The following is a 50,479-nucleotide window of genomic DNA, read 5'->3' as shown; positions in this document are numbered from 1 at the left end:
GGGCTGCGGCTGTCCTCGCTGGCGCTCGACATGGCCCTGCGGCCGGTGGAGCAGGGCTTCGCCAGCCTGGTGCAGGGGCTATTCGGCGGTGCGCTCGGCTTCGCGAAAGGCGGTGTGTTTCGGGGCGGCGCCTTCGAGGGCGGCCGGGTGGTGCCGTTCGCCTCCGGCGGCGTGGTGGCCAGCCCGACCTATTTCCCGCTCGCCGGCGGCCGCATCGGGCTGATGGGCGAGGCCGGGGCGGAGGCGATCCTGCCGCTGGCGCGCGGGGCGGACGGCCGGCTGGGGGTTGCGGCCGGTGGCGGCAGGCGGGCGGTGAACGTTACCGTCAACGTCTCGACGCCCGATGTCGGCTCGTTCCGGCGCTCCGAGGCCTATCTCGCCGGGCTGGTGAGCCGCGCCGTGGCGCGCGGCGAACGCAGCGCCTGACGCCCTTCGCTCTCTCCCGCATTCGCAACGAAAGGCTCGATCATGGCCGCCTTCCACGAGGTGCTGTTCCCGCTCGACATCGCGCTCGGCGCGGCGGGCGGGCCGGAGCGGGCGACCGAGATCGTCACCACCCTGACCGGCCGCGAGGAGCGCAATACCCGCCTCGCCCATTCCCGGCGGCGCTGGGACGCCGGCTATGGCGTCACCTCGCTGATCCAGCTCGCCAGCGTCGTCGCCTTCTTCGAGGAGCGGCGCGGACGGCTCTATGGTTTCCGTTGGCGCGACCGGCTCGACCATTCCTCCGCCGCGCCCGGCGCCGTGCCCGGCCCGCTCGACCAGGCGCTCGGCACCGGTACCGGCGCGCAGGCGCAGTTCCGGCTCGTCAAGACCTATGGCGGCGTCCATGCGCCCTATGCCCGGCCGATCGCCAAGCCGGTCGGCGGCACGGTGCGGGTGGCGGTCGATGGAGCCGAGCGGATCGAGGGGACGCACTACGCGCTCGATGCCACGCTCGGCACCATCAGCTTCTTCGCCGGCCATGTGCCGGGCGCGGGTGCGGCGGTGACGGCGGGGTTTCAGTTCGACGTGCCGGTGCGCTTCGACACCGATTTTCTCGAGGTGAACCTCACCGCCTTCGAGGCCGGGCAGATCCCGCGCATCCCGATCCTGGAGATACGGCCATGAGAACGCTGCCGACGGAATTTTCCGCCGCTCTGGCCACCGGCGCGACGACGCTGGCGCGCTGCTGGCGGCTGACCCGCCGCGACGGTGCGGTGCTGGGGCTGACCGAACATGATGGCGACCTGACGGTGGATGGCACGCTGTTCCTTGCCGCGGCCGGCGTCGGCGGCAGCGAGAACCCGGCGGCGCTGGGGTTCGCCGCCGCCGGCGGCGAACTCACGGGTGCGCTGGCCGCCGACCAGCTCGACGAGCGGGATCTCGCGGCCGGGCTCTATGACGGCGCGGCGGTGGACCTGCTGCTGGTCGACTGGTCGAACCCGGCCAGCTTCATCCGGCTGCGGCGGGGGCATCTCGGCGAGGTGCGGCGCGAGAACGGCGTGTTCGTCGCCGAATTGCGGGCGCTGTCCGATGCGCTGGGGCAGGTACGCGGGCGACTTTTCACGCGGAGCTGCGATGCCGATCTCGGCGATGCGCGCTGCCGGGTCGATCTCGCGGCGCCGGGTTTGCGCGGAGAGGGCGTCGTGGCCGCGGTGGAAGCTGCGGGGCTGTTCCGCGCGGATGGGCTCGACGGCTTCGCGGCGGACCGGTTCACCCAGGGACGGCTCGCCTTCACCCATGGTGCCAATCAGGGCTTCGCCACCGAAGTGAAGGCGCATGGACGGGCCGGCGCCACGGTGCGGCTGGAGCTGTGGCAGCGGCCGCCGGAGCCGCTGGCGGTGGGCGACGCCTTCACCGTCACCGCCGGCTGCGACAAGCGGCTCTCGACCTGCCGCGACCGTTTCTCCAACGCGACGAACTTCCGCGGCATGCCGCATATGCCCGGCAATGACGCGGTGGTGCGAATCGCGCGGCCGGGGGCGAGCTGACATGAGCGGCATGGAATTGCGGGCGCGGGTGATCGAGGAGGCCCGCGCATGGATCGGCACGCCCTATCTGCACCGCGCCTCGTGCAAGGGCGCGGGAGCGGACTGCCTCGGCCTGGTGCGCGGGGTGTGGCGGGCGGCGATCGGCGCCGAGCCCGAGGCGCTGCCGGCCTATGCGCCGGACTGGGCGGAGGCCAGCCAGGCCGAGCAACTGGCCGGCGCCGGCTTCCGCCATCTCGTGCCGGTGGCGGTCGAGGCGGTGCGGCCGGGCGACGTGCTGCTGTTCCGCTGGCGGGCGCATCTGCCGGCCAAGCATGCGGCGATCCTGGTGGCACCGGACCGCATGGTGCACGCCCATGACGGCGCCGCGGTGGCGGAGGTTGCCTTCGCGCCCTGGTGGCGGCGCCGGCTCGCCTATGGCTTCGCCTTTCCGGGAGCGGAGTGAGGGGCGCCAGAACCCCTTGCCGATCCGCTTCGCGGGCCATCTCTCCCCGACGAGGAGAGGACAGGAAGAGGCTGGCAGCCGTTGTTCCGGACGGCCGCCGGCCGATCCCGGATCGGGATCGCGCAGTCAGCCAAACCGCTTCGCCGCGGCCGGGATGACGGCTGCATTTTACGTCGCGCGATCCGGGCGGGTGCCACCGCCGGGTCCATCGGCGCCGTGCCACACCTTTGATTCAGTGGAATCCTCTTATGGCGACACTCATTCTCGGAGGTGCCGGTGCGGCGCTGGGCGGCTCGCTGTTCGGGCCGCTCGGCGCCATTGCCGGCCGGGCCATCGGGGCGCTCGGCGGCGCGGTGATCGACCGGGCGCTGCTCACGCCCGGCCGCACCGTCGAGGGTCCGCGCCTCGCCGATCTCGACGTCATGACCTCGGTCGACGGGGCGCCGATGCCGCGGCTCTATGGTCGGGCGCGGCTTTCGGCGCAGCTGATCTGGGCGGCGGATGTCGAGGAGGTGGTCTCGACCGAAACCACCTCGGCGGGCGGCAAGGGATCCTCGCTCGGCGGCGGCAGCACCACCACCACGACCTACTCCTACTATGCCAGCTTCGCCGTCGGGCTGAGCGAGGGGCCGGTGAGCTGGATCGGCCGCGTCTGGGCCGACGGCCGCGAACTGGATCTGCAGGGGCTGAACGTCCGCACCTATCTGGGCGGCGAGGAGCAGATGCCCGATCCGCTGATCGCGGCACTGCACGGCGAGGGGGCGCCGGCCTATCGCGGGCTGGCCTATCTCGTCTTCGAGCGGCTGCCGCTGGCCGATTTCGGCAACCGTCTGCCGCAGCTCTCGGTCGAGGTGGAGCGGGCGGTCGGGGCGCTCGAGCCGCGCATCCGGGCGGTGACGATGATCCCCGCCGCCACCGAATTCGGCTACGACACCACCGAGCTGGTGCAGGCGCGAGGTCCGGGAGCCTATGCGGCGGAGAACCGCCATGTCACCGTCGCCGACAGCGATTTCGCGGCGTCGCTCGACCGGCTGCTCGCCTGCTGTCCCAATCTCGAGCGGGTGGCGCTGGTGGTGTCGTGGTTCGGCACCGATCTGAGGGCGGGCCACTGCGAGGTGCATCCCGGCGTCGAGCGGCGGGACAAGACCGTGAAGGCCGGCAACCTCACCGAAGCGTGGCGGGTAGCCGGCCGCGTGCGGGCCGATGCGCATCTGGTCAGCAGCCATGACGGACGCCCGGCCTATGGCGGGACCCCTTCCGACCGCAGCGTCGTGCGTGCGATCCAGGCGCTGAAGGCGCGCGGGCTGAAGGTGACGCTCTATCCGTTCATCATGATGGACCTGCCGGCCGGGAACGGCCGGCCCGACCCGTGGACCGGCAATGCCGACCAGCCCGGCTATCCCTGGCGGGGGCGCATCACCTGCGATCCGGCGCCGGGGCGGCCCGGCTCGCCGGACGCCACGCCCACGGCCGCTGCGCAGGTGTCCGCCCTGTTCGGCAGCGCGGCAGCGGCGCATTTCGCCATCGCCGGCGGCGAGGTCTCCTATTCCGGCCCGGCCGAATGGGGGCTCAACCGCATGGCGCTGCACTATGCCAAGCTGAGCGTGCTGGCCGGCGGCGTGGAGGCGATCCTGATCGGCTCGGAGATGGCGGCGCTGACGCGGGTGCGCTCCGGCACCGGCCTCTATCCGGCGGCGAACGCCTATGCGGCGCTGGCCGGCGAGGTGAAGGCGGTGGTCGGGGCGGGCACGCTGGTCTCCTATGCCGCCGACTGGACGGAATACGGCTCGCATGCGCTGGAGGGCGGGGCGGAGCTGCGGTTTCCGCTCGATCCGCTGTGGGCCGCGCCGGCGATCGACTTCATCGGCATCGACTGGTACGCGCCGCTCGCCGACTGGCGCGACGGCAGCGCCCATCTCGACGCCGCGGAATATGAGAGCGGCTACGAGACCGCCTATCTCGCCGCCAATGTCGCCGGCGGCGAGGGCTTTGACTGGTACTATGCCGACGAGGCGGGGCGGGCCAGCCAGACCCGGCTGCCGATCACCGACGGCGCCTATGGCGAGCCCTGGGTGTTCCGCCAGAAGGACATCGCCGCCTGGTGGGCCAATGCCCATCACGAGCGCGTCGGCGGGGCGCGGCTGCCGAGCCCGACCGGCTATGTGCCGGGTTCCAAGCCGGTGCGGCTTACCGAGATCGGCTGCGCGGCGGTCGACAAGGGCGCGAACCGGCCGAGCGTGTTTCCAGATCCCAAATCGGTGGAGAACGGCTTGCCGCCATTCTCCAGCGGCCGGCGCGACGACCTGATCCAGCGCCGGCATCTCGAAGCCTCGTTCGACGCCTTCGCCGCCGATGCGGTCAATCCGGTCGCGCCCGGCCTGCCGGGCGGGCGGATGATCGAGGCGGGCGGCTTCTATGCCTGGACCTGGGATGCGCGCCCGTTCCCCGCTTTTCCGCTCTCCAGCGATGTGTGGGCGGACGGGGCCAACTGGAGGACCGGCCACTGGCTGTCCGGACGGCTGGGCGCCGCCCCCCTGGCGGAAACCTGCGCGGCGATCGCCGCCGATGCCGGGGTCGCGGGGCTCGACGCCTCGCAACTCACCGGGGTGGTCGACGGCTATGTCGTCGACCGGCCGATGAGCGCGCGCGCGGCGCTGGAGCCGCTCGCCCGGGTGTTCGGCTTCGACCTGACCGAGAAGGGCGACGGCATGGCGCTGCGCCCGCGCGGCGGGCGGGTGAAGGCGGAGCTGACCGACGAGGATTTCCTCGCCGACGAAGGGCGGCCGGCCCCACGTTTCACCCGCGGCTCGGAAGCAGAACTGCCGCTTTCAGTGACCATCGGCTTTGTCGATGTGATGGCGGATTACCGCCGTTCCACCGCCGCCTCGCGCCGGCTCGCCGGCGCGGCGCGGGTGGAAACCAGCCTCGACGTCGCCATGGCGACGCATGACGGGCTGGTCTCCGGCCTCGCCGAAATGTGGCTTCAGGACGTGTGGGCGGGACGCGAGAGCGTGCGTTTCGCCCTGCCGCCCTCGACGCTGGCGCTGGAACCCGGCGACGTGGTGGGCGTGACACGTGACGGCCGGCGGCGGCTGGTCGAGATCGTGCAGATCGACGACACCGAAGCGCGGGAGGTGACCGGCCGCAGCATCGATCCCGGCGTGTTCGCGCTGGCGGTGCGCGAACCGCGCGAGACAAGCGCGGCGCTGCCGGCGGCAGCCGGGCCGCCGGAGCTGGCGGTGCTCGCCCTGCCGGCGCTGCCTTCCGCCAGCACGGCGACGCCGACGACGCTCGCCTGGCTCGCCGGCTTCGTCTCGCCCTGGCCGGGAGCGCTGGCGGTATGGCGCGGCATCGACGGCGCGAGCTTCGAGCGGGTGGCGACGGTCCCGGCACCGGCGGTGATGGGGCGGCTGACCGAAGCGCTGGCGCCGGGCGTGCCCTGGCTGTGGCAGCGCGGTTCGCCGCTGAAGGTCGAGCTGCATGGCGGGCTGCTGGCGGCGGCAAGCGAGGAGGCAGTGCTGAACGGTGCCAATCTGGCGGCGCTGGTGGCGCCCGACGGCACCGTCGAGGTGATCCAGTTCAGCGAAGCCCAACTGGTCGGCACGCGGCTGTGGTCGCTCGGCGGGCTCCTGCGCGGGCAGGGCGGCACCGAGGCGCGGGCGACGGTGGCATGGCCGGCCGGCACGCTGTTCGTGCGGCTCGACCGCAACCTCGCCGGGGTGGCCGAGGGGAGCGAGCTGGTCGGCCGGGCGCTGACGCTGCGGGCCGGGCGGGCCGACCGCGACCATGGCGACCCCGTCGTCGCGCAACTGGAGGCCACCGTCTCTGGTCGGGCGCTGACGCCGCTTGCCCCGGTGCATGCGCGGGCGCGGCGGACGGCGGCGGGGGTCGAGATCGGCTGGATCCGCCGCACCCGCCAGCAGGGCGACAACTGGGATGTCGTGGAGGTGCCGCTCGGCGAGGCCTCCGAAGCCTATCGGGTCGAGATACTGGACGGCACCAATGTGGTGCGGAGCGTGGCGGTTTCGCTCCCGGCCTTCCTTTATCCGGCGGCGGAGGAGATCGCCGATTTCGGCGCCGCCCGGAGTTTCCTCGACCTGCGCATCGCGCAGCTTTCCGCCAGCGTCGGCGCGGGAACACCGCTCCTGACACGGCTTGCCATCTGAGTTCCTCGGCCTGATCGCCGCAACAGCACGAGACAATCATGAGCGAGACGACACCGTCGCTGGCGCTGCCGCTGCTTGCGGCGGCGCAGGCGCAGAAGCACGTGACACACAATGAGGCCCTGCTGCTGCTGGATGCCGCGGTGCAACTGGCGGTGATCGACCGCACGCGCACCGCCCCGCCCTCGGAACCGTCCCCCGGCGACCGTCACATCGTCGCCGCCGGCGCCGGCGGCGACTGGATCGGACGGGCCGGCATGGTGGCGCTGCATGACGGCGCCGGCTGGCGGTTCCTGTCCCCTCGCGCCGGCTGGCGGGCGCATGTGGTGGCCGAGGGACGCAGCGTCGGCTTCGACGGCGCTGCCTGGCGCGACGCGCTGGCCTTCTCGCCATCCGGTGCCGGGGTGGCGCTGCGGGTGGTATAGCGCGCCGGCGCCTTTTGCAGTGATCGCCGACACCTTTTGCAGCGGGGCAAGCATAGCGCGCCGCTGCCTTTGGCAGTGGGTTCACCATAGCGCACCGCTACCTTTTGCCGTGATCGCCGCCGCCCTTTGCTTTTGCCGGCTGCGACAAACTACGCCTCTGGGCCGGTGGGCAGGTAAGGACTTAGACACTGGCTCATGGCAGGCATTCAGCTACCTTGAACGGTTTGCGTTGGCTGTGCACTGTATCCAAGACAATACTCGACGCGGCGTGCCGATGAGGGGGGAATGATGGCCAAAAGGGTGTGTGCGTTCTGTGGAAAATTTGATCAAACAACTTCGGAGCATCTATTCGGACAATGGATCAAAGATGAGATACCCGAAGAATATAAAACTGCTAAAACTGAGCATGCCGTATCGTTTATTTCTGACGACGGCGTACTAAAAACAAAGCGCGGGGTATTGGATCGCCGACAGGGAAATCCCATATCTCATAAACTTCCAATAATGTGCCTAGAGTGCAATAATGACTTGGGTAATGTGCATAGCTCTAACAAGCCAGTATTGCGAAATTTATTCAATGGAAATTGGAATGATTTTGATAAAATAAATCTTGCTGCCATATCACAATGGATAACGATGGTTGTAATGGATAATGAATTTGATAATTCAAGAATAGTAAGAATACCTCAGGAATATAGACAGGCATTTAGGGAAAACAGAAAAATTCCTGAAAATTTTCACATTTATATAGGTCGGACAAATAATGTATGTTGGGGGCGAAAGTGGTCCAAGGCCAGCGGGAATGGTTTGCACATGTTATTTGTCATTGGTCATCTTGTAGTATTGGCGATATACGAAATTAAAGAGCATGTGAATAGAAATGATATAGTTCCAAGGCATTTTAAACTTAAGAGAATATATCCATCAATCAGTGAAAATGGAGTCGATTTTCTCGATATAAAGGCGAGTGAATTGATGGAGGGCATTTACGAAATGTGGGGTATGTTTGGTTGGATTACCGAGGCAGACGCCCTCGCTCCTAAATGGGACTGAAGATCAGCTAAGGCGTTGATGTAAGGCCTGTGCAATTGCCTCGGTCGACCCGTAGCGGCTGGAGTTCATATCCGGGTTGACGGCCCAGCGCTGCAAGGCGGCCTATAGCGCGCTGCTGCCTTTAGTGGCGGGCTCAGGTACAACGTGCCAGTCGCGAAGGATCGCACGTCAGTGCTTCCAGGGCGGCAATCTGACCAAAGCGAAGTCGTTACACTCTGTCTCCGCCGCTTATGGGCATGGTCTCATGGAACCAATAGCATTCAGTGCCGCCAGGGGCGGCAAAGACACGCGCGGGTTCTTCACTGCCGAGAATGCTCCTAACGAAATCCACTCCCATCGGCTCTTCGGAAAGATATCGCCTAAATCCAAAAGCAACTGCATCGGCAACTTGTACAAGAAGGTCGGCTTTTTTCTCAACAAAATGGACAGGGTTTCTAATTCTACTTACGGAAAGATCGCCATCCTGATCTATATATCCCTTTTTATCGTCTTTTTCTGTTCTTCTCATCATGTCCTTTCCTATATATAACGGATTGTCTTTTATATAGGCCGGCATATTTCTTATATACTTTCTCATATTAATATTGTCTTCTGCTACTACATATGCAATTTCCCTAGGCCCAGCGTGATTTCTGATATTTCTGTCTGATACCGCAATGCAGTGTTTATAGGCTATAATAAGCTCCGCCTGTTCTTGAGAAAGTTTTGCATCTTCAAAAGGTGTGGCACCCCTCCACATTGTGCTTACACAAATTGCCATACTAAACATTCTCGGCACAGACATCATTCTATGAAGTAGCCTCAATCGATCAGATGGCACCCAATCTACGTCTTTATATTTCGATCCGTTGAATATATCCATGGCATGAAAAACAAAGTCATTTCTTATACTGCTAGGAACACTTTGCAATATCTCTCTTATTCTTTCATCGGCCGACATAATATGTTTGTCAGCATCGGCAATGACGCCGGCAACGACCGTAACTGGTTCAGGTGCTGAAGTTCCCGCTTCGTCAATAAATATGAATCTCACGTCCCTATGCTCCCAAATCTGGCCGCTGCGACTCAATTGCTGCAGGTGCAGCGCGCAAAATCAAATGGCCAATTGCGAAGTGTCAAATGGCCCCCTCGTTGCTTAGCGCGACGGATCATATGTCAGTGGTTCCGATCGCATTTTAAGGCTCATTGCGAGCCCCTTTCGTCTGGCCGATGCGCTTGGCGAGCCACGATAGCTTCGGCTCGACGCGCACGCCGCCAGCGTGCCCCATGAAGGCCAGCAAATCGGCCTCATCGGAGAAGGCGACAATGACGTGTCGCTTCCCCTCCAGTATGGTCGACGCAGTCATTGGTGCGCACGACGGATAGAACTGGCCGCCGCGCAGCAAGTCCCGTGCATGCTCCTCCGGAAAGGCGACCTGGAAGCGGTAGTCGCGGTGCAATTGCGCCTCCGAGAACTCACCCTTGCGCCGCATCTTTCAGCCTCCGCGACGGGCGCCCTCTCACATAGCCCCATGAGGCTTCCTGGCGGGCCTTCTCCAGCTCCGCTTCCAGGAACTGCTGGCCTATCAGCAGCGCCATGACGGTTGCGCGCGCATCCCCGCCGCAGGTAGCGATAGCCTCCTCGACGTCTGTTTCTGAAATGACAATCGGTTCCCGTTCGGCGGGCTGCTGCTCGCTCGGCATGGTCGGCTCCCTCGGTTGAGGCCGCCATTGATTCCATGAGAACGAAACGAGAACAATCCCTACTCCTGTCCGGCCTCATGCCAATCTCTCATGAGCAGCCGCGAGAGTTCGGAACGCGATTGCCGCAGCCATTGGGCAAACCCCGTTACCGATGACGAAGGATCGCTCCACCCGATGGGCCACCCCATCACCCACTCGCCAAAGGCAGGGTTCCAGCTCAGGTCGCCTTTCGAGCACCGCGTCCCAGGCTTCAAACTCAAGTGGAGCGGGAGCGAAAAGCGGAAGTTCATCGCCGGCCCGGGCTTCCAGCCGGTCGCCTTCGCCACTCGGTAGACCAGCGACCAGCTCTTGGCGGCTGTTCCCAACGACACCTGACTGCCGGACTGATCCAGTGCCGGCACGAACATCCAGCCGCTGGCGTCGATCCTCACCTCCGCTCGATTGGCATAGACGGTCGTGGTCGGCGTGGGCCAGCACGAAGAGCCGTTCTCGCCAATGCGGAGCGCCCGCCTCAGCCGCCGAGAACAGGCCCGCCTCGACGCGGTAGCCCATGCTCTGAAGCTCTCTGGCGACGACGTCGAAACCGAGGTTGACGTGCCCAGGTACGTTTTCGAGGAACACCCAGCGAGGCCCGCATTCGCGGACGATCCGGGCGACATGGGGCCAGAGGTGCCGTGGATCTCGCTCGCCTTGCCTTCGGCCGGCAAACGAGAAGGGCTGGCAGGGATATCCCGCAGAGACGAGATCCACGACGCCACGCCAAGGGCGGCCGTCGAAGGTGGAAAGATCGTCCCACACAGGCGCATCACATAGCGCCGCGTCCGCCATCCTCGCCACGAGAAGGCTTGCGGCGAAGGCGTCGCGCTCGACGTAGCAGACAGTCTGATAAGCGGGTTCCGCGATGTGGAGGCCGAGCTCCAGGCCTCCAGCTCCTGCGCACAGCGCAAGGCCTCGGATTGGTCGGCGAGGGTCAGCGGTTTCGAGGGAAGATAGAGCCACAAGCGTCGTCTCCTGGTGAAAGACGCTCGCGGCGCTCGGGAATGGGCTCGGCCGGCCTCAGGGAATTGAGTGTGCCGCAACGGCGGCACTTGATCTCGATGGTATCGCGGATCGCAGCGGTTCGAAAAAGTAGCGCGCTGCAACGGCATCGTACGTCGTTCACTCGTTCTTAAGCTCACATGGTGCACCCCGCCTGCCGGCGGGGTAGCGGTCATGTGTCGGTGCTGCTCGCGGGTCAGGTTCCCCAACATGCGCCCGCGCCGGCGAAAGCCGGACCTCGCCACCGTCAGGCCAGCATCGAGATATCGATAGCGCCCGATTCTTCCATGCGGATATTGGCGGCACGCGTGGGATGCAGGCCGTCCAGCGTCCACCTGTTGGCGACGGGATCGTAGATCCACAGGCCGCTGTTCCGGCCGCTTTCCCAGACATCCGCGCACTCGAAATACCCGTGCAGCGGATGCCCTTCGCCTCCGGCCCGGAGAGCCCCGACCAATCCGGTTTCCGCCGGCGCGCCGCCAATCAAGGGGGCGCCGTCACGGATCCAGTCGTTGACGGCCTGTCGCACGCCGCCTTCGAAGCCGGTGGCGACCGTTTGGCCGCCCAGGTCGATAAACCCGTTGGAGCTGGAGCATGACGGCGTGATCGTCGTCTGGAAGAACCGCGTGCCGGGATTGACCTTGTACGGCACCGCCAAGCTCCACAGCTTCAGCATTGCCGCCTTGTTTTGCTCGACGGTCAAGCCGGCCATGCCGTTGATGCCGAGCTGGAAGATGGCGTTCTTCACATACCGAAGCAGCGAGAATTTTCGATCGTAGGAGGCGGAGTAATCGCCGATCGACGCCCCGGCGCAGGAAGCCATGATGTAGGCACGATGCGGGGCAAGCGAACGGCCGAGCACGCCGAAGCCAAGATCCGCCACGTCATCTTCGGTGTAGCTGTCGCCCGTGCCCTCGCCGATGGAGTCGGTGAAGCCGATCACGGAGCCGTGCGTCGTGCGGGCGATGATCGCCATCGGCCAGACGCCGGCCGCGCGCGGCGGCGGATCGGACGGGTTGCCGGGGAAACGATAGGTCAGATCAACAACGCGGTTGGCCGGCGTGCCGGTGCCCCCCGAGACCGTCGAACCCTCCGGCAGCGAGGCGAAGGCGTTCTGGCGGAACAGGTTGTTGATGTAGCCGACTCCCCCGTAGAGCACGATGCGCGTCTCGAATTCGGTGCCCGCCGGCAGCGTGGTCATTGCGCCATGCGTGAGATCCGAGACGCTGATGAAGTCGGAGCAGATCTGCCCGCCGGACGGCATGCCACCCTCGAACGCCCCGTCGAAGCGAAACTTGGTGAGCGAGCCCACGGGATACTGGATCGAGACGCCAACCGAATAGGCCGACTGGATGGCATGCTCGGCCTTGTCGACGGTGCGAAAGATGAACCAGTTCGGGATGACGACGGCGATTTCGGACACTTCCGCGCGCAGCGTGTGCCGGTTGTGGGAGAAGACCGAAACGCCATCCGTCGCCTGGTTCGTCGGCACCCGGCAGTTGGTGGCGACCTGGCCGTAATGCTCGCCCGCGCGCAACGGGAAATCCCCGACATTCGCAGGGAGGAAGCCTGCCATGTTGATGGCGGAGGCGAGCGACGTGCGCCCGAAATAGCCGCCGGCATCGTGCCCGATAAGGTGGGTAACAGCACGCTGCGGCGCGAGTTCGATTTCACCGGCCATCACGAGACCTTTCCAGCGAGAGACACAAGGGAGCCGTCCGACCGCCTGATGCGCAGCACGACGCGGGAGCCGTCCGCCGCCTTCCCGGCAAGGAAGGCATAGCCGGCCGGCGGCATGTCCTGCCCGCGCGGCGGCGTCAGGCCGGTGGCGGCAACGGAAATGAAGGGGTTGATGGCAATGCCGATCATAGCTGGGTGAACCCCGAGAGGACGCCGACGCCGGCGGCGGCGACGAAGAAATGAAGGGCGCCGGCGGGAAGCCCCGCCGCATGCCCGGAGGGGTGCTCGATCACGCTGTCGGTGAAGACGAGACGCGGCCAGGACGTCGACGGCGAGGAGATCGAGAAGGCGTCGCCGATCGGCGTGGCGGCGGGAATGGTGATGGCGACCTCGCCGAGGCCGGGAGCCAGGCGCAGCATCCGGCACAGATGGTTCGTCCGGTCATAGGCGATCGGGCCGAGCACCGTCACCACCTCGATCGGGCCGAGGATCATCTGCAAGCGACGCCGCACGGTTGCGTCGAGCGGATCGGCGTTGAGGTTGATGGGCGGCGTCGCCATCACGCATGCCCGTACAGCACGAGGGCCGGCGTCGTGTCGGTCGGCTGGCCGGCGATGCCATGCGCGTAGGATTTGACGATCGCCCGGCCGCTGAAGGGCAGCACGGCGCCAGCCTCACGGGTGTAGGGCAGGATCTTGCCGGCCTCGTCCTCGATAAGCACGGTGCCCGCCGTCTCGAAGACGAGATAGCGCCAGCGCTGCTCATAGCCGCCCGACGCCTTGCGCACGAGGCTGACCTTGTCGCCGGCCGGCCACGCGACCACCGGCAGGAGCTGCTGGTGCACGACGCCCGGATCGGAGGGGCCGAGCGAATAGGTGCGCTTCGCCATGATCAGCCCTCCGAACCCGGCGCCGGCCAAGCGAAGTCGGCCGCGGCACGGGCATCGTCGGCGTTCCCGGCCTCGTCGATCGCCCGCTTGGCGCCCAGCCGGGCCATTTCGATGGCCGCGCCGATGCCCAGCCACGCCTGATAATTGGCGAGCACGACCGCCGCGACGCCGGCGAGGTCCGAAGCGGTGATGCCGATCTCGGCCGCGAGCAGCGGATAGTTGGCGGCGTCCGGCGCAGCGTCGCCCGCAAGTCGGCGCGCTTCGTCGGCCTTCGCGCTATAGGTCATCGCCTGGCCGGTGCCGGCCGTGATGTATCTGAGCCGCTCGGCTTCCGCCGCGCTGTCCACCTGTGCTTTCAGCGTGGCTTTCAGCGCCGCCAGCTCCACCGGCGGCAGCGCCGGCGGCACAAGCGTGTTGCCGGCGACGATCCAGCCGATGCCGGCACCCTCCACCTCCCAGTAGTCGCCGACGGCCGTCAGAGCGGAGCCATCGGGAAAGGTGACCTGGTCGAGGCGAACGAGGGAGCCATCGGGAACTAGAAGGGTGTTGACGACGACATTATCGAAGACGAGCTGCACAGTGCGCATTGGTGTCACCCCGGAAAGGTTTCGAACCGAAAGAAGGGATTGCCGCCCCGGCCGCCATTGGAGCCGGCGGAATTGGCACCGCCGCCGCCTCCTCCGCCGGGATCGCCGCCATCGTCGCCGCCGGTGCCCTGGTTCGGGCCGCCGCCCTTGCCTCCACCGAAGGGCGCCGGCGCGCCGAAGCCGCCGACCATGTTGGTGTCGGTGATGATGATGGCGGTGCCGCCGGTCTTGCCGTCAGCGACGAAGCCCTCCAAGTCGTTGAGGATCGTGGCGATGCCGCCTTCACCCCCGACGCCGCCTCCACCGACGACGCCGGCCGTGCCGCCCTTGCCGCCGGTGATGCTGACGATGCCGTCGATGAGGCAGGAGCCGCCATCGCCGCCGTCCGGGCTGGAAATGATGCCGCGCGTACCGCCGGCGCCGAGCGCGAGGGGGATGACGAGGTCCGGCTCGATCGGCAGCCAGATGTCGCAATAGGCGCCGGACCCACCTCCGGCGCCGGCGCCGGAGAGACCGACGCACCGGCCACCACCGCCCGCCGCACCATGGCCATAGATGTGCAGGAGAAACTCGCCGGGGCCGGCGGTGAAGGTGGCGCTGGTGGCGTAGCGCAGGCGGCGCATCGGGCCGCCGATCTCGCTATTGGCCGGCGCCGTCAGCCGCATGCTGACATCGCCGTCATGCTCGATGACCGTGGGCACGCCGGCGCGCAGATCGCCGTAGCGGAGCGGGCGTCCGGTGCGGGTCAGCAGCGGAAACACGCCAATGCCGGGGATCGTCACATTGACGGCCGCGGTGTTGGTGAAGGCCGGCATGATGCGGATGGGCATGCGCGCCAGCTCGGCGACGTTGTTGGGCGCCGGATCAAACGTGACGATCAGCGCATTGGCGGTGCCGGTCGGCGCGCCGAGATTGTTGAGCCGCTGGGAGCGCACGGCGCGCGCCAGGCGATTGCCGGAGCCCGCCGCCTCGACGATGCCGGACTTGGAGATGACGAGGGAGGCCTCCTGCTCGACCCACAGCGCCTCCCAGCCGGTGGCAATGCGGCGGAACACCTTGCCGGTGTCGCTCGCGGCGACGCGCTTGCCGATTGGCGCGGCGTAGAAGCGCCAGCCACCGAGGTAATAGGCGAGCTGATGCTGCTTGCCCGCCCAGGCGCCGGTGGCGCCGGTCGGCACCAGATAGAGCATGTGAGCGGCGGGCGACGCCGGCGGCGCCGTCGTGGTGGCGCTGTCCACCGTGATGAAGGGCCGCGTGAGCACCCGCTCAAGAACCCACGACTGCGAGGCGAGCAGCACGGTCGGATCGACCAGCATCTGCACCGACGAGGCGGTTTCGAACACGATAGGCAGGCGCACCAAGCCTTCAGTGCTGGCGCCGTCCGCGAGCAGGGCGACGTTCATCGCCGGCAGCTTGGCGATGACGATGAGGTCGCCGGCGGCGTCGTAGATGCCGGCCTCGCGCAGCGTCCAGCCGCCGACGCCGGAGGGAATGATTCCCTCGACATACAAGATCGCGGGATTGGTCGGGTGCGGGTACTTCTCGGCGAGCAGCGTGCGATAGCGCTCATTCACCAGGGCGGTGGCGGCGTTGCTGGGAGCGGTTTCCGCGCCGCCGCCATCGCCGAACGCCATGGACGTCAGCGACAGAGCCGGGCCGCCGGCGGCGGCCGCCGCGAGCTTGGCGAGACCCTTGTTGGTGACGAGGCCATAGTAAAGCTGGCTCATGCGGCTAGTCCTTGCGTCGGAAGGGTGATGCAGACGGGCGCGCCGTCGAATTCGACCAGGGCGTCGTCAAAGGCGAGCTGCACGAGCTCCCAGCCGAGCAGCGGCTCGATGCTGATCCGCCAGCCGGCCAGGAGGCCGACGCCGGCGGTCACGGTGCTGGAAACCTCGGGAGCCTCGGGCGTCCACGGCTCGATCTGGATCGAGGTGGCGGAAAGCACGCCGACGCCGACCGGCTGCGACACCTCGGCCTCGGAGGTGATGCGCAAGCCGTGGTCCTGGCTCCAGCGCTGCATGGCGTGGATCATGCGCCAGATGGCCCGCACCTCTTCGGTGCCGGTCAGCTCGGCGCCCGGCCAGAGCGGCTCGTTGATCGGCACCTCGATATGATGGGTGCCGCGAATGCCCTTCGGGCTCTCCTGCCACCACTGGAACAGCTCGGCGTCGTAGCCGAGCATGGCGATGCCGCCGACGATGCCGACGCCGTAGCCCTTGGGCTCGTGCAGCTTCCAGGCGTTGAGGATCATGTCGCGGATGATCGGCGTGGGCAGGCCGGGGCCGACGAACTCGCCCAGGGAATGCTCATAGGCGAGATACGGCAAAGCCTCCTCGCGCACGTCCGCCGGATCGAGCAACATGAGGTCGGGAGCGTCCAGCTCGTCGAGCGCCGCCTCGAAGGCGCCGAGCAGGGCACGCACGCGCTCGTCGGCCGCAAGCGGCGGCGGGATGAGCTTGAGGATGGAGACCCGCTCGGCCATCACGCCTCCTCCACCACGACGGTGAGGGAGGTCAGCTCGGCGAATTCGGAGGGCGCGAGGGCCTGATAGCTGTAGCCCTCGATCTCGGCCTCGACGATGCCGGCGAGCTGCTTGATCGGCGAGGTCACGGCGGCCGTCGAGACGCGCGGGCCGAGCATGCGGCGCCAGGCCGCGAAGACGCCGCGCGCGATACCCTCCGCCTGGGCGGCGATCGTCGCGGTATCGCCGTCGATCCAGAGGCGCAGCGTCGGTGCGAACGGCACGGCGGTGGCGCCATATACCGTCACCTCGTCGCCCTCCGGCCGGCCCTCCATCGGGTCGCACGCCGCCATCACCGCGTCGGAAACCGCCACCGGCAGCGGCAGGGTTTCGGTGAGCACGTAGAGGTCGATGAGGCAAGGCTCCGGCCGGATCACGGCCACGTCGATGATGGCCGGGTGCGCGCCGAGGGCGAGCTGGCGGTAGCCTTCGCGCGGGCCGCCCCGCGAGATCAGCTCCCACGCCTCGGCGATGCGAGCGCGGAAGGGATCATCTTTCTCCTCGTCGGCACCGCCGTCCGACAGGGTGAGCGCCGCGGCCGTCTGCACGCCCGCCACCGGGTCGAGGATCGTCAGGGCGGCGCCGGGCTGCACGCCGTTGCTGGCGAGGCCGGCCACGGCCGCCATGGCGCCGACATCGCCAAAGGCGGCACCGGGAGCGATGACGAGATCCGCCGTCGTCAGAAAGACGCCGGCGCCGCCCTCGGCCCTGACGCGCGTGCCGGCTTCCACCACGGTGGAAGAGGGGCGCGGCCCCGCGAGGGTGAAGCGCACCGTCAGGGCGGCCGTCGAGGCGGCGAGACGATAGGTGTTGAGCCGGGCGCCGATGAGGTCGAGGAACCGGCCCTTGGCGAAAGGCAGAAGGCGCTGAATGACCGCCATCTGCTTTTCGGCACCGCGCACCTGGAGCGCGTAGGCCATGGTCTCGATCATGTACATCTCGACCTGACCTTCATAGAGCTTGCGCCCTGTGAGGCCCTCGAAATGCTTTGCCACGAGGTTCTTGTAATAGAGCGGATCGGCCGAAAAGAACTGCGGTTCGCCGGCGGCGATCAACTGGTCGAGCGTGTAGACGCGCGTCGGGGAGAGGCTCACAGCAACTCCCCCCCGACGAGACCTTCCCGGACCCACAGGCCCAGCTCGGTGCGGCGGATCTCGGCCGCGACGTCGTCTTTCACGCGCCAGGGGATGGTGGTCTTGAAATGGTGGAAGTCGACGGCGACGGCCTCGACCGGAAGCACCTCGATCCGCGAGACCCACGTGGCGAGGCCCATCCAGATCTCGCGACAGATGAGCGGAAGTCCCTCGGCCGGCGGGCGGTCGATATAGGGAAGGATGTCGCAGCCCTTCTCGGGGTTACATGGCACGCTCCCTTTCGGCGTCGTGGCAATGATCAGGATTTCCTGCTCGATGTCGTCATAGCCCGTGACGATGCCGCCGCCGGACGGCTCCGTCTGGCGGTAGGCGAGCTGCCAATGGACATGGCGAATGGTCGAGCGATCCAGCATGGCGCGACGCTAGACGCGCGCGCGCGGAACAATGACGGGAGCAATTCCCGTGGCCCGCTACTCGTCGATGAGGAACCAATCCCGGCCGGTGCTGGCGTGGCCGCAGGAGGCATGATGGCCGGCGCGGCAGACGGGAACGCCGTCGATCGAGAACCAGTCGGAGCCCTCGACCATGATGGGAAGCGGAGAATGCGGCGGATCGCCGTGCGGCGCAACCGGGTCGCCGAGCACGACGACGAGCTGCCCCTCGACCGTCATCATGTCCTGCCCGCCGGCGAGCTGCACGCCGCCGGCGCTGTCGAGCGCCTTCACCGCAATGCCCGGCATCAGGTCTTCTGCCCCTTCAGCGACGGCGTGGCGATGATGGTCTCGCCCGGCTTGATCTCGATGGTGGAGGCGCCCGCCTTCAGCTCGATGCCGCCCGGTGCGCTCAAGGTGAGCTTGCCGGTGCCACGGTCATAGTCGAAGACGAGCCCGCCCTCGAGCGCGGCGTGCATGTGCCGGCCATCGGTGATGGGCGGCGGGTCGAGGTCGGAATAGATCGAGCCGATGATGGTGCCCGCCTCGGCCTTCTCGTCGACCAGGCAATTCACCTGGGCGCCCATGTCCGGCATTGAATAGACGCGGTTCTTGCCGCTGGTGGCGGCCGGCTGGTTGACCTCCAGCCACCAGGACTTCACGCCGTCACGGTCCTGGAACTCGACGCGCGCGCGGACCTTCTCGGGATCAAGCTCGGTGACGATGCCGCGACGGTACATGGATCACTCCGGCCGGATGACGCCATCGGCGCCCATGACGCCGAGGCTGGTGCCGCCGGCGCTACCCGACGCCTTCGCCGAGTTCCCGGATTTCTTGGTCTTCGAGGAAGCCGAGGCCGCCTTGCCATCCGACGCCTGCTTGTCGGTAAGACCCTCGATTTCGACGGAGGTGGTGTAGCCGCTGCGGCGCTGCGTATGCGTCGACTGCTTGACCAGGTACTTGCCGGACTTCTTGCCGAAGGAGGTCAGCTCGATGACGACGCCGGCGACCACGCCGGGATCGCCGACGAGATCCAGCGTGCCGGCATATTTCGGGCTGTTGCGCTCGTCGAGCTTCGATTTGGCGAGGCGTTCGGCCTGCTCTTCGTTCTCGACGCGCACGTCGAGCTTCACCACGTCGCCCGAGGCGGTCATCAGGCCGAGATCGTCCGACGACGAGGAATCGCCGGAAATGACTTTCTTGCGCTGCGGATGGTGATAGCGGACCTCGGCACGCTTGGCGGCGACATGATCGGCCTTGCGCAGGCTATAGGCCGTCAGGTTTCGCGGGAAGTCTGTCACCGGGTCGAAGGTCCGCACCGGGTCGGCCGAGCGCAGGGCGTTGCGGGAGGTGAAGACGAGCGTCTGGCCCTTCACCGCGAAATAATGGCCGGTCTCCTCGGCCAGGCGCTTCAGGAAGGCGAGATCCCGCTCGCCATTCTGCGTCACCCGCTCATAGGACAGATCCTCGATCTCGCCCTCGACGCTGAAGCCGTGCTCGCCGGCGACCTTGCTGACGATCTCGGAAAGCGATTGCTCCTCAAAGGAACGATGCTTGGCGGTGCGCAGCTCTTCGGTCTTCGGCGCCGAGAGGCCGCGAAACTCGACCCTGTCGCCGGAGGCATCCCCGGTGGCGGTGTCTTCGTCCACGGTGAACTCGCCAGCAGGCGCCAGCTCGTCGGCATAGCCGTAATCGAGCTGGAACTTGTCGCCCTCCTGCGGCTCCCAGTCGTCGAGCCATAGGCCGTTGCTGTTGTGGACGGTCACGCGCACTTCGTCGGATTCGCCGTGCGTGCGGTCGGTGTAAGTGATCTCGGTCGGCCACATCGCCAGTTCCGAGGTGATGTCGCGGCCCTGATAGACGAGGCGAAATGCCGGCTCGCGGATCATGTCAGCGCTTCCAGGGCGGCAGGGCCGCTGTCGAGACGGCGGTGGGGCGCTCGCGGATCGGCACGATGATATCGAGGCCGCTCGGCAGGATGAGCGGGATGGTCATGGCGTCGAAGAACAGCGCCCGGTTCGCATTGATCAGCTCGCCCTGGAGCGACACGTCGCCGTAATAGCGATAGGCGAGCAAATCCCAGCGGTCGCCATCCTTGGTCGGATGCACGAGATAGTCGGTCATCGTTGCGCGTCCGGCTTGGTGGTCGAGCTGCCGAGGCCAGCGGCCTGGCTGGCGGCGGTGGAAAGGGCGGCGGTGAGCAGGTTCGGGATCGGCGCCTCGACCAGCGACATGGTCGCCTCCAGGCGCACGACCCGCCAACCGGAGCGCGTAGTCTTCAGCACGTCGCGCTCCAGCGTCTCGATCACGAAGTGCCGGCCGTCGAAGCTGACGCCCGTCACCAGCGGCATCGCGGCCTTGATCTTGTACGCCGCCCAGAGCGTCGCCCATTGCGCCGCCGGGTCGCAGAACGTCTCGTCGAAGAAAAACGAGATCTCGCGCGTGTCCAGCTCCTCGCCGATGAGCTGGAGCACCGGCTTGCCGCGGATCACGTCATGGCGGGCATAGGAGTTGCCAAAGGTCTCGTTGAGGGCTTTCGGGCCGGTCAGCGGCGTGACGCCGAGGATGATGTTTCCGAAAAAGGCGAACATGCTCCCTCCTCAATAGGCAAGGCGCTGGCGGTCGCGCACGGCCTGATCGACCAGGCGAGCGAGGACGTCGGCGTGGTCGCGAAGCTGCTGGGCGAAAGACGATTGCAGCGCCTGGGCGTTGTCGCCCTGGACGCTGAGAGTGGGGTTGTAGTTGACCTGGACGGTGACGCCGCCGCCTGACGTCCCGCCGCCGGCGGGCAAGCCCCCCGACAGCGGCTCGCCACTGAGCAGGCCGCGCATGCCCGCCGTGACGGATCGCACCGCCGAGACCGCCGGGCCGGGCCGGATCGCCCCGGCCAGCGTCTCGGAGAAGCGCACGCGGTCGAGGTCCGACAGCGGCCCGACCTTGGCCGGGCTGTGCGGGAGATAGTCGCGCATCTGCTGGGTGACGCCGCGCACCGCCTCGACGGCCTGGCCGGCCCCGGCGCGAATGCCGGCCGCCAGCGTCGCCATCAACGCGACACCATGGGAGTGGAACGACGCCGAGGTGAGCGCCTGGCTCGCCACCTGCACCGCCGCCTGCGCCGCCGGTCCGATCTCGGCGATCAGCTTGCTCGCCTGGGCGGAGCGCTGCGCCAGCTCGGCCATGTCGGCCGCGCTCTCGATCTTGGGGCCGGATGAGCCGCCGCCGAACCACGACCCGAAGTCGGGCATGGACGGGATGATGCTCGACCAGTTCCAGTCCGGCAGCAGGCTCTTCCAATCGAACGACGGCAGCGAGATCGCCGGGATGATGCTCGACCAGTTCCATTCGGGGAGCCAGCCGGACCAATCCGGCAGGATGCTCGACCAGTCGAACGCCTTGAGCCAGTTCCAGGCGTCGGAGAAGATTTTCTTGATCTGCTCCCACTTCTCGGAAAGCCACGGGCCGATCGTGTCCCAGTTGGTGTAGATCAGATACGCCGCACCCGCGAGGGCGGCGACGCCCGCGGCGATCCAGCCGATCGGCGTCGTCATCAGCGCCACGCCGAAGGCGACAGCCGAGCGAGCGGCGGCAAAGAGCAGCCCCGGCAGGGCGCGCAGGCCGGCGGCCGCCATCAACCCGATGCCCTGGGCAGCGCTGGCGAGGAGGCCCGGCAAGGCGCGCAGGCCGGCCACTGCCATTGCGGCGATCCCACGTGCGGCGGACATCAGCATCCCCGGCAAGCCCATCGCCGCGATGGCCATGAGGCGGGCGCCGGCGGCCGCGCGAACCAGCAGCCCCGGCAGGCCGACCAGGCCGCGCGCGAGGAAGGCGATGCCGAGCACGGCACCGCGAATGGCGCCGGCGCTGGCGAAGATGAGCGCACGGCCGAGCAGCATCACGGACCGGGCCGTGCCGAGCGCCAGCAGTCCGACCAGGCGCAGGCCGGCAGAGAACGCCCACATGGTGGTGGACACCGACAGGATCGCCAGCACGCGGGCGAGCGCGAAGCCCGCCACCCAAGCGCCGCGCGCGACCATGAAAAGCCCGGTGCCGAGATAGTAGATCGGCTGCGCGAAAGCGGCGGCGATCAGCAGATAGGAGAGATTCTCCCAGCCGCCCATGGCGTTGGCTAGCCATTCCGCCCCGCGCGCCACGGTGCCGATCGCCGCCGCCATGCCCTTCGCCGCCGCCCAACCCTTTTCAAGCGTAGCGATCAGTGTGGTCGAAACGTCGCCCGCCCAACGCTGGAGGGAGCCGTCGGCCGACATGGTGTCGATCGTCGAAAGGATCTCGCCCAGCCGGCCTTTCATGTAGTCGAACAAGCCGGCATTCATCACCATGAGCCGGATACGCGACCACTGGTCGCCAAGATTGGAGATCATCCCGTCCCAAGTCTGGGACAGCCGCTCCATCGCGCCGCCATAGGCGGAGTTCCAGATATAGGCCAAGGCGTTCTCAATCGCCTTGCGGTCATTCTTGAGCGCCTTGATGACCTTCTGCGTGCCATCCGTGGCCGTGAAGGAAAACAGTGCGTAGGCGCCATCGATGGAGCCCTTGACGCCGAAGTCCTTCAGTCGTTCAAACTCTCCCGTCACCGCGTCGGCAACCGCTTCCACCGCCTGGATCAGCGGCTTTCCCATTGCGGCGGCGGTATTGCCCAGCGTCTGAAGCAGACCCTTGGTCGGGTCGAGGGCATAGGTCCGCATCTTGACGAAAGCTTCCGTCACCGCGGCCATGTCGTAGGGCGTCCGGGTGGCGAAATCCGACACCCAGGCAAGAGCCTTTTGTGCTGCCGCCGCCGAATGCTCTGTCGTTTCGAGGATGGCCGCGAATTTCTCGAACTCAGCGGCGGGGTCGACGAGCTGGGAAATCAAGAGGGAGCCCGCGACTCCCAGAACGCCGGCGCCTGTCGCCAGTCCGGCGCCGATCGCGCCGCCGGCCTTGACGCCCTGCCAGATTCGCCCGGCGCCGCCACCGATCAGGCCGCCGCCCTTTACGATAAGATCACCCTGTCGGCGGGCATAGTTGCCGATCGAGACAAGGGCCCGATCCCAGCCGCGCTGTGCCATGGCGGCGGCGGCGCGGGAGGCTTCACCCGCTCGACGGGCGCCGGCAATGATGGTGTCTTGCGCTCTACCGACCGCGCGGGCAGCACGCTCATGCGCCTTGCTGTATTGACTGACCGCCTTGGCAGACTTCTCGGTGGCAGCCGCCGCCTTGTTCGCGCCTGCGATGGACGCCTTGTTCGACGCGCGCACCGCCTTGTCGACGCCGCGCACTGCGCGGGAAGCCTTGTCGATCGCCTCAATGACGAGCGCGACGCGCATCGGATGCTCCCGCCTAGCGGGACTTGCCCGCTTGCTTCATGGCCTCGGCTTCAGCCTTGGCATCCTCGACGGCGACCTGGAGGTGAAAGGCGAATTCTGACGCCGTCATTGCGAAGATGTCCGCCGGAGGCCAGCCCCGGCGGATCATCCAGTGGACATCCCGCGGATGCGGGATCAGTCGTTTCCCGCCTCTTCCTCGTCTTCGTCGCCGAAGAATTCGCCGGTGAGCTGGAGGTAGTCCTTGCCCTTGATGCGCTCCTGGATATCGGCGAGCGTCCAGGTCTCGCCGTTGAAGCGGCAGACGCGCTGCATCAGCGCGAGCTGGAATTTCGGGCCGTCGCCCTTGGCGTATTTCTGCGCCGCGGTGCTGTCGGCGACGTTCCAGTCGTCGGGAATGGAGACGACGACCTTGGAACGCTTCAGCGTGATGTCGCGGCGGGAAAACTCGGTGATGGACATGCGGGTGCTCCGGGTTGTGTAGGGGACGCGGGAAGAGACGGCCGGCGGGGGCTAGCCGGCCATGCCCAGCGCCTGGAGGTAGAGGTCGAGGATCGCCTCGTGCTCGGCGCGCTGGTCGGCATCCTGCTTGCGGATCTTCAGGATTTCGCGCAGCGCCTTGACGTCGAAGCCGGTGCCCTTGGCCTCGGCGAACACGTCCTTGATGTCCTCGATGATGCTGGCCTTCTCCTCCTCAAGCCGCTCGATGCGCTCGATGAAGGATTTCAGCTGCTCCTTGGCGAAGCCGGCGGCCGCGTCGGAAAGCGGCTGATCGTTCGGGATGTCGGACATGGTGCGCTCGATGGCGTGGAAGGGAAGCGGTGCGGCCGGATCAATCCGGCCAGACGGGCTCGCCGTTGATCTGGTAGACGCCGGCGAATGGGTCGTATTCCAGCAGCGGGATCTCGGAGGTGCTGACGCGCTGCACGATACTCACGATGGAGATCTCCATCTCGTGCCCTACCGCCTCGCCAAGCGTGTGCGCGTTGCCGGACAGCTTGGTGAAGTGCACGCCCATAGTCGTCACCAGTCGGTGGCTGGCGGCCGTGTCCAGGCCGCTCGACCCGAAGACGTCGACATAGGAATGCAGGGAGAAGCGGACCAGGCGCGTCGGATTCATCGCGATGCGCGCCATTTCATGGTCGAGCCAGGCGAAGCTGATCTTGCCCTTGATCGCGGCAACCGATCGGCTGGGCAGCGAGATCACGCCGATCATGCCGAGCGTTTCGTGGTCGACGGTCGTGACTTCGAAATCGCCCTGGTCGAACTCTTTCACCCGGCCGGTGAGCCGGTTGTTCTCCATGTAGACGTCGGCATTTGTGATATGGCCGACCTTGATCGGATCCATGGTCAGTCTCCCGCTGAGGGCCAGCTAGCCCGTGTCGAAGGGTCAGGAAGCGAGGCCGAGAGCGGTCTGCGCCAGCGAAGTGTCCAGGTAGCTGTCGACGGTGACGCGCTCGGTGATGCCGACCGGCATGCAGTCGAGCCGGTAGTAGAAGCGGCCGTCCGTGGCGTCGCGAGAGGTAGTCTTCTCCCGGTCGAAGCGGAAACGCCCGCCGTAGAGAGCCTCTTCGCCCTGCTTTTTGCGCAGGAAGGCGTCCACGTCTTCCTCGATGTCGTCGAGGAAATTCTTCGAGGCCGGCCGATCGATCTTGTCCATGAGGTAGAAGAGGGCCGCCTCGTGGACCATATCGAGCACGCGGCGCACATGAATGAACTGGTGCGGCGTGGTCATTGTCGGGAAGGCGGCCGAGCGATTGCCCCAGGTGCGATAGCCCGAGCCGAAATAGTTCATCGCCGTGATGAGGCCGACTTCGTTCAGCGCGTTGGTGTCGCTGTCGTAGCGGCCCGGCACGAACTCGATGTCGCGCTCCAGCCCGGTCACGTCGGCCATCTGCCGGTTGGACGGCGAGTAGTGGTAGCCATAAGCGAGATCGCTGGCGATCATCATGCCGGCCAGGTGCTGGCTATAAGGCTGCAGCGACTCCTCGGCGGTCACCGGATCGATCGCCTTCAGGTGCGGATAGCACAGCAGGGCGCGCATCGAGCTGGTGTTGTAGGCGCCCGTGGTGCCGCGCTGCTCGACCGCCTGCTGCACCGTGAGGCCGGACGGCAGATCCGCGATGTAGACGGCGCTGAGGTCGGTGGCCTGGACCTCCATTTCGGCGCGCACGCCGGCGAGCGTCGAGAAGCGCGGCGCGCAGAGGATCTTGGGAAAATATCCCAGCGAGTTGAACATGCCGCGGGCGAGCTTGAAGCCCGACGCCTGCCCGCCGGCCGAATAGGCGCCAACAATATCGGCCGCCGTCACCTTCGTCGGATCGGGCGCGGTGCCTTCCTTGTGCACGTCGGGATCGAACACGTTCACCGCCACGATGGTGCCGCCGCCCCGGCCGGACTGCACCTTGTTGAACATCGCCTCGCAGGCTTCGGTGAGCGAGTAGCCGGCGCGATGCGGGCCGAGCAGCTCCGCGATCTGGTCCTTGCGCCGGAGCACGATGCGCTTGTTGATCGCCGCCGCGCGCTCGGCCGGCGTGTCGTACAGCTCCTGGATCGGCGCGGTGCCGACGATGAAGGTGACCGCTGACTTGACGTCCCGAACGACGCCATTGCCTTCGCGATGCTCGACGATCTCCGGGCCGTGGTGGAAATTCTCGGCCATGATCAGTCCTCCTGCTGGCCGCGCCTGGCGCGCCGGGTGGGTTCGGTGGGGGCTTCGGGTGCGGCCTCGTCCGGCACCGGCGCGAGCAGGCGGGCGTCGAGCCAGGTGACGACGTGCGGATGGTCGGCAGGCAGGCCCGTGACGGTGGCGCCGGGCGACAGCTGGCCCTCCCACACTGGAACGCCGGCGGCGTCGAGGAGCGTCACGGCCTGCGCCGCGCCGTGATAGGTGTAGGACGTGCTCATGAGGCCTCCGAAAAGCGGTTCATCATCGCCGGCCGGTCGCCGGTATCGGGGGCGGCGACCGCCGGCGCTTTGCACGAGAAGCGAAAGCCCCAGCGCCACACGCTGCCCTTCTGTTCTTCGAGCTGGTCGGAGATCGGCACCATCGCGGTGGCGCCGGCGAAGGACTGCCCCTGAAGGGCGAGCCGGATATCGTCGAGCGCGTCATGGGCGCCAACCGCGCCGAGATCGGAGCGGCGCATGGAGCGCACCAGGAGCGAGATCGCGAAGGTGAGCGTGCGCATCGGGGCGTAGGCCTGGACGGGCGCGCCAGCCTGACCGGCGTAGGACGAGCTGTCGTAGCGAACGAAGCAGGCGGCGGCGTCGCGGTCGGGGAAATCGTACTGCGACGGGTCGTCGGGGAAGGCCTCGATCCGCGTGATGGCGCGCGGCAGGCGATCCTTCAGGCGCACCACGATGGCGTCCTCGATCTGCTGGGTGAGCGGCGCCGTCATCGCCAGCCCTCCAACGCCGAGGACATGCGCGAGGCCGGCATGGCACCGCTGACGGTTTCGGCCGCCGTGCCTGCCTCCGGCTGGGCGCCGTCGCCGTCGACATCGAGCGTCAGCTTGCCCGAGGCGATATCACGCAGCATCGCCATGGCGGTGTCGTACTGCTTCGTAACGTCCGCGTTCATGGCCGACTGCTGGCCACCCTTCGGACGCAGCCGCCACCGGGCGATGTCATGGGCGATGCCTGCCAGCACCTCGGGCACCACGACGAAGATCCGCGGGTAGCGAGAGCGCACATAGCCGTCGATCACCCCATCGGCGTAGACCAGCTCCTTGGCGAGCAGATCCTCGTCGATCACGCGGGAGCCCCGCAGGCCGGTGCCGGCGAGCTGCTCGGCCTCGTCGCCCAGGCGGGTGATGAAGTCGGCGACCGTCAGATATTTCGGGGTGGCGGGCATGGCCTGACGCTCACTCGGTTTCGGTCGGCTCGCCGAGCACGCCGATAGCGACCAGCGTTTCCGCCTCGGCCTCGGTCAGCTCGATGGTGTTGGCCTCGGGAACGTCGGGGCGATAGCTCCGGCGGTTGTGGCGCAGCGGCGAGAGCACGGGATAGAAGTGCACCGCCGGCGCGTCGGGAGGCGCCAGCTCCAGGGCGGTATCCAGGCGGGCGGCGCGAGCCGCCTCGATCAGCGGCTGTGCCGCATGCGTGACGCCGGCCGGGATCTCGCCCTCGCCGGAGGATGACGGGGTGGCACCCTCCGGCGAGGCCCCGGCGGCCGTTGCTGCCGGGGGAGTATCGGCCGCCGATGGGCTTGGCGACCGCTGGGTATTCGTCGGCGCGGCCTTAGCCGCCGCGCCCTTGCTGGATCGGGCCGCCTTCGCCATGGCGCTACTCGGCCGCGCCCTGGAACAGGAAGCCGCCCTCCGCGCCCGTCACATAGGGCCGGTACTCTTCCGTCACCGGATAGACCCAGCTCTTGTTGCCGCGCTCGTAGTAGGGCTGCTCGACCAGCGGATAGCCGGATAGCCGGTAGATGTAGCCGTAGGACGGGATCATGAAGCTGTTGCCGGCCGTGTAGTGCAGCAGCGCGTCCTTGCCCCAGACGTCTTCGGCCTGCGCCGTATCCGGCGCGGTCTCCGGCAGCGCGACGGCCTTGCCGACGATTACTTCATCGAGATCGAAGTACTTGGCCAGCATCGCTTCGGTGATACTCTCGGAGCTGGTGTACTTGAACCGTTCGGTAATCTTCGGATGACGACTGAGCGCGTTGCGAACGTCCGGGCCGATGGTCATCTTGTTCGGGTAGCGCCCGATCGAACGACGGACGGCCTCCCGTCCCGCCGTCACGTCGGCCGCCGGGTCGCTGTCGGGATCGGACCACTTGTCGGTGCCGGCGAGGGCCACCTTGTGATTGGCGTCATAGATTGCCGGGTTGCGCACCAGGGTGGCAACCTCCACCTCGCGGCCAAGCGCGATGATGTCCTGCACCGCATTGGTCGAGATCTGCGCGAGGTTGATGCCCGGCACCCGAGCCGCCGACGAGCCGACCTCGTCGGGGACCAGCGCCTCCAGCGCCTCCTGGGTGAGTGCCACCGGATCGCTGGCATAGCCGAACTGGACACGCTTCGTCTGAGCGCCAGGCGCCCGGCGCGTGTCCATGTAGCGACGGAAGGAATCCTTGCCGAAACGGATCACCTTCATGGAACGGTCGGGGATGTCCGCGAACGGCAGGACACGATGGGCGATGAATTCCTGGTTGGTGTAGCCGCGGGCGTGCGTCGACAGGATCGGGTCGATCACCTGGGCCTGGCGGGTGTTCATGGCGGACATGGAGGCTCTCCGAGACGAGGATGACGAAGCGCTGCGGTCAGCGCAGGAGGACGGAAACGCGACCGCCGATCGGCGCGGCGTTCAGCGCGCGAGCGGCGACGTTGGTGTTGGCGCCCTTGGGGATGGGGCGCCCGTTGGCGTCCGACACCAGTTCGTCGCCCTCGGCGATGGCAGCGCCGGCCTCCATGTCGACCGCGCCGATCAGCGTGATCGGAAGGGCATCGCCGATCTCGGCGGCCATGGCGGAGACGCCCTTCACGACGCTGTTGAGCACCGCCTGGCCATTCGCGAAGGTCACGAAACGGCGCTCGGCGATGGCGGTGGTGGCGGTCCCGGTGAGCTTGAGGGTGTCGATGCTGCCCATGTGCATGGCGGCGGCTCCGGTGAGAGGTTGGCGCGCCGTCAGGCGCTGGGATCGACGGCGCGCACGGCGTCGAGGTAGCTCGTGCCGGGGTGCTGGCGCTGATAGGCGAGTGCCTTGCCGTGCAGCGCCGAACGGTCGGCGTCGACGGTGAAGCCACTCGGCGCCGCGAAAGCGGGCGCCTCGTTGGCATTGCCGTCGCCGGCCGGGAGCGTGCCGCCCAGCGGCACCACCTTGGGCAGTTCGCGCAGCAGCCCCTTGAGGTGCTCGGCCGGGCTCACGGCCGTCTCGCCGGCGGCGAAGGACACGGGCGCAACGGCGCCGGAAGTGATGGCGTCGAGCACGGCGACCAGGCGCGCCTCCTGCGCCGGCAGAACGCGGCCGGCGGCGACCAGCTCGGCGGCGAAGGCGACATTGCCGTCATGGACGATGCCGCGCTCGCGATCGGCGAGCTGGCGCTCACGTTCGTCAAGCGCGGTCTGGCGCGCGGCAAAGTCCGCCGGCGGAATGGTCGGGGTGGTCATGTTGGGATCCTCGGGGGGCGGGTTGGCATAAGCGGGCGCCGGGCTCGTCGCGGCCGGCTGGTCGGCCTCTTCCAGCCAGCGGATTTCCCAGTCGGGCAGCGCCTTGTCGGCCTCCTCGATCGAGAATTTCTCGATCAGGAATTCGCGCAGCTTGCGCAGGAGACTGGCGGTCTCGCGGGCGCCGGCGGCAAATTCGACGGTGACGGGATCCTTGGCACTGGCGAAGGACACGACCTTGAGGCCGGTGACGGCGGGAGCGGCGGCGCCGAGGAAGCCGACGTGGCGCGGATACCACTTGCCGGGTGCCGGATTGGCCGGATCGCCGGGGCGGAAGAAGCTGAGGGACACCTTGCGGTAGCGGCCGGCCTGCACCGCCTCGGCGAAGGACGGCTCGATGCGCTCCACCTCGGCGGTGAGGCGCTGGCGCTGGTCGTCGAAGCTGAAGGAGCGCGCCCAGCCGAAGGCCGGTGCGTCGATGGCGGGATGGCCGATGACGATCGGCGCCGGCGCCGCCTCGGCATCGTAGGAGGCGGCGAGGCTGCGGAGATCGTCGGCCGAGAAAGCGATGCTTTCGCCGCCCATGGTCACATGGGTGCCAGGGCGGAAAACCTCGATCGTGCGGGTGGCAGGCGGCGCTGATGTCGTCATGAAGACGACGTTAGAGACGCACCGCGCCGGAGTTGACGGGAACAGTTCCCGAGGGCGCCCGTGGCGCGGGTGGAGGGCATCGGCGCGATGCCGGGATCACCTGCGCGGGCCGGAAGCCTTTTCCGGCGTTTCTGACGGCCATCTGACGGCCCTCGCGCCAGATGAGGCTAACGTGGTAGCCCGAGGGGCGTCCAGAGGCTTCCTGCGCGCTCCCTGTTAGTCGCCCTCCGGTGAGCTCCCGTCAACCGCCAACCAGTCCTCGATGGCGTCGCGCGCGGCCTCCTCGTCGCGCCGGCCGAAGCCGATATAGGGACGCGCCGGGATGGACACGATGACCGCCTTGAGAAAGGTGAAGCCGAAGCCGCCGGCACCGACGAAGGGCACCCTGAGCGCATTGGCGTTCCTGGCGCGGATCTCGTGGGTGGAGCCGAACTGCTGGGCCGCGTCGTAGGGCGGCGCATTCGGGCCGAGCCGCAGCACGTTGCCGCTGACATTGTAGCTGACCGATCTGCGCAGGCGACCCGAGACGGACAGGATATGCCCGCTCCCGCCGCGCAGCATGATGGTGGTGAGGGCCAGCGGCGCCCAAGCCTTGCCCTGCGGGTCGGTCTCGGTATCGAAGCGCTCGTCGGTGGTGATGAGCAGCGCCTCGCCGACATTGGGCAGCGCGCCTTCGATATTCTCGGTGCGCTCGACGAGATCGCCGAAAACGCTTTCGACGCGAGCCCGATCCTGTGGTGAAAGATGGACTTTAACTTCGATCAACACGTTTGCGATGCCCACCGTTCACGAGGCTGGGGATCTACCACAAAGCTCTGAATGGCATTATCAGAGTTCCTCATCTGTATGGTAGGGGGAGGTTCGCTTGCCAACAATGACGATCGCAGATTTTTGCTGCCTTAAGGATGCGTCGATTACACTGTCGCCGGTAAATATAATTATTGGACCTCAGGGAAGTGGAAAAAGTGTAACGACAAAATTATTTTATTTTTTTAACGACATACTAAGTAGTTTTATACAATTTGCCGAACGCGGCGATAGTATTGAGGATTACAAGAAGTCATTAGCACGGCAATTTACAATGTGGTTTCCTCCTTCTGCTTGGGGGTCACAGAGATTTAATCTAAATTATACGGCGGCTTCTTTCTCGGTTCGTATCCTTCGCAGGAAGGCGGCTGGTAAATTTGCTGATGACGTCGCCATCACATTTTCCGATTGGTTTACGAAGTATTATTCGCAGACATCTGAACTATTTGACAAATATAAGGCGGGTGAAGATCTTGATTCTGAAGCAAAATCGCTACTAACAGAATCTATTGACCGAGTGTGGCGTGTGCGTGACGTGATAATACGGCAGCTAAACCAAAAATTGGAAGATGAATTTCTTTCAGAACAGACATTTATTCCTGCTGGTCGAGCATTTTTTACAAGTATCGGTCGTCTTGTTGCGGGTCTTGAACAGGCCGGAAATCTTGATCCTGTGACTATAAAATTTGCTCGAATATTTGCAAATATTAGAGACAGAGATTCTAGCAGATCCAGCTATAGAATTGCGCGATTGGGTGACGAATTTATCGAAAGAAGAAATGTATTCATGAACCTGTTTTTTGGGGGTGAAATACATTACGAAGACGATATTGCATATGTTTTAACAGAAGATGGTAGAAAAATTCCATTTTCATATCTTTCTAGCGGGCAGCAAGAAATACTTCCGATGTGGTCCCTTATGCAATATTTCAATGAACTAGATCAGCTTCGATCTCCGCCAAATACGCGCAATGTCAGGCGCTATAGGTCTCTAGTTTATATTGAAGAGCCGGAGGCGCATCTGTTTCCATCTGCACAAAGCATACTTATGGAGTTTTTGATAGGGTCTGTTGCTTCCGGGCGCAACCGTAGAAGTCTAATTATGACAACACATAGTCCGTATATAATGTCTGAACTTAATCTATTCATTAAGGCTGGGCACTTGTCCCGAAGGAAAAAGCGAAATCAGGAGATAAACGAAATTGTTCCTCGGTCATGTTGGCTGCACGATGGCCAGTTCTCAGCTTTCGCCATCGAGAATGGACGACTCAGGGATATAATTGACGCAGAGGGTCTTATCGATGGTGGCTATTTGGATGATGTATCTGAGGTGATATCTCGGAAATTTTCGGAACTTCTTCGCATTGAGAGCGAGATGTCCTGATGGAGCGCTGCACGCAAATTGTAACGCATTCTAAAATTAAAGTTGAAGAACATGGTAGAAAGGCCATTTTCGAGAATTCCAATGGTGACATGTATCACGTGTCGATTGTCGATAATTGTCTTATAACTGATGGAAGTAGGGCGGATAGGTTGGTTAGAAAAGTTGGAGATTCTTCGGTTATTGTTGAATTAAAGGGTAAAGATGTTGACCATGGTATAAAACAATTGATGGCTACCGTTGAACATCCAAATATAAGAAGTATGCTAGAATCTAAGATTGGATTTCTTTTGGTATGTCGTCGATATCCAAAGTTTGACTATTATGTTGCAAAGGCAAAGACTGAGGCTGCTAAAAAATATAAGGCAGGATTCCATGTCGTTTGCGACCAAAGACAAGTTAAAATCGAAGAAGTTGTCAAAATAAACGGCTCGGTGTGAAAATGTTTGTGTTGGTTCAGACGCCGTAGCTTGTCTGCCTTCGGGCTTCGTGGCACTCTGGAGCCGTGAAGAACCGCAACGGTCGACGCGTCGCCGCGCTCGTAGGCCGTTCGGGCGTGAGGGAGTGGGCGGCCGCTTTCTCACTCACTGTTCACTGTATTTTTCCATAGCAGCGCGCCTCGCCTTTCCTTCTCCAGGTAGGTGTTTCGATCCGGCGGGAAGGCCGTCACGCCGCGCCACGCGCGCGCCGCCCATTCGAACATTACGAAGCCGCGCTCGGCCTCCGCCCAGCGGATATAGGACCGCAGCAGGTACAGCGCGCCATCGGCGTCCCGAGCCCAGTTCACCCAGATCTCGTCGGGATCCTTGAGGGTCTCGGCCAGCTTCAATACTTCGGTGTCGCGGCCGCGCTTAGCCACCTTCCAGGCGCCGCTGGCCGTCTTGAACAGTTCCTCCGAGATCGGCACGACATGGCCGGCAGCGTCCCGCCACGCCACCGACTTGCCGACGTCCGCGCCGAACTCCTTGAGGAATGCCTGGGCGTAGTCCTCGGGCGGCAGGCCGGGCGCCAGGCTGTCGGCCGTGAAGGCACGGCCAGCCGGGGCGGCCGGCGCCTGGGCGCGCTCGCTGCGCGGCAGCTCGGGCGGCAGGACGTCGAGCGGCTTTTGCAGCTCGCGCGGCACCACGCCCTCGGCCCAGTCGCGACCAGGTGCATGGTCCCACCCGAATTCGATGCCCTCCGGCACCTCTACGCTGTCCCCGGTGGCCGGGTCGCGAACCCGGCGCATCGCCGCCGGCGGCGGCGTGTCCGGGCCGTCCTTGCCCATGCGCGTCAGGTCGCGCTGCGACAGCGGGCGCACGCCGCACGAGCAGAACCAGCCATTGGGCGGGTAGTGCTTCTTCCAGAACTCGTGATCCCAGCGCAGCACCAGCCCATTCCAGGCCACGTGCTGGACGCGCGGATTCGCCGGGCGCCGCCGATCGCCGTGGCGGTACATCCAAAACGGCCGCACCTTCACGACGTCAGGATGCGTCATCTGCTTGTAGCGGCCGGCGGCGTGAGCCGTCAGCAGATTGGTCTCGTAGATGACCCGCGCCCGCCACGCCCGTCCGGCCTCGGTGCCTTCGCCGGTCCAGCCGGTCCAGCCGTGCCTCGCGACGATGTCGTCGAATCGTTCGCGGAACTGCGGCAGCGTGATGCCATCGGCTATGGCGGCGTCGACGGCGCCGTGCAGACCCGCCAGCAGGGCGTCGCGCGTGGCGCCGGCGACCACGAAGGCGCGATCATGGGCATTGCCCGCCAGATCCCGATAGCCGCGCGTGGGAAGCCGGACCTTCTGGCGGTGGAAGTCGATGGCCTCCTGCATCGCCAGCCGAAACCCGCCTTCGGCAAAGCGGGGCGCCGGCCTGGCGACGCGGCGCCGGGCAAAGGAGGCGGCGTTCGCCGGCCGGATGGATTGCAGGATGCGAAGGGCGACGGTCATGCCGGCCTCACTTGATTTCGTCGACGACGTCGGCGCGGCCGGTCAGCTCGGCCAGCGTCAGCGCCGGTGCGAGCACCTCGCCGAGCGGGGTGACGACGATGTCGCCGGCGAGGCGCAGCAGGAGATCCTTGACGGCGGGCAGGGTGAGGCTGCGGGCGTCGGCGTCGGCCACGGCGGCCTTTGCGCGGGCGATCCAGGCGGCGAGCACCTCCTCGCCGGCCGGGCCGAGCTGGTCGAGGATGTCGGCGAGCCCATGATCGTCATGGGCGGCGAAATCAGGCGTCAGGGCGGTGGCGCCCAGCGCCGAGCTGCGCAGCGCCGGCGGCGGGCCGAACTGGCCCTTGAGCAACGGATCGGCGACGACGTCGACGCCCATGATCTCGGTGAGGGACTTCTCTAGGCCCTCGGCGGGGCGGTAGCCCTTGCCGGCGAGGTCGAAGAGGGTGTCCAGCTCTTTCTTGGCCCGGTCCGCCTTCTTGGTGCGCACGTCCTCTATGGCGCCCTCGTTCTTGGGCCGAAGGCGCCAGATCGACGGCGGCTCGGCGCCAGGCACATTAAATTCTGTTACCCACTTTGCGAGCGTGTCGGTCAGCGTGGCTGTGAGCAGATCCCCATCGGCGTCGGCAATGCGGGACGATACGTCGTCGTGGGTTTCGGTCGCTGCCCGCGCACCGACGCCCTGGAGGTTGGTCGACAGGGTCTCGCCGAGCACGGCGACGCTCGTCTGTTCATCCCAGAATCGGCACCATTCCTCATAGGTCGCCGCGCCCGATCGGGCGGCTTCGAGAAACTCGACGTCGGTGCCCATGGGCACGACCAGGGCGCCCTTCTGCACCAGGTCGAGCAGGTGGCGCAGCAGCTTCTCCTGCTCGGTCGGCGGGGTGCCGAAAGGATATTTCGCGACCGGGGTCGGGGACGCGTACTTCTCCAGGAAGTGCGCCCAGAAGCCGACGCCCTCGCGCTTGAAGAGCACATGCCAGAACAGCACCCGGCCGAGGCCGCGGCCATAGGGATCGGAGCCCTCGGCATCGTGACGGTGCACGATGAACTTGCGCGCCGGCAGCGCCTCGCCCTCGAAGGTGTTGGCGTGGGTGAGGAGCCGGGGCTCCCACTCGCGGTCGAAGACGAAGCGGGCGCGCTGGTGTCCGACGATGCGCTTGGGGAAGATTTCCCCGCCGCCGACCGCCCATTCGATCTCGGCGACCGAATAGCCGTACAGCACCGCGCCGAGCAGCTCGCGGCACAGCCGGTCGAAGCCGATGCGCTTGATCTGACGCTCGACCAGCTCGGCGGCCGCGACATCGATGGGCCGCTCCGATGCCGGCGTGACCGTCCATTCGCGGGAGACGACCTTCAGCGTGCGCTTGTTGAGCACGGCGAGGGCATGGCCGTCGCGCAACACCTCGTCATAGAGCCGGATGCCCCGCACGCCGCCGCGGCGCAGGATGGTCTCGTCTTCCGACCGCAGCACGTCGCCATAGTTGGGGATCGTGATGTCGTTGCCGGGCGTCGCCAGCATGCGCGTCATGTCGGCCGACACGCGCGGCGCGCCGGCGGGAGCGGCGAAACTGGCCTTGGCGCGGTCGCGACGGCGGGAACGTTTACTCATAGGCGATAGCCTCCGAAGGTGTCGCCGGTGCCGGCCGAACCGCCGATCATCGAGGCGAGGGAGCCGACCGCGCCGGCGCCGTAGCGGATGGCGAGGCCCCACAGCATTTCCAGGGCGTCCGGGCCGTCGTCATGGTCGGCATGCGGCCATTGCTGAAGCTGCTGGAGCAGGGTCGCGTGGGCGGCCGAGAAGCGGATGGCGCCGATCGATGTGTGCGGCTGGAGGCGCTCGATGCGCAGCGTCTTGTCGGCGATCTGGTCGATCGGCATCGCCGGCAGCATCACGCCTTCCTTCAGCGCGCGCGCCATCAGCTCGGTGCGCAGGAATTCCTGAAACTGCACCGTCTCCACCGCCCAGAGCTGGCACTGGTACTCGCGCTGGAGGGCGATGGTGTCGGCGATGATGACATCGGGCAGGCGCTTGCGGATCGAGGCTTCCACCACGTTCAGCACCGGCATGTTGCCGGTGCGATCGAGCGCGCCGACCAGGATGGCCGACGGATCGCGTCCCTTGCCGGACTTGCCGAGCGAGGGATCGACCGCGCCGAAATGCAGCCAGTCGCGCCGCACCAGGACGTAGAAATGCAGCTTCTGGAACGGGGCGTTTTCCGGCGTCGGTTCGCCCTGCTGCTCGGAGGCGAAGGCGGCAGGGCTCTCGATCCGCTCCATCATGAGCTGGAGCAGCGTCTGCATGGCCGGCCAGTTCAGCAAGGCGCCCTGGTCCATACACACGCGGTTCTCTGCGTAGAAGTCCCGCGCGGCCTCCTCGCCATCGTTGCGAAGCACCTCTTCGAAGCGGTCCCAGAGCTGGAGATCCGCGGGCAGCTCCATCAGCGCCTTGAAGCGGTTCAGCCGCCAGCCGGGGCGCTTGGCGTTGCGCAGGATGACGGCGTCCCAATGCACGACGGTGCCGATATGCAGAAGATCGAGCGAACCATCGGCTGGGCCGAGCTTCAGCACCGCCTTCAGAACCCAGCTCTCCAGCTTGTCGCGCTGCTCGGGCGAGCGGACATTCTCGTCATTCTCGATGTCGTCGAGCACGACCAGGTCGGGGCGGTGCGGGCCGTGGCGACGGCCGCGCAGCTTCATGCCCGAGCCGACGCCCTCCATGCGCACGCCGCTGCGCGTGACGATTTCGCCCTCGCGCCAGACGCGGCCCTGGCCGACCAGCTCGGGGAAATCCATGGCGAGGCGCGGGTTCACCTCCAGCTCGCTCTTGATGGCCTCCAGCTGGAGGGCCGCCTGGGCATAGCTGTCCATGACGATGATGATGTAGCGGGACCGCTCGATGAGGTCGCGCCAGATCGGGTAGATCAGCGAGATGATGGTGGACTTCGCCGCGCCACGCGGGGCGATCTTGACCTCGCGCGCGCCGCCGCCGGCCGAGGTGATGCGCGGCAAGTCCTCGAACAGGTGCAGATGCAGCAGCGAGGGCGCTTTGGTGAGGTAGTGCGGGAAATACGTCTCGGCGAAGAAACGTAGTCCCGTCACCGGGTCTTTCGCTTTACTGCGCCGCTCCGCCTTCGCCGCTTCGTCGACCGGGAAGGCGGCACATTCCAGCTCGACACGCGACCGATAATTCGCGGTGAATTCCGCGAGCTGGTCGCGGAATTCCTTGGCCGACAGGTCGGGCGCAAGGTCGGGGCGGCGGATCATTTGTAGGCTTCCGGCAGGGTTTCGCCGAAGGGCTCGATGATCTCGATGAAGGCCGGGACGTGGGCGGGATACTTGCGCGCGATGAAGTCGCCGAGGCGCTTCAGCACGTCCATGGCGACGCCGAGCTGCGAGATCTGCGGCGAGATCCGGCCGGCGGCGCCGATGGTCTTGTTGAAGCTGTCGGCGAGACTGGCGAGGATCTTGGCCTTGTCGCCGGCGCGCAGGTCGCGATCGTCCTTCAGGGCGTCGATCGTCGCCTTGTGCTGCACCACATAGTCCTCGACCACCTCGGCCAGCAGCGTGTCCAGGCCGTCGCCGGACACCATGCTGGCGGCGCGGGCGGTGTCCCAGTCGTCGCCGGCGTCGCGCGCCTCCCGCTTCCAGCGGCGCAGGGTGGTTTCCGGCACGCCGACGATGATGGCGACCGTGGGGAGCGGCCGGCGCTCCATCACATAGGCACGGCGGGCTCCGCGCTTCTTCGCGTCGTCATGCGCCATGGCACTGTCACGCCTTGCCGGTCAGCTTGGCCGAAATGAGCGCGATGCCAGCCGAGACCACCGCGCCGGCAACGGTGCCGTAGGTCGCGCTGGTCTTCTCGATGGCGCCGAGCCGCTCGTCCTGGCGATCAAGTTTCTTGTCGATCTTCTCCAGGAGATCGTTCTGGTGTCCCTGCGTGGTCTCGATGCGGGCGAGACGCTCGTGCAGCCGGTTGATTTCGTCGCTCATGTCGGGTCTCAACGGTTGGGCGGCTGCCAGCAGCCGAGCTTTTCGCCGTATTCGTCGTGAGCCACGATCTGACGGGCGAGCTGGGGGGAAATGGTCTCGACGTCCCGCGCGGCCGGCTCGATACGCTGCCAACCGTCGCAGGGATCAGAGGGCCGGCTTGTCGTCGCGCATCCAGCGACGCAGGCGCTGGCGAGCAGCGTCATCGCCAAGGCTCGAAATCTCATGGTCGGTCTCCTGGCGCGTGCGCAGGTTGTCGAGGGACTGGGCGTCCTGCCGGGCACGCTCCTGGGAGCGGCCGGCAGCGACCAGGCTGGCGGCGAGCGCCCACGCCGCAAGGGCGAGGCCACCGATCCAGAGGATGGACTGCCCGATGCGGGTGGTGGTGAGCAGCGCCACGATGTTCATGCCGGCACCGCGGGCCTGGCCGGCCAGATGGCCGGGAGCACATAGGTGCGGATGACGCCGATGGCGATGACGGCGACGCCGGCGACCGTCAGGCCGGCGGCACCCCAAGCGATCCAGTCGGACAGCTCGGCATAGGCGTGCAGCACGCCGGCCTGATCGATCAGGCGCTGCCCGCCCTCGGCAAGGGCGGCGATGCCGAGGCCGGTGGCGGTCGGCGCCGCCATGCCCGGCTTGTCCGCCACCACGGCCGAGCCGATCGCCGGCGCCGTACCCTTCAGCCGGGCGCGGATGGCCTCCTCGGTAATCGGGCCGGCGATGCCGTCCGCACGCAGGCCGTTCGCCTTCTGGAAGGCGGTGACGGCCTCGGCGGTCTTCGGACCGTAGCGGCCGTCGACCTTCAGCGGGTAGCCGAGCTGTACAAGCTGCTGCTGGAGGATGCGGGTCGATTCGGCCGGCTGGGCCGCCTTCCACGATTCCGCCGGGGCGTCCGCCTTGCGCAGCAGCGGCCAAAGGCGATTGAACCAGGCCACGCGCTCGTCATAGCCGTTGTACCCACCATTCACCCGGCGGGTGATCTCGCGGATATTGTTGGTGTCGGCGAGCGGGTTGCATCCGCGGTCGCGCCAGTGATCGAGCGCCGGCTGGAGGCAATATTCCGTCTCGATCAGCTCGGGCGCGGCGTCGAGGCCGGCGCGCTCATAGGCGGCGCGCCCAGTGGTGTGCAGGCCACCGCCGCCACGAAAGCGCCAACCGTCGCCCGGTTTGGTGTTGCCGAGTTCCGCCGCCTTCTTCGGGTTGCCAAGGCCGTAGACACGCTCGAAGAGCGCGCGCTGGTCGCCGGCGAGCTTCTTGGCCTCGGCCGGCGTGACGGCGGCGGAGTGCTTGCCGACGCCGAACACCTCGACGATGCGGGCGGCGCGGTAGTTGCCGCTCTCGCGCAGCGCCGTGAAACCGTTGGTCTCGACGGCAACCTGCGCCATGAAATGCGCCAGGCGCAGCGGAGTGTTGAGGCCGGCCTTTTCGAGCGCGGCGGTGCGGCCGAAGGCGGCGACGAGCGCCGGCGCTGCGTGCGGGGCCAGCTTGCGGAGGGTGGCGACGGCATCAGCCATGACGCAGCACTCCCACGATGCCGCGCACCGAGGCGCCGATCACGACGAGCGCGAGCAGCAGGCCGGTAAGCGCGATGGGGTTGGCCGCGAGAACGCCGGCGCCGGGCCATGCCTGGCTGATGACCCAGCCCGCCAGATAGACCGCCCACCAGATGGCGAGATAGACGGCGAACAGCACGCCGGCGAGCAGCCCGCCGGACTTGCGGTCGGTATCTTCCGCGCGGAGGTGCGGTCGGAGGGAGATGACGAGGCAGAAAAGGGTGGCGAGGATCGCGTAGATGAGCGAGGCGAGCACGGATGACATGGCACGGCTCCGATTTGGGTTCGGAGCCGAAAGTGCCGTGCCCTATGGGCCGGTCACACGGGAGGAGTTCCCTAGCCGCGCACTATCGCAGCAAGTCTTCGATGTCGATTTGCCGGGGGTCGCTGGGCCGCCGGCGACCCCCGGCCTTCTGCACCATCGGCGAGCGCGAGAGCAACTCGCTGACGGCTCGTTGGGTGCACCGGAGCTGGCGGGCGATGTCACGCTGCGCCCATCCTTCAGCATGAAGCTGGCGGATGACACTCTGCCGGCCGGCCGCCGTCAAGAGCGAGCGCGGCACGTCCATGGAGCTGTTGCCGAACGCCGATACGAGCCGGCGCGACATGTCCTCGCCGAGGACGGAAGCAAGATGATGCTTCGCGTGCCAGGTGCCGGGCACCCAAATCCGGCCGCCGGCATATTCGCGCACGAGCGCCTCGGCGACGTCCATGCCGCAATATTCGACGACCTCGCGCAGGGTCTTCGGCATGTGTTCCGGGCTGAGGGTGAAGCGGGATTTGCTCACGGCCGCTCCTCCTTCCAAGCTGCCTCAAGAGCCGCCCACAGTGCCCTTTCAGCAGCTCGCGCCCTTTCATAGGCACGCTGTGCACGCCCGTAAGCATCCTGGGCGTCAAGGTGCGCCTTCTCACACGCCAGCTTGCGGCGAGCCGGCCCATTTAGCGACGCGAGCCACTCCTGCATCGCCAAGTCTTCGACCTTTCCCGCCTCAATCTGACGTTCGCCCAGCTCCGCGGCTTTCGCCGACTGGCTTTCATGTCGGATCCAGAGCAAATCGGTTTGGCGGGTCGCGACGAACGGCAGGCATCGCCGGATCCACGTCAGCAGCTCGTCGCGCGACAGGTCTTCGAGGGTGAGCTTTTTCATGCACCGGCTCCCTTCTTCAGGGCGGTGCGGAGCCAGCGGCCTAGCCGGTCAATCAGCCGGTCCCAGTTCTCTTCCCGAAAGTCGCCGAGCGTCGACGGGCCGAGGCGGCGTCGATAGGCGAAATAGGCGAGGTCGGATTCATCAGGCATGCGGCCATGCTCCGGCGGCCATGCGCCGATCGCGACCAGCTTGCGGAACTGGGCAAGCGCGACGGCCTTCTTGGCGCCCGCGATGTCGCCGCGATCGGCGGGCCATTCGATGCCGGCCGCGCGGGCGATCCATGCCTTGAGTCCCTCGATGGCGGGGCGGGCATCTTCCGGCTCCGTCAGAAACCGGGTGTGATCCACCTTCGTCTGACGTTGCACGAAGGCGATCAGGGCGCGATCGGACGGGTTTTGCACGATGCCGAGCTGCCATCCGTCGAGCCAAAGGGCTTTCAGCTTGCCGGCGAAGCGGCCGGTGGCCTGTCCGGCAGGCGTGTCGCCGGTCGACTGGCGAAGATGCTTCACCACGGTTTCGGCTTCGCTCCAGGTGAGCGCCTTGGCCGAGCGCTTGCCGGTGAGGCGCACGAGAAGCGCGCGATAGTCATCCTCGCCCAGGCCGACCCGCCCCTTGAGCGTGTGAATGGTCTTGATCTGGCTGGCGGACACGGTCATTGCGCTGCCTTTCGGCTGTAGTCGATTTCGGCGACCAGAATGTCGCGAGTGAGGGCGGCGAGTTCGGCCTCGGCTTGGAGGCGGCGGCGGCTTCGGGGTGCCATGACGCTCATGCGCCGGCGCAGCTCGTCGCGCTGGCGGGCGATCTCGGCGATGCGCCGGCTCGCATCCCAGGCGAGCAGCGGAACGACGGCGGATGCGACGGCGTGAGCGCGTGCCATCTCAACAGTCCTCGGGTTCGGCCTCGATCTCGAAAAGGGGGAGCGCGGCCGGCTTGCACCAGCGGCGGATATCGTCGGGATGGCTGAGCAGCTCGCGCTGTCCGGGCGGGATCCACATGGACGGGCGCGGTTCCGCGCCGCGCACCCAGCACACCCAGCAATAGTCCGTGGCGGTGGAGCCATCGGGCTCCCAGCGCCCACGGTGCATAGGCACCCGCTCGACGTAATAGGCGATCATGAAGGGCGGGTGCTGGCAGAACAGCTCGTAGCGCTCGATGGTGTGCAGCCAGCCCGTCCGCACGAGCACCGCCGCGCCACGCGCGGCCTGCGCCAGCGCCTGATAGACGAACGCAACGGCGAGATTGAAGGGCGGGTTGGTGAAGATCCAATCCGCCTGCACGCCGGCGTCTTGAGCAAGGAAGTCCTCGACGTCACCATAGCCGTAAGGGTGGATGTCGGAGGCGCTGACGCTGGCGAAGCTCTCGCGCAGCGGCTCGGCCATGTGCCCTTCGCCGCAGGCCGGATCCCAAACGGTTTCGCAATCGCCGAGCACGCCGAGCACCGGAAGCGCCACATGCCGGACAAACGCCCGCGTCGCCCAGGGCGGCGTGGGAAAGAAGTCGAGACTGTCGGCCGGCTCCTGCCGGCTCGACATGAGGGCACGTGCACCGAAGGGGAGCATGGCGGTCATCGATCAACGCCGCCTCGGCATTCCAGAGCACGCTGAGCCGCCGCTCTATCGACGAACACCCGATCGGCTTCGACATGGGTGCCAAGTTTGTCGCCAAGCAGATGGACGCGGACGCAGGGGGCGCCGTTGAACTTCTTGCGCGGGCCGAAGAGCGCCGCCTGGCGGATCCGCCGGGCGTCGATGACGAAGACCTTGGGGAGCGGGGCGCGGGCCATCGGTGCCCTCACGCCTGAGTGCCGGAGACGTCGACCTCGAAGGGCTCGACGATGAATTCCTCGCCGGCCGAGCCGACCGTCACGCCGGCGACGGTGCGGGCCTTCTCCGGCTCCTTGAGCATCGCCTCCTTGTCGACTTCCTCTTTGACCCGGAGGAATTTCTTGCCGAAGCCGAGTTTCTTGATGCTGGCGATGACGTCCTCGACCTTGCGGAGCGAGACCTTGGGCGGCAGGTTGCGCCAGGAGATGGCGCCGGTGACGAGGTTGGCGGACTTGGTCTTGCCGCCGTTGGTGAGGGCGGCGCGGTTCGCCTCGGCGAACACCTTCAGCCCTTCGGTGAGCGCCGTTACACGCTCCTGGAGCGGCAGCACCTTCTGGGCGGCTTCCTCGGCGATGACGGCGATGCGATCGTTGGCGTCGGCGTTGATGCGCCCGATCTCGCGATTGGTCTCGCCGATGTCGCGGACGGCCGTGGCCGCCTCGTCGACCGACTGCGGCACCGGCAGATTGACGCCGAGCGTCTTAGCCTTCTTGGCCATTGGCATCCTCCTTCTCGGTGATGAAGCCGAGGGTCAGCAGCAGACCGGCGAGGGATGTTTCGTGCTGCTGGAATTCCGCGTCGGCGGCCTTCTCGGCCGCGAAGTCGGGCGCGTTATCCAGCCGGTCGCCGGCAGCGAGGTAGTCGGCGGCCTCGGTGGCGACGAGATTGAGCGCCAGCACCACGCGCGACATATTCGTCATGTCGTCGATCGACATGTTTGTGAGAAAGCGGCGGTTGGTGGTGCCGAGCTGCGCGACCTTGATGGCGCGCGCGATGCTCTGGCCGTCGACGGCCGGTCGTTCATCCGCCATTGCGGACCTCCGATGCGTTGGGGTTGAGAGGGCAAGTCCGGCACGCCTGCCATTGCTTGATGGCGTCGCGGCTGGTGTCGGTGAACGGACGCTCGCGGGTTTCGCGGCAGCGTGCGGTCGGGATGTCCTGGCCGAGATGCGGACAGGCGACGTGATCGGCGAAGATCTCGACGATGCGGGCGGCGAGCTGCCGGACGTCGCCGGGGTAGTGCCCGGCCAGCGCCATGGAGACCGACGAGCGGGCGTAATCGAGCTTCGCCGCCACGGCGGTGATCGAACCGAGGCGCTGGCGTGCTTCCTCCAAGAGGCTGCGGCAGCGCGGATCGAGCTGGGGATAGGTCATTTCCGGCAAGGGAAATCCTCCCCGGTGTTCGCGTCGTGCATGACGCCGCGCGTCTCACGGAAGGCGGGTGCCAGCTCCCCGGTGTTGCGCGTGAGGCGGAAGACCTTCTGCGGCGTGCGCGTCAGACCCGATCCGGGCACACGGTCGGGCAGCACGATCAGATAGCCGGCGCGCACCAGCAGCATCACGAAGGTGCGTAGGTTCGACGCTGCGTCGCCGTCATCCGGGCGGGCCGCCAACATGAGGATGTCGGCCTGCACGAAGCGCGACTGCAGCCGCATCGCCGCCCAGGCGCGTTGCCGGAAATTCTCGGTCTTCGGCCGGCGAACCTTGTCGCGCGGTCCCTTGCGGCCGCTCTTGAGCGGCGCGCCGGACGCCAGGAATGACAAGCCGCTTTCGGTCAGCTGATAGGCGCCGTCTTCGTCGCGCTCGACGTAGGCTCGGCCGACCAGCCGGGAGAGCGGTCGCAGAACGCCCTTCCGGTCGATGGGAAGGTGCGCCACGAGCGAGTCCACCGTCCGAATTCCCCGGCCGATGGCGCCCATGATGGCGATCTGGTGGGTGGCCTCGCCCGCCATCACACGGTCTCCGGCACGATGATGGGCTGGCCAGTGGCGCGGTTGGCGCCGAGGATCTGGCCGCGCAGGGCGCGCAGCGTGACCGGATTGTCCGGGCCGTTGCCGTTGCGCCGGCCGAAGCGCTCGATGATGGCGATGCTTTCCTTGATCTCGCGGGAGAAGCCGCCGGAGATCTGGTGCACGAAGCTGGCGAGGTCGGCATCCACCGGCACCTCGCTAAGCTCGGCGATGAGCTTGGTGACGTCGGCCAGCGAGGCCGGCTGGAATTCGACCCGCTGTCCGGGGCCGACACGGGAGGAAATCTGCGGGTAGGCCGTGAGGTTGTGGCGGATGCGGCCCATGCCGACGAGGATGGTGACGAGGTCCATGCTGTCGGACAGGTCGCGGATGGTCTCCATGATCCGCTGCGAGCGGGAGAAGTGGTCGGCCTCGTCGAGCACCAGCGCGAAGGTGCGCTTTTCTACCGCAAAGGTGCTCTGGCGGACGGCGAGGGCTTCGGTGGCGCGCTGGAAGCGGGCCTTGAAGCTGTGCGGCGGCGACACGTTGAGGGCGGACAGGAGGTCGTCGAGAAACCAGCCGGCCGTCCATTCGCGCTTGGCGCGCAGGAAGATGGCCGAGTTCTGCACTGCCCAGCGGTTTACGGTGGTGGTCTTGCCGAGGCCGGGCAGGCCGTCCACCACCATGAGGCAGCTCTCTGCGGCGCCGCGGCGTTCCATGGCCTTCAGGGCGCCGTGGAAACGGCCGAAATTCTCGGTTTCAACGAAGACTTTGCGCATGGTTTTTGTGCGTTCCTTGAGTGTGTTAGGCGGCTTCGCGCATGAGGTCCCGCAGCGCGTCGAGATCGATGCCCGCCAGACGCAACTCTTCTCGGGCCGCCGTTGAGCCGAGGAGTTCTGAGCGGACGAAGGCGATGTCCTGCTCGGTGGCCGAGCCGGGATTGGTGAGGAGCCAGCGGGCGAACTGGACGTCGTCCTGGAAGATCGGCCGTGCGCTCGACGGCGCCTCGACGCGCACCGGGACCATGTCCCGTTCGTCGTCGATCGAGAGCGGGTAAGGCAGGTCGAGATGGTCAATCGGCGCCGGCCCTTCGAGCAGCAGCGTCGGGCGCAGTTCCTGATCGACGATGTCCATGTGGCCCTGGAGCCGGCGCCGACGGGCGGCGGCGCGCTTCTCCAGCGCCGCCTGCTCGGCCGAGAGCGGCACATAGCGGGTCTTGTGGCCTTCGAAGGCAGCGACGGCGAGCAGCGGGCCGGGCTGGCGGTCTCCGTTGGCGTCGACGTTGATCGAACGCACCCACACGCGCGCAGCGTCGTGAATGTCGTAGGCCACGATGACGTCCTCGCCCTCGACCGCCTCCAACTCGGGGGCGAAGTAGGAATTGCCGAGCCATTCGATGAGGGCGCGCCGTGCCCGCCGGATGACCCAAGGCCGGAACAGGTCTTCGCTCTCGCCGGGTGTCACGAGGATGGCCTCGAAACCCCTCGCGAACGCGGCCTCCCAGGCCTCGGCCGGAGACATGTGCCGCCGACCGCCGGTGACGGGGTCGACGGTGCGCGGAAGGCCACGGTGCGGCCGGTCGTTATAGGCGTCGATCGCGGCCCGGCAGGCGACGAGGAAATCTTCCCAGGAGGGCAGCAGGCGGGACGTGCCGCTGACCGCCAGTTCCCGCCGCGTCGCGTGGTGCGCCGCCTTCTTGGCCTCGCGATCCATGTCGCGGGAGATGTAGGTGGCGAAGTCGCGGGCGAGGTGCGACCACTCGTGATTGAGGCGCTCGACGATGCCCTTGGCCTGGGAGTTGTACGGCAGGGCGCGCATCGGCGTGATGCCGAGACGGCCGAGCAGGCCGGTCATCGGAGCGTCCATGGCATCGTTGACGTAGCCGGGGCCGCGATCGGTGTAGAAGATGGCCGGGATGCCGGAATGGACGCAGGCCACCCGCAGCGCGTCCGTCACCGCGACGGCGGATTCGTCGAGCGCTGCCGAGAAGCCGACAATGCGCCGTGTGTGCGCGTCCACGATGGTCGTTAGTTCCGGCCGGAACGGCTGGCCGTGGATCGGATGAGCAATCTCGGCGTCGAAGGTCTTGCCGTCCGCCAGATACACGGACGTGGGCAGCAGGTCGGAGGCGTCGCGGGCCGTGTACGCCTGACGGGCTTTCAACGCCTGCGCGCCCTCACGGCCGCGCATGCGGTCGATGACGCCAAGCTTGTCGAGCGCGCGTCGTACCTGCTGGTAGGAGGGCAACTCGGCGCCGGGGGTGTCCTTGCTCCAGCTCGTGAGCGCCCGGGCAATCGTCGGCTTCTGAGGCCGGGCGTAGTAGGGCAGGAACTCGCCGAACCATTTCGGCAAGTCCTGCGCCGTCTTGGTCGGGATCGGCGCGAGAGCGGCGATGCCGCCCGCCGTCCGTGCCGAGCGCCACTGGAACAGGATGCGTTCCTTGACGCGCGGCTCGCCGCCGCTGCGATCATTGGCTACGGCGACCGCGGCCGACAGCGTCGCGTCGAGCCGGCCGGCGGCGCTGTCATCCACCAGCGACCGGACCGCGGCCGTGATGGACAGCCCGCCGAACGCCGCGCGCCGGTCGATTTCGAGCAGGAGGGCAGCGCGGGCTTCCATCACCTGGCGCTGGCGGGCCGTAAGAGTGGTGGTGTTGATCGTGGCGATCTGACGGGTGGTTTCGGCGGTCTTGGTCGAGACAATGGCCTGCGCGTCGATGCGGCTGCGCACTTCGGGCGGCAGCGTGTCCCTGGAATAAAGGCGCTTCCGGCCTCCCTTCACGCGAACTTCGCGGTAAGGCCAATTGCCTTCCTTCGCCCGGCGCTCGGCCGAACGCTTCTCGACGTTCAAGGCGGCGGCGATATCGGCGATGCCGAGGTCGGTCATGCCCGCCCCTTCAGCCAGTCGCGGCGAGCGTCGCGGCGTTCCTTCTCAAGCCGCTCGATCCGTTCGGTGGCCATGGCCTCGCGAATGGCGCCGAGATAGCGCTGCTCGACCACGACGTGGCCGAGCGGCTCGGCCGCGAGCTGAAGCAACCGGGCGTCGCCGGTCACGACGGCGAGGGCGATCATGCGAATGAAGCTAATCGTGTGCTCGTTCTTCGCCTGCGAGGCGTAGTTGTCGAGCATGCCGCGCGTCACGGTTTCATCGTCGCCGAGCCATTCCGACATAGCGGTGGCGACCTCGTCGCGAGGCGTCTCGCAGCTTTCGAGCGCGGCGGCGACAGCCTTGGCGACGCGAACCCGCCAGGACACGGCGCGGACAGAAAGCTCCTCGAAGCGTTCGACGACGACGGGAGGCGTCCAGTCGGTGAAAAGATCGAGGGTGGAAGTGTCGCGGCGGCGGCTCATTTGCTGCCTCCTGCCAGTTCCGGGCAGCGCTGCCGGATCATCGCTTCGTGGCGCTCCAGCCACCGGAGCGTGCGCAAAGCGGCCTCGAAACGATCGGTGCGGTACTGCGCGAGCGACATGCCGAGCTGACGCCGGGCGACGCGCTGGTCAAACTGGACCTTCCGCTCGTCGCGTGTGGTCTCCAGCTCTTCGATCTGCTGGCCGATGGAGAGGCGACGCGCCATGTCAGCGGCCCTCCTCGGAAAAGGGAGCCGGGCGGGCGCGGAACTGCCACGCCCGGCTCAGTTGTCCTGGGAGGATGCGGGTAGCCCCGCGGCCCCACCACTGGCGCAGGTGGCGCGCTTCACCGACGCGGACGTTGCGGGTCGTTGCATCGGCGAAAGGGGAAAGGATCGAGGCGGTCATCGCGTGCATCACCGGCCCTCGTTCGGCGAGGAGAACGGCAGAACCTGCCAGAGCCCGACATCGGTGATGGCGCGGGGCAGCGGGCAGGTATTGAGCCACAGCGCCACCGAATGGGCGGTCAGCACGTCATCGAGGACGAGCACGCTATGCCGGCTGGCGGCGGTGCCGAGATAGGCGAGGGCGCCGCGGCCGTCGTCGGCGAGCAGGCAAGCATGGGTGCCGGTCCAATACTCGCAGCCGGATGCGACGTTGGCGGCGGTGCGGCAGATGACAAAGCGTTCCTTCATCGCCTTACCCTCGCGGCAGGCCGATCGCGGACAGCACGGCCGCGATGGCGAGAGTGATGGCGGCGATCAGCACCAAGTTAGTGATGAGCCGGGCGCGTGCGTCGGTGAGACGGAAGCGGCGCAGGGACGGGGCGAAGGGCATGTCAGGCGGCCCCCTTCTTTTCGACATGGTGCGAGGTGGCAAAGCGGGTATTCTTCGCCCTGTGCAGCGCCGCCCGTTCCTTCGGGATTCGCTCGCCGGTGGGGGACCAGTGCTCGGGGAAAAGCTCCTCCGGCTCGACGCCCAGCTGGTCGGCGAGGGCGCGCTCGATCGGGATGGACGGCCGGCCGGCAGCGGTTTGCTGTACCGCCTGAGACGACACCTCGATCCGGCGCGCCAGCTCCAGCCAGGAGAGCCCGCGCAGGCGGAGCTGCATACGGATCCACTCCCGCCGTTCGGCGGGATTTTTTGGGATGTCAGAGGTTGTCTTTACGATTGGCATGGGAAGGAAATTGTTACGCCAAATATGGCGTGTCAAGCCACTCCTGTCGTGTCGCGCTTGAGGATCGGCGCGTCTCGCATTCCATTTGTGCCATTTGTGGCGTTATGTCGTTGGAGGGTTTCGCGAATTCTCTTTGCGCGACGTGTCGCTCTTTGGCGTTTGATTTCGTCGCTCTTTGGAGCGGAGAGGTGCGACGGCCATGAGTTTCGGCGCGCGCCTTGAGGAATTCCGCGAATCACTCGGCATGACGCAGGAGCAAATGGCCGAAGCCACATCCACGTCGCTGCGGACGTACAGCCGATATGTCTCGGACGCCAGCACGCCAAATGTGGCCTACTTGGAGCGCCTCATTGCTCTCGGATGCGACGTCTCGTGGCTGCTGACGGGGTCGGGCGAGATGCGCCGCCGCACTGACCCATGGGCGCGCTTCACGCCCGATGCTGAACTTATGGGCCGCATCACCGAAGTGATCGCCAAGACCTATCGGGAAGCGAACATCCCATTGTCCATGGTGGATCTTGGTCGCCTAAGTGCCGAAAAATTCAATGAAATCTATGCCGCAACGGAAGACGTCGAGGAGCGCCACGTCATGGTAAAGCTCGTTGGGTCGCAGCTTCGGAAGGACCTGCTGACCGCCGAGCCCGGCAGCGGCAAACGTTCGGCCTAAGGCTGGTTCTGGCTGGGCTAGCGGCGCACATAGGTGCTGAGATACTTCTAAAATGTTTATAATTGTGCACGCTTTTGGAGTTCGAAATGTCACCGCTCAACTGGAGCGTGTCGGTACTGGCCGTGGTTGTCGCGGTTTCCGCTCCGCTTCCTGCGATGGCTCAAGTCCAAGAACTTGGTGTCATGGGAGCGGACGGCGTCATCCGTTCCGAGGCGGAGGCTGAAGCCCTGGCCGCCGCTCGGGCGCCGGTCGAAGATCCCATTCTGCCGCGCATCCTCCTGAAGTCACAAAAGGAAGTCGCCGCCGTCCTTGGCAAGCCGGAGCGTTGCTCGAAGGTGAAGTGGGGTGATGAATGCTTCTACCGGAATGGTCAGGTGAAGATCATCTATATTAAGGGCAAGGCCGACTGGATCACCTACAATGACCCTCCCGGCGTCGGGTTCTATCCGGTGGCGCTAACCTATCTCGGCGTCAAATGTCCGATGGACCTCGATAAAATCAGCTTCGGCGGCGGGCTGTACACGTGGAACGGGACGTGCCCCGGCCTTCACACGGCTGTCCTAGTGCCTGGCGCCGGACAGGCACCCAACGATCCCGACAATCGCCGTCTCGGCTACGTCTACATTAAGGCCCTGACGCCATAATGAGCCGCTACGGCACTAGGTTTCGGGTCAATCTGCCCCAATTCATGTGACCGCCTCCGACCCCTTCATGACGTACGCGAACTCCGCCACTCAGTTTCAAAAACGGAGAACAGCGTTGATGCAGGGGTACTGCACTAAGAGCGCCTAACAAAACCTCGTGCGGGCCCTGAAAGCGATGATGGCGGCGGCGATTGTGAGGAAAGCGCGATAGAGGTCGGCGTGGCGTTCGT

At 66.4% G+C, this 50,479-nt stretch carries 69 protein-coding genes and 1 pseudogene (1 of these 70 cut by a window edge); 11 read left to right on the top strand and 59 right to left on the bottom strand.

Going from position 1 to position 50,479, the window contains the following annotated elements:
- The 7 genes from J2X65_RS10235 to J2X65_RS10205 all read left to right on the top strand — a co-directional run.
- Positions 1-426: the 3' portion of a phage tail tape measure protein gene (locus J2X65_RS10235; protein ID WP_310200809.1), read on the top strand. It extends 186 nt beyond the left edge of the window; 426 of the gene's 612 nt are visible here — the last part of the coding sequence; the start codon falls outside the window, past its left edge; it ends in the stop codon at positions 424-426.
- Between the two features lie 42 nt (positions 427-468).
- Positions 469-1,110 (top strand): DUF2460 domain-containing protein, encoded by a 642-nt coding sequence (locus J2X65_RS10230; RefSeq protein WP_310200808.1) that lies wholly within the window; start codon positions 469-471, stop codon positions 1,108-1,110.
- The gene (locus J2X65_RS10225) at positions 1,107-1,973 is read left to right on the top strand and encodes a DUF2163 domain-containing protein (protein WP_310200807.1); all 867 of its coding nucleotides are present in this window, start codon (positions 1,107-1,109) and stop codon (positions 1,971-1,973) included. Before J2X65_RS10230 ends, J2X65_RS10225 begins: the two co-directional genes overlap by 4 nt.
- A 1-nt stretch (position 1,974) precedes the next feature.
- Complete coding sequence (locus J2X65_RS10220) at positions 1,975-2,415, top strand: NlpC/P60 family protein (RefSeq protein WP_310200806.1); 441 nt, start codon at positions 1,975-1,977, stop codon at positions 2,413-2,415.
- 248 nt (positions 2,416-2,663) lie between these two features.
- Positions 2,664-6,581: a glycoside hydrolase/phage tail family protein gene (locus J2X65_RS10215; RefSeq protein ID WP_310200805.1), complete on the top strand. Its 3,918-nt coding sequence runs from the start codon at positions 2,664-2,666 to the stop codon at positions 6,579-6,581.
- Positions 6,582-6,619: 38 nt separating this feature from the next.
- Complete coding sequence (locus tag J2X65_RS10210; protein WP_310200804.1) at positions 6,620-7,003, top strand: DUF2793 domain-containing protein; 384 nt, start codon at positions 6,620-6,622, stop codon at positions 7,001-7,003.
- Positions 7,004-7,288: 285 nt separating this feature from the next.
- Positions 7,289-8,056, top strand: coding sequence for a hypothetical protein (locus J2X65_RS10205; protein ID WP_310200803.1), 768 nt, complete (start codon positions 7,289-7,291; stop codon positions 8,054-8,056).
- A gap of 208 nt (positions 8,057-8,264) precedes the next feature.
- Here the strand turns inward: J2X65_RS10205 and J2X65_RS10200 are convergent, their stop codons facing one another.
- From J2X65_RS10200 to J2X65_RS10040, 34 genes and pseudogenes are all read right to left on the bottom strand, one after another.
- Positions 8,265-9,089: a DUF3800 domain-containing protein gene (locus tag J2X65_RS10200; protein WP_310200802.1), complete on the bottom strand. Its 825-nt coding sequence runs from the start codon at positions 9,087-9,089 to the stop codon at positions 8,265-8,267.
- A 142-nt stretch (positions 9,090-9,231) separates the two neighbouring features.
- Positions 9,232-9,528: a hypothetical protein gene (locus J2X65_RS10195; RefSeq protein WP_310200801.1), complete on the bottom strand. Its 297-nt coding sequence runs from the start codon at positions 9,526-9,528 to the stop codon at positions 9,232-9,234.
- Positions 9,512-9,739, bottom strand: a complete 228-nt coding sequence (locus tag J2X65_RS10190) for a hypothetical protein (protein ID WP_310200800.1) — start codon at positions 9,737-9,739, stop codon at positions 9,512-9,514. Before J2X65_RS10190 ends, J2X65_RS10195 begins: the two co-directional genes overlap by 17 nt.
- A 59-nt stretch (positions 9,740-9,798) precedes the next feature.
- Positions 9,799-10,170: a hypothetical protein gene (locus J2X65_RS10185; protein WP_310201065.1), complete on the bottom strand. Its 372-nt coding sequence runs from the start codon at positions 10,168-10,170 to the stop codon at positions 9,799-9,801.
- 88 nt (positions 10,171-10,258) lie between these two features.
- A pseudogene (locus J2X65_RS10180) lies at positions 10,259-10,738 on the bottom strand (DNA cytosine methyltransferase); the annotation flags it as partial.
- A complete protein-coding gene (locus J2X65_RS26975) occupies positions 10,710-10,901 on the bottom strand; it encodes a Com family DNA-binding transcriptional regulator (RefSeq protein ID WP_404977689.1) in 192 nt (63 codons plus the stop codon). The gene J2X65_RS26975 and the pseudogene J2X65_RS10180, both read right to left, overlap by 29 nt.
- A gap of 123 nt (positions 10,902-11,024) precedes the next feature.
- On the bottom strand, positions 11,025-12,458 hold the full coding sequence (locus J2X65_RS10175; protein ID WP_310200799.1) for a hypothetical protein: 1,434 nt from the start codon (positions 12,456-12,458) through the stop codon (positions 11,025-11,027).
- Positions 12,458-12,646, bottom strand: coding sequence for a hypothetical protein (locus J2X65_RS10170; protein WP_310200798.1), 189 nt, complete (start codon positions 12,644-12,646; stop codon positions 12,458-12,460). Before J2X65_RS10170 ends, J2X65_RS10175 begins: the two co-directional genes overlap by 1 nt.
- Positions 12,643-13,017 carry a hypothetical protein gene (locus J2X65_RS10165; RefSeq protein WP_310200797.1) on the bottom strand — a complete coding sequence of 125 codons (375 nt, stop codon included), beginning with the start codon at positions 13,015-13,017 and terminating at the stop codon, positions 12,643-12,645. Before J2X65_RS10165 ends, J2X65_RS10170 begins: the two co-directional genes overlap by 4 nt.
- Positions 13,017-13,346, bottom strand: coding sequence for a hypothetical protein (locus tag J2X65_RS10160; RefSeq protein ID WP_310200796.1), 330 nt, complete (start codon positions 13,344-13,346; stop codon positions 13,017-13,019). Before J2X65_RS10160 ends, J2X65_RS10165 begins: the two co-directional genes overlap by 1 nt.
- Positions 13,347-13,348: 2 nt before the next feature.
- Positions 13,349-13,933, bottom strand: coding sequence for a hypothetical protein (locus J2X65_RS10155; RefSeq protein WP_310200795.1), 585 nt, complete (start codon positions 13,931-13,933; stop codon positions 13,349-13,351).
- A gap of 5 nt (positions 13,934-13,938) precedes the next feature.
- The gene (locus tag J2X65_RS10150) at positions 13,939-15,660 is read right to left on the bottom strand and encodes a phage tail protein (RefSeq protein WP_310200794.1); all 1,722 of its coding nucleotides are present in this window, start codon (positions 15,658-15,660) and stop codon (positions 13,939-13,941) included.
- Positions 15,657-16,415 carry a phage tail protein I gene (locus J2X65_RS10145; RefSeq protein ID WP_310200793.1) on the bottom strand — a complete coding sequence of 253 codons (759 nt, stop codon included), beginning with the start codon at positions 16,413-16,415 and terminating at the stop codon, positions 15,657-15,659. Before J2X65_RS10145 ends, J2X65_RS10150 begins: the two co-directional genes overlap by 4 nt.
- Positions 16,415-17,548 carry a baseplate J/gp47 family protein gene (locus J2X65_RS10140; RefSeq protein WP_310200792.1) on the bottom strand — a complete coding sequence of 378 codons (1,134 nt, stop codon included), beginning with the start codon at positions 17,546-17,548 and terminating at the stop codon, positions 16,415-16,417. The genes J2X65_RS10145 and J2X65_RS10140 overlap by 1 nt, the downstream gene beginning before the upstream one ends.
- Complete coding sequence (locus J2X65_RS10135) at positions 17,545-17,961, bottom strand: phage baseplate protein (protein ID WP_310200791.1); 417 nt, start codon at positions 17,959-17,961, stop codon at positions 17,545-17,547. Before J2X65_RS10135 ends, J2X65_RS10140 begins: the two co-directional genes overlap by 4 nt.
- Before the next feature lie 57 nt (positions 17,962-18,018).
- Positions 18,019-18,288, bottom strand: coding sequence for a PAAR domain-containing protein (locus J2X65_RS10130; protein ID WP_310200790.1), 270 nt, complete (start codon positions 18,286-18,288; stop codon positions 18,019-18,021).
- Entirely contained in the window at positions 18,288-18,719 is a 432-nt protein-coding gene (locus J2X65_RS10125; protein WP_310200789.1) for a phage baseplate assembly protein V, read from the bottom strand. Before J2X65_RS10125 ends, J2X65_RS10130 begins: the two co-directional genes overlap by 1 nt.
- Before the next feature lie 3 nt (positions 18,720-18,722).
- The gene (locus J2X65_RS10120; protein WP_310200788.1) at positions 18,723-19,868 is read right to left on the bottom strand and encodes a contractile injection system protein, VgrG/Pvc8 family; all 1,146 of its coding nucleotides are present in this window, start codon (positions 19,866-19,868) and stop codon (positions 18,723-18,725) included.
- Between the two features lies 1 nt (position 19,869).
- Positions 19,870-20,103: a tail protein X gene (locus J2X65_RS10115; protein WP_310200787.1), complete on the bottom strand. Its 234-nt coding sequence runs from the start codon at positions 20,101-20,103 to the stop codon at positions 19,870-19,872.
- The gene (locus tag J2X65_RS10110; protein WP_310200786.1) at positions 20,100-20,570 is read right to left on the bottom strand and encodes a phage tail protein; all 471 of its coding nucleotides are present in this window, start codon (positions 20,568-20,570) and stop codon (positions 20,100-20,102) included. Before J2X65_RS10110 ends, J2X65_RS10115 begins: the two co-directional genes overlap by 4 nt.
- Positions 20,571-20,579: 9 nt before the next feature.
- Positions 20,580-23,303: a tape measure protein gene (locus J2X65_RS10105; protein ID WP_310200785.1), complete on the bottom strand. Its 2,724-nt coding sequence runs from the start codon at positions 23,301-23,303 to the stop codon at positions 20,580-20,582.
- A 13-nt stretch (positions 23,304-23,316) separates the two neighbouring features.
- Positions 23,317-23,451 (bottom strand): hypothetical protein, encoded by a 135-nt coding sequence (locus tag J2X65_RS10100; RefSeq protein ID WP_310200784.1) that lies wholly within the window; start codon positions 23,449-23,451, stop codon positions 23,317-23,319.
- A gap of 26 nt (positions 23,452-23,477) precedes the next feature.
- The gene (locus J2X65_RS10095) at positions 23,478-23,762 is read right to left on the bottom strand and encodes a hypothetical protein (protein ID WP_310200783.1); all 285 of its coding nucleotides are present in this window, start codon (positions 23,760-23,762) and stop codon (positions 23,478-23,480) included.
- Positions 23,763-23,813: 51 nt separating this feature from the next.
- Positions 23,814-24,092, bottom strand: coding sequence for a DUF2312 domain-containing protein (locus J2X65_RS10090; protein ID WP_310200782.1), 279 nt, complete (start codon positions 24,090-24,092; stop codon positions 23,814-23,816).
- Positions 24,093-24,132: 40 nt separating this feature from the next.
- The gene (locus J2X65_RS10085; RefSeq protein WP_310200781.1) at positions 24,133-24,648 is read right to left on the bottom strand and encodes a phage major tail tube protein; all 516 of its coding nucleotides are present in this window, start codon (positions 24,646-24,648) and stop codon (positions 24,133-24,135) included.
- Positions 24,649-24,690: 42 nt separating this feature from the next.
- Positions 24,691-25,962 carry a phage tail sheath subtilisin-like domain-containing protein gene (locus J2X65_RS10080; protein WP_310200780.1) on the bottom strand — a complete coding sequence of 424 codons (1,272 nt, stop codon included), beginning with the start codon at positions 25,960-25,962 and terminating at the stop codon, positions 24,691-24,693.
- Between the two features lie 2 nt (positions 25,963-25,964).
- Positions 25,965-26,207: a hypothetical protein gene (locus J2X65_RS10075; protein WP_310200779.1), complete on the bottom strand. Its 243-nt coding sequence runs from the start codon at positions 26,205-26,207 to the stop codon at positions 25,965-25,967.
- A complete protein-coding gene (locus J2X65_RS10070) occupies positions 26,204-26,698 on the bottom strand; it encodes a Gp37 family protein (protein WP_310200778.1) in 495 nt (164 codons plus the stop codon). Before J2X65_RS10070 ends, J2X65_RS10075 begins: the two co-directional genes overlap by 4 nt.
- Positions 26,695-27,153 (bottom strand): DUF1320 domain-containing protein, encoded by a 459-nt coding sequence (locus tag J2X65_RS10065; RefSeq protein WP_310200777.1) that lies wholly within the window; start codon positions 27,151-27,153, stop codon positions 26,695-26,697. Before J2X65_RS10065 ends, J2X65_RS10070 begins: the two co-directional genes overlap by 4 nt.
- Positions 27,154-27,163: 10 nt before the next feature.
- Positions 27,164-27,580 (bottom strand): hypothetical protein, encoded by a 417-nt coding sequence (locus J2X65_RS10060; protein WP_310200776.1) that lies wholly within the window; start codon positions 27,578-27,580, stop codon positions 27,164-27,166.
- Between the two features lie 4 nt (positions 27,581-27,584).
- A complete protein-coding gene (locus J2X65_RS10055) occupies positions 27,585-28,526 on the bottom strand; it encodes a major capsid protein (protein WP_310200775.1) in 942 nt (313 codons plus the stop codon).
- 37 nt (positions 28,527-28,563) lie between these two features.
- The gene (locus J2X65_RS10050) at positions 28,564-28,896 is read right to left on the bottom strand and encodes a DUF2190 family protein (protein WP_310200774.1); all 333 of its coding nucleotides are present in this window, start codon (positions 28,894-28,896) and stop codon (positions 28,564-28,566) included.
- 32 nt (positions 28,897-28,928) lie between these two features.
- Positions 28,929-30,059 (bottom strand): hypothetical protein, encoded by a 1,131-nt coding sequence (locus J2X65_RS10045; protein WP_310200773.1) that lies wholly within the window; start codon positions 30,057-30,059, stop codon positions 28,929-28,931.
- A 216-nt stretch (positions 30,060-30,275) separates the two neighbouring features.
- On the bottom strand, positions 30,276-30,827 hold the full coding sequence (locus J2X65_RS10040) for a phage virion morphogenesis protein (RefSeq protein ID WP_310200772.1): 552 nt from the start codon (positions 30,825-30,827) through the stop codon (positions 30,276-30,278).
- Positions 30,828-30,933: 106 nt separating this feature from the next.
- Between J2X65_RS10040 and J2X65_RS10035 the strand changes: the two genes are divergently transcribed.
- Both J2X65_RS10035 and J2X65_RS10030 read left to right on the top strand, forming a co-directional pair.
- Complete coding sequence (locus J2X65_RS10035) at positions 30,934-32,250, top strand: AAA family ATPase (RefSeq protein WP_310200771.1); 1,317 nt, start codon at positions 30,934-30,936, stop codon at positions 32,248-32,250.
- Positions 32,250-32,687 (top strand): hypothetical protein, encoded by a 438-nt coding sequence (locus J2X65_RS10030; RefSeq protein ID WP_310200770.1) that lies wholly within the window; start codon positions 32,250-32,252, stop codon positions 32,685-32,687. Before J2X65_RS10035 ends, J2X65_RS10030 begins: the two co-directional genes overlap by 1 nt.
- Before the next feature lie 140 nt (positions 32,688-32,827).
- Here the strand turns inward: J2X65_RS10030 and J2X65_RS10025 are convergent, their stop codons facing one another.
- The 25 genes from J2X65_RS10025 to J2X65_RS09905 all read right to left on the bottom strand — a co-directional run bounded on the left by J2X65_RS10025 (position 32,828) and on the right by J2X65_RS09905 (position 48,872).
- Positions 32,828-34,171, bottom strand: coding sequence for a PBECR2 nuclease fold domain-containing protein (locus tag J2X65_RS10025; RefSeq protein ID WP_310200769.1), 1,344 nt, complete (start codon positions 34,169-34,171; stop codon positions 32,828-32,830).
- Between the two features lie 7 nt (positions 34,172-34,178).
- Entirely contained in the window at positions 34,179-35,780 is a 1,602-nt protein-coding gene (locus J2X65_RS10020) for a DUF935 family protein (RefSeq protein WP_310200768.1), read from the bottom strand.
- Complete coding sequence (terL, locus tag J2X65_RS10015; protein WP_310200767.1) at positions 35,777-37,435, bottom strand: phage terminase large subunit; 1,659 nt, start codon at positions 37,433-37,435, stop codon at positions 35,777-35,779. Before terL ends, J2X65_RS10020 begins: the two co-directional genes overlap by 4 nt.
- Positions 37,432-37,932, bottom strand: a complete 501-nt coding sequence (locus tag J2X65_RS10010; RefSeq protein ID WP_310200766.1) for a DUF1804 family protein — start codon at positions 37,930-37,932, stop codon at positions 37,432-37,434. Before J2X65_RS10010 ends, terL begins: the two co-directional genes overlap by 4 nt.
- 7 nt (positions 37,933-37,939) lie before the next feature.
- Positions 37,940-38,161 (bottom strand): hypothetical protein, encoded by a 222-nt coding sequence (locus J2X65_RS10005; protein ID WP_310200765.1) that lies wholly within the window; start codon positions 38,159-38,161, stop codon positions 37,940-37,942.
- Between the two features lie 144 nt (positions 38,162-38,305).
- Positions 38,306-38,566: a hypothetical protein gene (locus tag J2X65_RS10000; RefSeq protein WP_310200764.1), complete on the bottom strand. Its 261-nt coding sequence runs from the start codon at positions 38,564-38,566 to the stop codon at positions 38,306-38,308.
- Entirely contained in the window at positions 38,563-39,675 is a 1,113-nt protein-coding gene (locus tag J2X65_RS09995) for a peptidoglycan-binding protein (RefSeq protein ID WP_310200763.1), read from the bottom strand. The genes J2X65_RS10000 and J2X65_RS09995 overlap by 4 nt, the downstream gene beginning before the upstream one ends.
- On the bottom strand, positions 39,668-39,979 hold the full coding sequence (locus tag J2X65_RS09990) for a hypothetical protein (RefSeq protein ID WP_310200762.1): 312 nt from the start codon (positions 39,977-39,979) through the stop codon (positions 39,668-39,670). Before J2X65_RS09990 ends, J2X65_RS09995 begins: the two co-directional genes overlap by 8 nt.
- Positions 39,980-40,061: 82 nt before the next feature.
- Positions 40,062-40,502, bottom strand: a complete 441-nt coding sequence (locus J2X65_RS09985) for a hypothetical protein (protein WP_310200761.1) — start codon at positions 40,500-40,502, stop codon at positions 40,062-40,064.
- Positions 40,499-40,861, bottom strand: a complete 363-nt coding sequence (locus J2X65_RS09980; RefSeq protein WP_310200760.1) for a hypothetical protein — start codon at positions 40,859-40,861, stop codon at positions 40,499-40,501. Before J2X65_RS09980 ends, J2X65_RS09985 begins: the two co-directional genes overlap by 4 nt.
- Entirely contained in the window at positions 40,858-41,517 is a 660-nt protein-coding gene (locus J2X65_RS09975) for a regulatory protein GemA (protein ID WP_310200759.1), read from the bottom strand. Before J2X65_RS09975 ends, J2X65_RS09980 begins: the two co-directional genes overlap by 4 nt.
- Entirely contained in the window at positions 41,514-41,738 is a 225-nt protein-coding gene (locus J2X65_RS09970) for a hypothetical protein (protein WP_310200758.1), read from the bottom strand. The genes J2X65_RS09975 and J2X65_RS09970 overlap by 4 nt, the downstream gene beginning before the upstream one ends.
- Position 41,739: 1 nt before the next feature.
- Entirely contained in the window at positions 41,740-42,429 is a 690-nt protein-coding gene (locus tag J2X65_RS09965; protein WP_310200757.1) for a hypothetical protein, read from the bottom strand.
- The gene (locus tag J2X65_RS09960) at positions 42,426-42,644 is read right to left on the bottom strand and encodes a hypothetical protein (protein WP_310200756.1); all 219 of its coding nucleotides are present in this window, start codon (positions 42,642-42,644) and stop codon (positions 42,426-42,428) included. The genes J2X65_RS09965 and J2X65_RS09960 overlap by 4 nt, the downstream gene beginning before the upstream one ends.
- Before the next feature lie 8 nt (positions 42,645-42,652).
- A complete protein-coding gene (locus J2X65_RS09955) occupies positions 42,653-43,183 on the bottom strand; it encodes a host-nuclease inhibitor Gam family protein (protein WP_310200754.1) in 531 nt (176 codons plus the stop codon).
- Entirely contained in the window at positions 43,167-43,496 is a 330-nt protein-coding gene (locus J2X65_RS09950; RefSeq protein WP_310200753.1) for a hypothetical protein, read from the bottom strand. Before J2X65_RS09950 ends, J2X65_RS09955 begins: the two co-directional genes overlap by 17 nt.
- Positions 43,486-43,839 (bottom strand): hypothetical protein, encoded by a 354-nt coding sequence (locus J2X65_RS09945; RefSeq protein ID WP_310200752.1) that lies wholly within the window; start codon positions 43,837-43,839, stop codon positions 43,486-43,488. Before J2X65_RS09945 ends, J2X65_RS09950 begins: the two co-directional genes overlap by 11 nt.
- On the bottom strand, positions 43,836-44,417 hold the full coding sequence (locus tag J2X65_RS09940; protein WP_310200751.1) for a hypothetical protein: 582 nt from the start codon (positions 44,415-44,417) through the stop codon (positions 43,836-43,838). The genes J2X65_RS09945 and J2X65_RS09940 overlap by 4 nt, the downstream gene beginning before the upstream one ends.
- Positions 44,417-45,193 carry an ATP-binding protein gene (locus J2X65_RS09935; protein ID WP_310200750.1) on the bottom strand — a complete coding sequence of 259 codons (777 nt, stop codon included), beginning with the start codon at positions 45,191-45,193 and terminating at the stop codon, positions 44,417-44,419. Before J2X65_RS09935 ends, J2X65_RS09940 begins: the two co-directional genes overlap by 1 nt.
- A 25-nt stretch (positions 45,194-45,218) precedes the next feature.
- A complete protein-coding gene (locus tag J2X65_RS09930) occupies positions 45,219-47,300 on the bottom strand; it encodes a Mu transposase C-terminal domain-containing protein (RefSeq protein ID WP_310200749.1) in 2,082 nt (693 codons plus the stop codon).
- Positions 47,297-47,764: a hypothetical protein gene (locus tag J2X65_RS09925; RefSeq protein ID WP_310200748.1), complete on the bottom strand. Its 468-nt coding sequence runs from the start codon at positions 47,762-47,764 to the stop codon at positions 47,297-47,299. Before J2X65_RS09925 ends, J2X65_RS09930 begins: the two co-directional genes overlap by 4 nt.
- Positions 47,761-47,988, bottom strand: coding sequence for a hypothetical protein (locus J2X65_RS09920; protein ID WP_310200747.1), 228 nt, complete (start codon positions 47,986-47,988; stop codon positions 47,761-47,763). Before J2X65_RS09920 ends, J2X65_RS09925 begins: the two co-directional genes overlap by 4 nt.
- Positions 47,989-48,177: 189 nt before the next feature.
- Positions 48,178-48,456, bottom strand: coding sequence for a hypothetical protein (locus tag J2X65_RS09915; protein ID WP_310200746.1), 279 nt, complete (start codon positions 48,454-48,456; stop codon positions 48,178-48,180).
- A gap of 4 nt (positions 48,457-48,460) precedes the next feature.
- On the bottom strand, positions 48,461-48,598 hold the full coding sequence (locus tag J2X65_RS09910; protein ID WP_310200745.1) for a hypothetical protein: 138 nt from the start codon (positions 48,596-48,598) through the stop codon (positions 48,461-48,463).
- Position 48,599: 1 nt separating this feature from the next.
- Positions 48,600-48,872: a helix-turn-helix domain-containing protein gene (locus J2X65_RS09905; protein ID WP_310200744.1), complete on the bottom strand. Its 273-nt coding sequence runs from the start codon at positions 48,870-48,872 to the stop codon at positions 48,600-48,602.
- Between the two features lie 265 nt (positions 48,873-49,137).
- Here J2X65_RS09905 and J2X65_RS09900 point away from each other — a divergent pair, with 265 nt between their 5' ends.
- Together J2X65_RS09900 and J2X65_RS09895 are read left to right on the top strand one after the other, a co-directional pair.
- On the top strand, positions 49,138-49,605 hold the full coding sequence (locus tag J2X65_RS09900; protein WP_310200743.1) for a helix-turn-helix transcriptional regulator: 468 nt from the start codon (positions 49,138-49,140) through the stop codon (positions 49,603-49,605).
- A gap of 86 nt (positions 49,606-49,691) precedes the next feature.
- Positions 49,692-50,249, top strand: a complete 558-nt coding sequence (locus J2X65_RS09895) for a hypothetical protein (RefSeq protein WP_310200742.1) — start codon at positions 49,692-49,694, stop codon at positions 50,247-50,249.
- The last annotated feature ends 230 nt before the right edge of the window (positions 50,250-50,479 follow it).

The sequence above is a fragment of the Ancylobacter sp. 3268 genome (assembly GCF_031456575.1).
Taxonomy (GTDB): domain Bacteria; phylum Pseudomonadota; class Alphaproteobacteria; order Rhizobiales; family Xanthobacteraceae; genus Ancylobacter.
This window is presented reverse-complemented; position numbering and strand designations above follow the sequence as displayed.

What these genes read in the sequence shown, in the direction of transcription:
- J2X65_RS10230 (WP_310200808.1), top strand. Translation starts at nt 469, where the DNA reads ATGGCCGCCTTCCACGAGGTGCTGTTCCCGCTCGACATCGCGCTCGGC.
- J2X65_RS10225 (WP_310200807.1), top strand. Translation starts at nt 1,107, where the DNA reads ATGAGAACGCTGCCGACGGAATTTTCCGCCGCTCTGGCCACCGGCGCG.
- J2X65_RS10220 (WP_310200806.1), top strand. Translation starts at nt 1,975, where the DNA reads ATGAGCGGCATGGAATTGCGGGCGCGGGTGATCGAGGAGGCCCGCGCA.
- J2X65_RS10215 (WP_310200805.1), top strand. Translation starts at nt 2,664, where the DNA reads ATGGCGACACTCATTCTCGGAGGTGCCGGTGCGGCGCTGGGCGGCTCG.
- J2X65_RS10210 (WP_310200804.1), top strand. Translation starts at nt 6,620, where the DNA reads ATGAGCGAGACGACACCGTCGCTGGCGCTGCCGCTGCTTGCGGCGGCG.
- J2X65_RS10205 (WP_310200803.1), top strand. Translation starts at nt 7,289, where the DNA reads ATGATGGCCAAAAGGGTGTGTGCGTTCTGTGGAAAATTTGATCAAACA.
- J2X65_RS10195 (WP_310200801.1), bottom strand. Translation starts at nt 9,528, where the DNA reads ATGCGGCGCAAGGGTGAGTTCTCGGAGGCGCAATTGCACCGCGACTAC.
- J2X65_RS10190 (WP_310200800.1), bottom strand. Translation starts at nt 9,739, where the DNA reads ATGCCGAGCGAGCAGCAGCCCGCCGAACGGGAACCGATTGTCATTTCA.
- J2X65_RS10175 (WP_310200799.1), bottom strand. Translation starts at nt 12,458, where the DNA reads ATGGCCGGTGAAATCGAACTCGCGCCGCAGCGTGCTGTTACCCACCTT.
- J2X65_RS10170 (WP_310200798.1), bottom strand. Translation starts at nt 12,646, where the DNA reads ATGATCGGCATTGCCATCAACCCCTTCATTTCCGTTGCCGCCACCGGC.
- J2X65_RS10165 (WP_310200797.1), bottom strand. Translation starts at nt 13,017, where the DNA reads ATGGCGACGCCGCCCATCAACCTCAACGCCGATCCGCTCGACGCAACC.
- J2X65_RS10160 (WP_310200796.1), bottom strand. Translation starts at nt 13,346, where the DNA reads ATGGCGAAGCGCACCTATTCGCTCGGCCCCTCCGATCCGGGCGTCGTG.
- J2X65_RS10155 (WP_310200795.1), bottom strand. Translation starts at nt 13,933, where the DNA reads ATGCGCACTGTGCAGCTCGTCTTCGATAATGTCGTCGTCAACACCCTT.
- J2X65_RS10150 (WP_310200794.1), bottom strand. Translation starts at nt 15,660, where the DNA reads ATGAGCCAGCTTTACTATGGCCTCGTCACCAACAAGGGTCTCGCCAAG.
- J2X65_RS10145 (WP_310200793.1), bottom strand. Translation starts at nt 16,415, where the DNA reads ATGGCCGAGCGGGTCTCCATCCTCAAGCTCATCCCGCCGCCGCTTGCG.
- J2X65_RS10135 (WP_310200791.1), bottom strand. Translation starts at nt 17,961, where the DNA reads ATGCTGGATCGCTCGACCATTCGCCATGTCCATTGGCAGCTCGCCTAC.
- J2X65_RS10130 (WP_310200790.1), bottom strand. Translation starts at nt 18,288, where the DNA reads ATGCCGGGCATTGCGGTGAAGGCGCTCGACAGCGCCGGCGGCGTGCAG.
- J2X65_RS10125 (WP_310200789.1), bottom strand. Translation starts at nt 18,719, where the DNA reads ATGTACCGTCGCGGCATCGTCACCGAGCTTGATCCCGAGAAGGTCCGC.
- J2X65_RS10120 (WP_310200788.1), bottom strand. Translation starts at nt 19,868, where the DNA reads ATGATCCGCGAGCCGGCATTTCGCCTCGTCTATCAGGGCCGCGACATC.
- J2X65_RS10115 (WP_310200787.1), bottom strand. Translation starts at nt 20,103, where the DNA reads ATGACCGACTATCTCGTGCATCCGACCAAGGATGGCGACCGCTGGGAT.
- J2X65_RS10110 (WP_310200786.1), bottom strand. Translation starts at nt 20,570, where the DNA reads ATGTTCGCCTTTTTCGGAAACATCATCCTCGGCGTCACGCCGCTGACC.
- J2X65_RS10105 (WP_310200785.1), bottom strand. Translation starts at nt 23,303, where the DNA reads ATGCGCGTCGCGCTCGTCATTGAGGCGATCGACAAGGCTTCCCGCGCA.
- J2X65_RS10100 (WP_310200784.1), bottom strand. Translation starts at nt 23,451, where the DNA reads ATGATCCGCCGGGGCTGGCCTCCGGCGGACATCTTCGCAATGACGGCG.
- J2X65_RS10095 (WP_310200783.1), bottom strand. Translation starts at nt 23,762, where the DNA reads ATGTCCATCACCGAGTTTTCCCGCCGCGACATCACGCTGAAGCGTTCC.
- J2X65_RS10090 (WP_310200782.1), bottom strand. Translation starts at nt 24,092, where the DNA reads ATGTCCGACATCCCGAACGATCAGCCGCTTTCCGACGCGGCCGCCGGC.
- J2X65_RS10085 (WP_310200781.1), bottom strand. Translation starts at nt 24,648, where the DNA reads ATGGATCCGATCAAGGTCGGCCATATCACAAATGCCGACGTCTACATG.
- J2X65_RS10080 (WP_310200780.1), bottom strand. Translation starts at nt 25,962, where the DNA reads ATGGCCGAGAATTTCCACCACGGCCCGGAGATCGTCGAGCATCGCGAA.
- J2X65_RS10075 (WP_310200779.1), bottom strand. Translation starts at nt 26,207, where the DNA reads ATGAGCACGTCCTACACCTATCACGGCGCGGCGCAGGCCGTGACGCTC.
- J2X65_RS10070 (WP_310200778.1), bottom strand. Translation starts at nt 26,698, where the DNA reads ATGACGGCGCCGCTCACCCAGCAGATCGAGGACGCCATCGTGGTGCGC.
- J2X65_RS10065 (WP_310200777.1), bottom strand. Translation starts at nt 27,153, where the DNA reads ATGCCCGCCACCCCGAAATATCTGACGGTCGCCGACTTCATCACCCGC.
- J2X65_RS10060 (WP_310200776.1), bottom strand. Translation starts at nt 27,580, where the DNA reads ATGGCGAAGGCGGCCCGATCCAGCAAGGGCGCGGCGGCTAAGGCCGCG.
- J2X65_RS10055 (WP_310200775.1), bottom strand. Translation starts at nt 28,526, where the DNA reads ATGTCCGCCATGAACACCCGCCAGGCCCAGGTGATCGACCCGATCCTG.
- J2X65_RS10050 (WP_310200774.1), bottom strand. Translation starts at nt 28,896, where the DNA reads ATGCACATGGGCAGCATCGACACCCTCAAGCTCACCGGGACCGCCACC.
- J2X65_RS10045 (WP_310200773.1), bottom strand. Translation starts at nt 30,059, where the DNA reads ATGACGACATCAGCGCCGCCTGCCACCCGCACGATCGAGGTTTTCCGC.
- J2X65_RS10035 (WP_310200771.1), top strand. Translation starts at nt 30,934, where the DNA reads ATGACGATCGCAGATTTTTGCTGCCTTAAGGATGCGTCGATTACACTG.
- J2X65_RS10030 (WP_310200770.1), top strand. Translation starts at nt 32,250, where the DNA reads ATGGAGCGCTGCACGCAAATTGTAACGCATTCTAAAATTAAAGTTGAA.
- J2X65_RS10025 (WP_310200769.1), bottom strand. Translation starts at nt 34,171, where the DNA reads ATGACCGTCGCCCTTCGCATCCTGCAATCCATCCGGCCGGCGAACGCC.
- J2X65_RS10020 (WP_310200768.1), bottom strand. Translation starts at nt 35,780, where the DNA reads ATGAGTAAACGTTCCCGCCGTCGCGACCGCGCCAAGGCCAGTTTCGCC.
- terL (WP_310200767.1), bottom strand. Translation starts at nt 37,435, where the DNA reads ATGATCCGCCGCCCCGACCTTGCGCCCGACCTGTCGGCCAAGGAATTC.
- J2X65_RS10010 (WP_310200766.1), bottom strand. Translation starts at nt 37,932, where the DNA reads ATGGCGCATGACGACGCGAAGAAGCGCGGAGCCCGCCGTGCCTATGTG.
- J2X65_RS10005 (WP_310200765.1), bottom strand. Translation starts at nt 38,161, where the DNA reads ATGAGCGACGAAATCAACCGGCTGCACGAGCGTCTCGCCCGCATCGAG.
- J2X65_RS10000 (WP_310200764.1), bottom strand. Translation starts at nt 38,566, where the DNA reads ATGAACATCGTGGCGCTGCTCACCACCACCCGCATCGGGCAGTCCATC.
- J2X65_RS09995 (WP_310200763.1), bottom strand. Translation starts at nt 39,675, where the DNA reads ATGGCTGATGCCGTCGCCACCCTCCGCAAGCTGGCCCCGCACGCAGCG.
- J2X65_RS09990 (WP_310200762.1), bottom strand. Translation starts at nt 39,979, where the DNA reads ATGTCATCCGTGCTCGCCTCGCTCATCTACGCGATCCTCGCCACCCTT.
- J2X65_RS09980 (WP_310200760.1), bottom strand. Translation starts at nt 40,861, where the DNA reads ATGAAAAAGCTCACCCTCGAAGACCTGTCGCGCGACGAGCTGCTGACG.
- J2X65_RS09975 (WP_310200759.1), bottom strand. Translation starts at nt 41,517, where the DNA reads ATGACCGTGTCCGCCAGCCAGATCAAGACCATTCACACGCTCAAGGGG.
- J2X65_RS09970 (WP_310200758.1), bottom strand. Translation starts at nt 41,738, where the DNA reads ATGGCACGCGCTCACGCCGTCGCATCCGCCGTCGTTCCGCTGCTCGCC.
- J2X65_RS09965 (WP_310200757.1), bottom strand. Translation starts at nt 42,429, where the DNA reads ATGACCGCCATGCTCCCCTTCGGTGCACGTGCCCTCATGTCGAGCCGG.
- J2X65_RS09960 (WP_310200756.1), bottom strand. Translation starts at nt 42,644, where the DNA reads ATGGCCCGCGCCCCGCTCCCCAAGGTCTTCGTCATCGACGCCCGGCGG.
- J2X65_RS09955 (WP_310200754.1), bottom strand. Translation starts at nt 43,183, where the DNA reads ATGGCCAAGAAGGCTAAGACGCTCGGCGTCAATCTGCCGGTGCCGCAG.
- J2X65_RS09950 (WP_310200753.1), bottom strand. Translation starts at nt 43,496, where the DNA reads ATGGCGGATGAACGACCGGCCGTCGACGGCCAGAGCATCGCGCGCGCC.
- J2X65_RS09945 (WP_310200752.1), bottom strand. Translation starts at nt 43,839, where the DNA reads ATGACCTATCCCCAGCTCGATCCGCGCTGCCGCAGCCTCTTGGAGGAA.
- J2X65_RS09940 (WP_310200751.1), bottom strand. Translation starts at nt 44,417, where the DNA reads ATGGCGGGCGAGGCCACCCACCAGATCGCCATCATGGGCGCCATCGGC.
- J2X65_RS09935 (WP_310200750.1), bottom strand. Translation starts at nt 45,193, where the DNA reads ATGCGCAAAGTCTTCGTTGAAACCGAGAATTTCGGCCGTTTCCACGGC.
- J2X65_RS09930 (WP_310200749.1), bottom strand. Translation starts at nt 47,300, where the DNA reads ATGACCGACCTCGGCATCGCCGATATCGCCGCCGCCTTGAACGTCGAG.
- J2X65_RS09925 (WP_310200748.1), bottom strand. Translation starts at nt 47,764, where the DNA reads ATGAGCCGCCGCCGCGACACTTCCACCCTCGATCTTTTCACCGACTGG.
- J2X65_RS09920 (WP_310200747.1), bottom strand. Translation starts at nt 47,988, where the DNA reads ATGGCGCGTCGCCTCTCCATCGGCCAGCAGATCGAAGAGCTGGAGACC.
- J2X65_RS09915 (WP_310200746.1), bottom strand. Translation starts at nt 48,456, where the DNA reads ATGAAGGAACGCTTTGTCATCTGCCGCACCGCCGCCAACGTCGCATCC.
- J2X65_RS09910 (WP_310200745.1), bottom strand. Translation starts at nt 48,598, where the DNA reads ATGCCCTTCGCCCCGTCCCTGCGCCGCTTCCGTCTCACCGACGCACGC.
- J2X65_RS09905 (WP_310200744.1), bottom strand. Translation starts at nt 48,872, where the DNA reads ATGCAGCTCCGCCTGCGCGGGCTCTCCTGGCTGGAGCTGGCGCGCCGG.
- J2X65_RS09900 (WP_310200743.1), top strand. Translation starts at nt 49,138, where the DNA reads ATGAGTTTCGGCGCGCGCCTTGAGGAATTCCGCGAATCACTCGGCATG.
- J2X65_RS09895 (WP_310200742.1), top strand. Translation starts at nt 49,692, where the DNA reads ATGTCACCGCTCAACTGGAGCGTGTCGGTACTGGCCGTGGTTGTCGCG.